Source organism: Prevotella melaninogenica, from assembly GCF_018127925.1.
In the GTDB taxonomy this organism is placed as follows: Bacteria; Bacteroidota; Bacteroidia; order Bacteroidales; family Bacteroidaceae; genus Prevotella; species Prevotella melaninogenica_C.
Genome location: NZ_CP072348.1, coordinates 1,448,358 through 1,506,028 on the forward strand (window position 1 = coordinate 1,448,358; position 57,671 = coordinate 1,506,028).

Here is a 57,671-nt window from a genome sequence, read left to right on the forward strand (position 1 = left end):
AGACACGACCGCGACCCGAATTATAACAATGTTATCCTGCACGTGGCTGAGTCTATCGACGTTGATGTTAAGACACGAAGGGGCGATTATCCGCCACAGATGCGACTGCAAGTGCCGATGGCTGTGCGAGAACATTACGAAGAACTACTCACAACAGACGAATATCCGGCTTGTTATCGTATCATTCCGAGTCTTTCAAAACTAATGGTTCATTCGTGGATGAGTGCCTTACAGACTGAAAGGTTGGAACAGAAGACAGAGGCGATAGCCCAACGAGTGAAGGACTGTGACGGCTCTTGGGAAGCAGCCTACTTCGTAACACTTGCCCGCAACTATGGTTTCGGCATCAATGGAGACGCTTTCGAGACATGGGCTAAGCTAATTCCTTTGCAGAGTGTGGCACATCATCGGGACAATCTCATGCAGATTGAAGCTTTCTTCTTGGGGCAAGCTGGATTGTTAGATACAGCAGCTATCCCCGAAAGATATCAACAGCAGGCACTGAATGACAGCTATTTCACTAAGCTGAAAAGCGAATATCAGTACTTAGCACATAAGTTTGGACTACAAGCGATGGATGCCAATCAATGGCGATTCCTCCGCCTACGGCCACAGAACTTTCCGCATATTCGCATCGCACAACTCGCTCACCTCTACTATGAACAGAGGGCTGGATTGTCTCAGTTGTTGGAGTGTGAGAGTGTTAAGCAGGTCAGAGAACTGTTGGCAACACAGGTGACACACTACTGGGAGACACATTATGTCTTTGGTGAAGAGAGTGCAAAGAGCGAGAAGAAACTATCAGCAGCATCGTTGAATCTACAGATTATCAACACCGTTGCACCTATCCTCTTCGCATACGGCAAACATAAGAACGCGGAGAAGTACTGTGAACGTGCCTTCGACTTCCTCGAAACCTTGAAAGCAGAGGAGAATCACATCGTTAGAATGTGGAAGGAAGTGGGGCTAATGGTAGAGACTGCGGGTGATTCGCAAGCACTTATACAACTAAAGAAGGAGTATTGCGACCGAAAAGACTGCCTCCGCTGTAGGATAGGTTATGAGTATCTGAAGGGGAATTCATCAATAAAGGGTTAGGAGAATTGGGATAATTAGGCTAATGGGGCATATAAGGCTAATAGGCCTAATAAGCCCAATAAACTCCTAAAAACAACATAGATTATGGAAAAAAAGAAATACATCTTTGAGACAAGACTGGATGTTCGCGACTACGAGTGCGACATCCAAGGTATCGTTAACAATGCAAACTACCTGCATTACACCGAGCATACACGCCATAGATTCCTCAAATCATTGGGCGTTAGCTTCTCTGAACTTCACGAGAAAGGCGTTGATGCCGTTGTAGCACGTATGCAACTCACTTATAAAGTGCCGTTTACTTGCGACGACGAGATTATCTCACGCATGTCATTAAAGAAGAACGGACTACGCTGGGTGTTCTCTCACGACCTCTTCCGTGCCAGTGACGAACGCCTTTGCTTCCATGCAGATGTAGACCTTGTGACGCTCATCAATGGTAGATTGGGCAGTAGCAAGGAATACGACGAAGCGTTTGCACGAGTATTGTAAAAGTCTATCTACTCCCTTAGCCTTCCCCTCTTTCGGGGAAGGTGGGGAGCTACTACTGATCATTACCTACACCATGGAATCCTTAAACTCAATCTTACTAACCCGACTTACTCGCTTTAACCTCAGTGAACTAACTGAACTTTATAAGCGAGCAGGCTCTGCTACGGCTGTCATAGAACATAAAAGAGACATCAGAGAGATTCTTCCTGAAGCCTCAACGCATCTCATACAAGCTTTGAAAGACATTGATAGCCTGAGAGAATGGGCTGAACAAGAATTAGAATACGACCGTCTGCATAACATTGAGCCTATCTGTATGAATGATGAACACTATCCACAGCGGCTCAAGGAGTGCCCAGATGCACCTATCCTACTCTATTATCTCGGTAATGCTGACCTCAACAATCGACACGTTATCAATATTATCGGTACACGACACTGCACCACTTATGGGCAGGACATTCTCCATTCGTTTGTCAGAGAACTAAAAGCACTTTGTCCAGATGTACTCATCCTCAGTGGACTGGCTTATGGAGTAGATATCCATGCACATCGTGCTGCCTTGGAGAATGGCTTTGAAACTGTAGGAGTATTGGCTCATGGACTCGATGATATTTACCCTCGTGGACACAGAGATACAGCTTTAAAGATGATTAAACAAGGTGGATTGCTGACGGAATATACCACGCATACACAGCCCGTTGCCCGCAACTTCGTACAACGTAACCGTATCGTAGCAGGTTGTGCAGATGCAACTATCCTCATAGAATCGGCTGCGAAGGGTGGAGGACTTATCACCTGCAGTATCGCTCGTAGCTATGGACGGGAAGTATTTGCCTTTCCTGGCGCTGTTCATTCTGATTATAGCGAGGGCTGTAATAATCTTATTCGTGACAATGGTGCGGCTCTCATCACATCAGCAACAGACTTTGTGAAGGCGATGGGATGGGATGATGATATCAAATTGGAGCAGGCACAACAACGAGGTATTGAACGAACGCTTTTCCCTAATTTGTCTTCAGAAGAGGAAGCTATCGTTCGCGTGCTCGCTAAAAACAATGACTTGCAGATTAATCTCTTGTCGATTCAGGCGAATATTCCTATCTCAAGGCTCACTGGAATCCTCTTTACACTGGAAATGAAAGGGGTTATTAGGGCTATGGCTGGCGGTTGTTATCATCTTCTTGCATAGGATCTTAATACTATAAAAGTAGCTAATACTGAAAAAAAAGACATTTCTTTGCCACAAATCTGCTTCATCTTCCGTCTCTATAAATGTGAACGAAAACTGAATCACCAACCTAATTAATTATCAAGACAATGAGAACAACCATCTTTACTATCGCATTTGCTGCAGCTATTCTATGCTCAAGCTGCACCGTAAAAGCCAACCCAACGACGCTCATCACACAACCGATGAATGATGAGGTAGAGTCTATTATCAAAGAGTTTAAGAGTGGAGACAACGTCACTTACGTCAACTTGCCAAAGACACTCATAAAGCTTGGATTGAAGGCTGCCGACGACGAGACCGCTAATGCACTCGCTGAGCAAATCGACGGACTGCAAATTTTAACTTTCGAGAAGGCTAATCAAAAGATTAAAGACGGCTTATACAACCGTATCAGTAAGTTGGAAGCACAGGGATACGAACCTATGGTGAAGGCAAATGAGGACGGCGAAAAGGTCAGAATCTTCATTAAAGGCAACGAGAAGGAAGTGCAGAGCCTTGTTGTCTTCGCTATGGACAAAGAAGACTGCTCACTCATCAATATCGTAGGACATATCAATCCTGCTAATATTGATGATGTCGTAAAGTCACAAACCAAGTAAACAAAGACACGCTATGAAACGGTTTATCATCATAGGCATCCTTGCTCTCAGTACATTATCAGCCTCAGCGCAGAGCGTAAAAGGGCTGATTGAGCAATATAGGCACGAGAAAAACGTTATTCACCTTCATATAACACCTGCCTTAATGTCATTCTTGAAGGTGCTTGCTAAAAGCCATTCGGACGATTCCAAGGCTCTGAAAGCGGTGTCTTCCTTTCGTATACTTGTCTTTGACGACTGTGATTCGATTGTAAAAAGTCGTTTTAGAAACACGGTTCAGACCTTCCATCCTAAGGGATATACGCCAATCATCTACAATAAGCAGGCAGATGAGACTAATTATGTTTACCTCAAAGAAAAGAAAGGGTGCATTCGTGAACTGCTCATTCTCGCTATTGACAAACAAGATGGCGCCATTGTGCGGATTAAGGGTAAGATAAGTCCTAACGATGTCGACTCTGTTGTGAAAGAAAGTACCAACAAGAAGAATCTGAAAAGCTATAAGTTATAGGGCGGACAACCTTACATCATAGCCGATTATTGTCTAAAGCGCACATCTGCCTATGCAAGCAAGCGATTTTAAACAGCTATTCCTACCCTGCCATCGGAAACTCTTTTCGGTGGCATATAGGCTGATGAGCAACGCTCAAGCTGCTGAGGATATGGTGCAAGAAACCTTCTTAAAACTCTGGATGCAGCGTGATAAGATGGAAAAGGTTGACAATCCAGAGGCTTATAGCATAACAGTACTACGCCGACTCTTCTATGACAAGATGAGAGCAGGACACCTTCAAGAAGTCGACAAAGATGTGGGAAGTCTGCAAATAAGCTCCTCACAGAACATAAGTAAGCAATTAGAGGAAGCTGACGAATACCAACGCGTAAGGCAGTTGATTACCCACCTGCCCGAACCACAGGCAAAAATCATGCTGATGCGTGATGTTGAAGACTGCAGTTTTGAGGAAATCAGCACCGAAACAGGGCTTTCGGAGGTGAATGTAAGAAGTATTCTCAGCCGTGCCCGAAAGAAGATTAGAGAACAGATAAAAGCAATGAGATATGATAAAGACTGAAGAAATAAAGCGTTTACTTGACCGATACTACGATGGAATGACCACCGAAGAGGAGGAGAAGGCGCTGCGCACCTACTTCAACGGCAGTGATATCAATGCCAGTTTGAAGGAGGAGCGCATCTTCTTCACGGCTCTTCAGTCATCAGAATGCCCTACACCAGCAGGGATGGAAGAACGGCTCAGTCGACAGATTAGCCAGTGGAACACCTTAGAAGTCACTAATCGTCGTGCGATAAGGCATATCAACCTACGCTGGGTAGTAGGAATAGCAGCCAGTTTGTTGCTTCTCTTTGCTGCAGGAGCTATCGTTTACCAAAACGAGAATAAGTCTCCACAAACTGAACAGGATACCTATACTAACGCTAAAGACGCTTACGCCGAAACGTCAAAAGCACTGATGAAATTCTCAAAGACGCTCAATAAGGGTATTGACGCTACCGAGAACATCACTAATAAAACAAGGGATTAGATTATGAAGAGAATTATTTTAACGCTTTGTATGACTATGATAGCTTGTATAACGGCATTCGCCCAAAAGGCATTGTTCGAAAAATACAGCGAAACAGATGGTGTCTCCACTGTCTACATATCACGTAATATGATGCGAATGATGGGCAATGTGAAAGCAGGTAACAAGGATATCAGCAAGATTGCCAGCCGACTCGACTATCTGCAGATACTCTCCTGCGAACGTCCTTCACTGATTCCTTCTATCAAGAAGTCTGCCCAAAACATCTTCAATCAACAAAAGTATTCGATTGTAATGCAAGTCAATGAGGGGGGCGAACATACTACTATCTACGAGCGGCATTACCCAAATGGAAAGAAAGAGTTTGCCCTGCTTGCCATAGAACGCAACGAGATAACAATTATCAACCTACTTGGTAATATCTCTCTACAGGATATTCAAGGAATAGCTGGTGGGAAATAATCCACCAGCTTTTTTTGGATATATAATAGAAATGAAGTACTTTTGCAGAAAATAAGCTGCATTCGGCAAAGTTAAAGCAAGCTTTACTTTGTGCTCATTGGCAATATTTTTGCAGAAAATAATCAAATGAAAATAGGTATATTCGTTGGAAGCTTTGATCCATTTACAATAGGACATGACGCTATTGTACGCCGCTCCTTGCCCCTCTTTGACAAGGTTGTGATTGGTGTTGGTATCAATGAGCGGAAGAAGTGCATGCTCAGTGCAGAGGAACGGACCGAGCGTATAGCACGACTCTATGCTGACGAGCCAAAGATTGAAGTAAAGGCATACAGCGACCTTACCATCGACTTTGCACGAAGAGAGGGAGCCGAATATATCATTAAGGGTGTACGTAGCATAAAAGACTTTGAATATGAACGCGAACAAGCTGATATCAACCGACGCTTGAGTTCTATTGAAACCATCTTTTTCTACGCTGAACCACAATTTGAAAGTATCAGTTCAAGCGTTGTAAGAGAGCTGAAAAACTTTGGAAGAGACATCACTGAGTTCTTGCCAAAGGGATATTAACGATTAGACAGAGGCGCACAAGCCTCATCGATAAAACATAGACACGATGATAACATATAGTGCTGAAGGCGTTAAGATGCCTAAAATCAAGAAACGAGAGATTTCTCGTTGGATTAAAGCTGTTGCTGCAACACATGGACGAAAGGTTGGAGAAATTGGTTATATGTTCGTAGATGATGAAAAGATTCTCGAAGTAAACAACGAGTATCTTGGACATGATTACTACACGGACATCATTACTTTCGACTATGATGAGAATGATGTGCTCAATGGCGACCTTGTTATCTCACTTGATACAGTCCGCTCTAATGCCGAACTTTTCAAGAAGTCATATGAGGACGAGCTTCACCGAGTTATCATTCATGGTATCCTTCACCTCTGTGGTATCAATGACAAGGGTCCTGGAGAGCGTGAGATTATGGAAGAAAACGAGAACAAAGCACTCGCACTTCTCAAGAGAATGCAGACTGAGAAATAATAGGTAGAATCCATAATAATACCTTCCACACAGAAGAAAGTAGAGGGTGTGGCAAAATGCGAATTAATAACCTGACAACTTTCAATCTATAAGTAGGATTCTTTTAAAGGCAAAGAAAAGACCATTTCTTTACTCAAAATCGAGTACAGAAATGGTCATTTTTATTGGATTGTTTCAAACTGTTATATTTAGGAATGGGTATTTTAGTTTTGACACACCCTCTTGGGGATGAGGCCTTACCCTGCCTCTGGTCCTCCCTCTTCTTTATTCTCCTTTTCTTTCGGCTCGGGGACAGGGCCTTTTGCCTTCTTCCTCGCAGGATTATCCACATCCACCTGCAATTCCTTCAATGCCTTGCGCACCGACTCTTTCCAAGTCAATGTCAATTTCGGAGCTTTGAGGCTCTTGGCGCATACGTCCTTCTCGTTTTCCTCCATCTTTGAGGGAACGTTCACACGCAAAGAGAAAATATCACCGAGGTCTAAGCCTGTTCCCATGCGGGCACATTCAAGGATAAGGTTACGCAAGGTGATAATCACATTACGAGCATCACCCTCCGTCAATGAGGTTTCACGAACAATACGTTCCAACACCATTTCGGGTGAGATCTTTTGTTGACCTTTTGGTACGGCGATATACACCGTTTTACCCTTCATTTTTCCCATTGTCGCCTTACGAGGCGCAACTTTGAATTCAATCATTTTGATTTGGTTTTTAATTAAACATTAGATGAATATATCAACATCATTTTGATGTCCTTTTTCATGTATTTTATACCCAGCGGTTGGGTCGTCTTGTACCCAGCTGCTGGGTAGCATCGTACCCTGCCCGTTGGGTAGACTCCTACCCATTCGCTGGGTACGATCGTACTTCTTCGCTGGGTACAACTCTACCCATTCGTTGGGTACAAAATAGACCACGAACAATCGCAAGGATTACTCAAACGATGGCTCGACCCTGATCCCGCCGTCGCGGGTACCGTTGCGCACGTTGACGTCGCTACTGGAGAAGAGCAAGTTGTACGCGCGGTAGCTGTTCCCCGGGACAGCACTTGACGACCAATAGTAGCCGTTAATACCAACGACGTTCAGCTGACCAAAGGCGTAGCCACCCAAGGCGGGCAGGTAGAAGTATTTGTTTGCATCAGCTGCGGAAGGAAGAGTCCGAGAAACGGACCAGCTGTCTCCATTGCTATTTATACGCCAATCAGTACCGTCGACAGCGGTGTTACTGTTGTAACCGCTTATGTATGCATTCTTCTTAAACCACATACCACCTTTATATAAATGACCCATAGTAGTCCATAATTCATCTGCGTCCCAACGAGGATCGCCGTACTTTGCGTACCACGTCATCTCGTTTACGTTGGGGAGAGTTGAGCAACTCTGAGTAGCATCGAAGCGACCTGAACCGCTACTCTCGTGATAGTAACGATGCTTAGGGTCGCTACTACTCTGGGGGAAGTTTGATGAACTGTTACCAATAAGGGTTGGCTGGCCTGTGTTTCCTGGTAAGTGCTTTGTCCATTCATAACCTTTCCAGTATTGTTCCTGTGCATCCCACATGTAGTAATGGTCGCCGTCGTAATTTTTAACTTGTAGGTCTGCTTCCATGTTGACGTATTCATTCTTTGCAAAAGTATGGGAAGGTATGATCTTAGTAATAGTTCCCTCTACGTGTGTTGCAACATCCTTTACCCAGTAGCGGATTCTTAAAGTGTGTGTACCTGGCTTGATAACCATGTAAGCACCATTGGTTGTTAAGCTAGCAGAAGTGTTTGTCAAAGGGAAACCATTTGCATAAGCACCACTACCAATGGTTTCAAGCACAATCTGCTTTCCGTTACCTGTACCTGTTAATGCGCCTGCACCAGTATCTGCAGTTGGATCAAGTGTATAGGTAGATGTAGATGCGATATCATTATCTGATGTTACCTCTATCTTAGTGAGATAGCAATACTTTAGTACATCATTGCTTGTATAAGGCTTAAAAACAAGGTAAGCAGCCTTGTGGTCGAGTGCGAACTCAAATTCGTGGCTTGTAGCATTGCGTGTTGCCTTGGCTATACCGCAATCGCCTGATGCGCCAAAGTGAGCGGTGGTGTTAGGCTCTGTTTGTTTCTGCTTATTGGAGATAGTTACTTTATCTTGACTACCATTCTTGCCTGGATAATAAACATCGTATGAAGATTTGGCGGTGTACTTACCAGGCATTAAGAACTTGAAAGAGGCAGTCTTGCCCGTTGGCGAGTTGCTACTTTGCTTCCAATTGCCGCTATCATCCTTTACCCAAATCTTATCGCCTGCTTCCCAATAGAATGTACCATCTGCCTCCATGGTTGTGCGTGTTGCAGGTTCGCCAGTGCTGAATGCGGTTAACCCTTTATCGTCAGTTGTAGTTTTGCCGTTCTGTGCTAAATCATCATTTGCACAAGAGGCAAGGGCTAATGTTAAACCACACACGACAGCAAAAGATGCTAGTCGTGTGATGAATGAATGTCGTTTCATTGTTTTCTTCATTTTTACTTTTTTCTCTTTGTTAATAACTCTCTGTTAGTTTTCCCAAGCGGAAAAATCGTCTTCGTTCTCATTGTCAGCTCCCTGCCATGCTGGTGCTTGCTTAGCACTGCTGATGGTTCCGCCTGGGTTTGCCGGGTTATGCTGACCATTAAATGGAGACCCCGCCATTAAATTTGTGGTTTCGTTTACTTGAATTATCATGCAACTTGGTGCAGAATAATCCTTCTTTTCTTGTTTCTTTCTCATTGCTTTTTTGATTTAATTAAAAATAGTTGTTATCTACTCTCTATGTGGCTTTGTTGCTCACCTTTTATTATATACATCCTGACGAACTCATTATTTATCCTTTCTGATTGCCTGCCCCTCCCTCTCTACAGGCAGACAGCGCATTACCACTGCCTGCCCGAGAAATCAACGAGAGAAAACAAACTATTATAAGAGAATTACAATTATCTGTTACGGTAATTTCAGTGCTTAAAACGTTCTTATTTTGCTTTCTTGACAGCTCGCAAATGGGCACAAAAAAGCGAACAAAGGAAACTCCGAGAAGTCCTTTGTTTACAAGCGTTACGCCACGCTTCGCGCGCGCGTAGGATGAAAGAAAAAAAGTATGATTAAACGCTAGGTGCGCCTGTGTGTGTGTGTGTGTGTGTGTGTGTGTGTGTGTGTTAGCAAATTATTTGGATTGACCAAAGATAAAGTGCAAAAAGATGCAAAGAATCGAATAATTCTTTGCAGTACTTCGTTCACTTGATATGTCATTGCTAACTGTTTCACGGCGGCAAAGGTAAGAAGAATAAATTAACTAGCCAAATAAAAACAAAAGAAAAAGCCTCACCCCCAACCCCTCTCCGAATGGAGAGGGGAGTGAATAGTACTGTTTGCTAGGAGGATAAAACATCAATTACAGACTCCTGTCCGTATCAGGTACTGTACACAGGTTAATGGCCTTATTCACAATGTCACTCTGGGTATTCCACACTCGGAAATACTCGTTCATATCCCATATATCACGGGCTGTAAGCGCCTTTATCTGTAGCGCAATATTAGGAAGAGTAGCCTTTAATTCTGCAGCATCCTTTGGCTCAATCTTTTCTTTCTTACCCTCTGCAACGATTTCATCGAGCAACGACTGTGGTACCACATACCCCTTATTGAACGCGTCAAATGAGCTGTATTGCGCCTTTAAAGCCTGACGATTCGCATCAGCATACTTCAAATAAGCATTGATAATAATACTCTTTGCGGCTAACATACGGTGATAGCGAGTGAACTTTGTTGTATCAAGTGGGACGAAGTAATCAGGCATAATACCACCGCCACCATAGACAACTCGATGCTTGCGGATGGTGTAATACTTCAAAGAATCTGAGAATTGAATACTGTCTGGATTGGTCAACTCGCCATGCTTAAATCGTTTCTCGATATCCATTTCATAATCCTTTAGGTCGCCCTTTGTATAAGGTTTCTGAATACAACGACCGCTTGGCGTATAGTAATGGGCTATTGTCAGACGAATCATACTACCATCAGGGAGGTCGAATGGACGCTGTACGAGTCCCTTACCAAAGGTTCTACGGCCCACAACTGTTCCACGATCATTATCTTGAATAGCACCAGTAACAATCTCTGCAGCCGAAGCCGAGAGTTCGTTTACCAATACATAAACCTTCGCATCCTGCAGTCGTCCGTTGCCAATTGCCTTAAAATTCTGGCGACGAGCGCGTCGTCCTTCGGTATAAACAATCATGTCATTGTTCTTGAGGAACTCATTTGATATCTGAACAGCCGACTGAAGATAACCGCCACCATTGTCTTGTAGGTCGAGAAGGAGGGTCTTCATACCTTTCTTTTTCAGTGAGTCAACAGCCGACATGAACTCATCATGGGTCTTCATACCGAAGCTCTCGATTCGGATATAGCCCACATTAGGACGAATCATATAAGAGGCATTGATGGTATGAACTGGTATCTTAGCACGTGTAACGACAAAGGTAAGCACCCCTTTCACGCCACGGCGTACAACACCTAACTTCACTTTCGTACCCTTCTTACCACGTAGCATCTTCATGATGTCGATACGTGCCATCTTCACACCAGCGATAGTAGAGTCGTTCACACTGATGATACGGTCGCCAGCAAGGATTCCCACCTTCTGAGATGGTCCGTTGACAACAGGCTGGATAACGACAAGTGTATCTTCAATCATATTGAACTGCACACCAATACCCTCAAAGTCGCCTTGCAGCGGTTCGTTCATCGCTTTGGTTTCCTTTGCATCGGTGTACGTAGAATGTGGATCGAGCTTCTCAAGCATACCCCTAATACCATCCTCAACTAACTTCTGCTCGTTCACAGAGTCCACATAGAAGTTCTTAATTGCCATCTCTGCCAACTGCAGTTTGCGTAAAGGAGAGTCGGAGCCCATATTACCTTTAACCTGCGCCTTACCAATAACTGGCAGCAAAGCCATCATCAATAATATTATAATTGCTTTTTTCATCATTTAGAACTTATAAATTATTTTGTTTCTTCTTATCCTTATCTTTTCTTATCAATATGATTTCACACAGAGAAACGGAGAGCACTGAGTGAAAAAGAATATACTCTTTAGGAGAGTTTTTAAACATTCACGGAGGTGCTAAAGCACTAAGAGAGTTTTAGGAGTAATTATTAATAACCATTAAGGACGCTATGAATACCGTCCTTAAGCATAGTAACATCAAAGTTTATAAGATAACCATATCTTAGATTCTGTAACTTTAAATAAGTCATTAATTGCTTAAAATGTACTGGTGATAACTCTCCCACCGACTTAATTTCTATAATAACCTTTCCATCAACCAGCAAATCTATTCGATAGACCTCTCCAAGTTCTATACCTTTATACAGTACTTTTATGGGCACCTGTCTTTCTACCTTAAAGCCTTTCTGTGTCAATTCATACATCAAAGCCTTCTCATAGACACTCTCTAAGAGCCCTGGTCCCAATAATGAGTGAACTGTGTAAGCACAGGCTAAAAGCCTATGTGTGTATTCATCTGATATTATTTCCATGATTCTTTAAGGTTATAGTTCTACTATCTATAATAGATTACGTTCAAGGATTACAATTCTCCTTATTCTCATTCCTCCTCGTTTTCAAGCTAAAAAAAGTCTTCCAACACCTCTTTGTGCCAAAGGCACCTCTCTACTCCGTGCTCTCCTTGACTCTGTGTGAACCTTATTTGGGAGTAAGAGTTAGCCTCTATAGCACCCTTTCAAATAAAACCCTTTACTCTTTCTCCACGTCAGGAAGGTCCTCTTCTATAACGAGGTTGTCAATAATAAAGTTCTGACGTTCCATCGTGTTCTTACCCATATAATACTCCAAGAGCTTAGCTACCTGGTCATTCTTATGTAAAGTAACCTGTTCTAAACGCATATCTGGACCGATGAAATGGGCAAATTCGTCAGGAGAGATCTCACCAAGACCTTTGAATCGAGTGATTTCTGGGTCTGGACCAAGCTCGTTGATAGCTGCTACACGCTCCTCCTCAGAGTAACAATAACGTGTAATAAAGTCGTTCTTTTTCTCTCCTTTCACACGACGAGCGTCCGCTTCGGCAATTACCTCTTTGTTCTTTATCTTTGTTCGACGGTTACGAACACGGAAAAGCGGTGTCTGAAGGACATATACGTGTCCTTTCTTTATCAGCTCTGGGAAGAACTGAAGGAAGAAAGTTATTATCAACAAACGGATGTGCATACCGTCAACATCGGCATCCGTTGCGACAATTACCTTGTTATATCTAAGCGAATCGAGTCCGTCTTCAATGTCGAGCGCAGCCTGAAGGAGATTGAACTCCTCATTCTCATACACTACCTTCTTCGTCAGACCAAAGCAGTTAAGCGGCTTTCCACGCAATGAGAAGACCGCTTGTGTGTTGACATCACGACTCTTAGTAATACTTCCGCTGGCTGAATCTCCCTCTGTTATAAAGATAGAACTCTCCTCCTTTCGATCGTTCTTCACGTCACAATAGTGTACACGACAGTCACGCAACTTACGGTTATGGAGGTTGGCTTTCTTCGCTCTCTCACGTGCTAACTTCGTTACACCAGCCATTGCCTTACGCTCTCGCTCGGTCTCCTTGATTTTATTCTCAAGTATATCGGTGAAGTCTTCTTTATGAATATGAAGGTAGTTGTCAACGTTTGTCTTGATAAAGTCGCCCACATACTTATTGATAGACTCACCATCAGGCGACATCTGTGTGGAACCTAACTTAATCTTTGTTTGTGACTCAAATACTGGTTCTTCAACGTTTACAGCGATAGCAGCCACCAATCCGTTACGAATGTCACCATACTCATACTTGCCGAAGAACTCTTTTATTGTCTTGGCAATATGCTCCTTGAAGGCTGTCTGGTGTGTACCGCCCTGCGTTGTATGCTGACCATTCACGAAAGAGTAATACTCCTCGCCATATTGATTGGTGTGTGTAAAAGCAATCTCAATATCCTCTCCCTTCATGTGAACAATCGGATACAATGGATCAACAGTCATATTATCAGTCAAAAGGTCCTTCAAACCATGTCGACTAAGTATACGACGACCATTGTACATAATCGTCAATCCGGTGTTTAGATAGGTATAGTTACGGAGCATCTCCTCTACTATATCATCATGGAAGCTATAATTCTTGAAGAGCGTTGCGTCTGGTTCAAAGTAGATATAGGTACCATTCTCGTCCGCAGACTTCTTTGTTTTGTCGCTTTGTAGGTTTCCTTTCTCAAACGATAGTTCACGTACCTTACCATCACGGAAGCTCTTTACCTCAAAATGTGAGCTTAGTGCATTAACGGCTTTCACACCGACACCATTCAAACCAACACTTTTCTTGAACGCTTTAGAGTCGTATTTACCACCCGTATTCAGCACTGACACAGCCTCAACAAGCTTTCCTTGTGGAATACCACGACCATAGTCGCGCACACTAACACGCAGATTATCCTCCACATCAACCTCGATACGGTCGCCAGCATTCATCTTAAACTCGTCAATAGAGTTATCAATGACCTCCTTCAAGAGTACATAAATACCATCTTCTGGCAACTTGCCATCGCCCAAACGACCAATATACATACCCGGACGGGTACGCACGTGCTCCATATCCGATAGGTGTCGGATATTATCGTCGGTGTAAGAAACGGGTGTTGGGGGTTGAGTGTTGGGTGTTGGGGGCTGAAGGTTGGGGGTTGATGATTTATCCATGTGCTGGGTTGTTGGCTGTGAATTATTGGTTATTGAGGGTTAATTATTAGGTGATAAGGGCTTAACTATTTTATTATATTGAGTGTTCATTAATGAGCAATTAGGTGTTAATATAGAAGAAACACGTGAAATTATAGAAAGAACACATGTTAAAGCTGTCCATCAACACCCATCATTCATCACCCATCACCCAATAGCTTTTCTATAGCATCTACGCTTCTTGTGCATAGTTGGGTCTAATGGGCCCCACTGACTCTGTACGCTTTCGTTGGTTTCCATCTCGACATGCGTCTCACCCCACTTGAAGCCGTACTTCACATAACGTGGAATGAGGTCAGCAAAGACAAGGGAATTAGCCCCCTTTGAGCGATACTCTGGTAGGACACCAATAAGGAGAAGGTCTACAACCTCCGTCTTATGGAACTTTATTGCACGTAGTAAATGCCACCATCCGAATGGGAAAAGACGTCCACGGTGGCACTTCTGCAAGGCACGTGTTAGTGATGGGATTGTGATTGCAAGACCAACTAACTGGTTATCCTTATTGCCATCCTCAATAACTGTAATGAGATCGAGGTCGGCAAGTGGGAAGTACATCTTTACATACTGGTCGATCTGGCGATCAGTTAACTCAGAGAAGCCATACAAATTAGCATAAGTCACATTGATTAAGTCAAAGAGTTTCTTGCCATAACCACCCTCGAAGATTTCCTTCTTAGTCAGTTTACGCACATGGAGATTATATCGTTTCTCCACCATCTCTGCAATCTTTGTATATTTCTCTGGAGCTGTCTCTGGGACATCAAGACGATATTCTACATAGTCATTATCCTTTTCCCAGCCACCAAGTTTCTCCATGTGCTTTGGATAATAATCGTAGTTATAGATAGTTGCCATTGTTCCGAGCTGATCAAAGCCCCATGTCAACATACCTTCTGGGTCCATATCTGTGAAACCAAGTGGACCAACAACAGAGGTCATGCCCTTCTCTCTACCGTAGTCTTCAACAGCTTTCAACAGAGCTTTTGATACTTCTATATCGTCAATGAAGTCTATCCAGCCGAAGCGAACATCCTGCTTGTCCCACTTTTCGTTTGCTTTATTATTGATGATAGCAGCTACACGCCCCACCACTTTTCCCTCCTTCAAGGCGAGAAAATACTCAGCTTCGCAGAAGTCAAAAGCAGCATTCTTGTCTTTTGACAACGTATTAAACTCATCACTATAGAGGTTTGGGGCATCATACTGATTACCCTCGTAGAGGTCATAATGACACTCGATGAAAGCCTTAAGGTCTTTCTTCGTCTCTACTCTCTTTATCTGAACTGATGACATTTAGAATCTTTTAATTTCGTTATTTTCCTAATCTTAAACGTGCAAAAGTACTAAAAAAAAGGTAGATTGGCAAATTTACGCTCCTTTTTATTGACTATCACTACCCTACTACTCAGTCATAAGGACTCGTGTTAGGCGTCCGCACCACACGTGCTAACCATGCGCACCACACGTGTTTGACGTCAATACAACTCCAGCTTATGCTTAACATACTTGCAAAACATCATTTATAGAATAGTTCCTAAGCATTCACTGAAACCACAATAACCATTTATTATAATGATAGATAACACTTCATGGCACCTTCTACTTTTTTGTTAACATCGCTGTTTTCTTACAAACGAAGAGGAGATGATTACTTTCTGCATCCGTGGTTGCAAAGAGATAGACATCTCCTCCCTCTTTTATCTTCAGCCGTTTGCGTAGTTCAGCAACACTCATAGGGAAGTTGCGCACAGCAAGATTGGCTTTGTCTATCCCCGATAAATGACGTCGTAGCTCCTTCTTATTGAACGATGAAACCGCTGTTATCTCAAACTGACGACCAGGGAAATCATTGATAGCCTCCTCAGAGACAAAAAGATGAGAATTAAGACTGAGTACTGAAAGTGGATAACGGGCAGTAAGCAAAGCAAAACAGCCTGCTTTCATCAATGAAGCATTAGGTTCATAGAGATACTGCCCAGCCTCTGGAACAGCCGTAAGAAGTCGCTGCGATACGCTTAAAGCCTCATCAAGAGAATAAGATACAATGTTATTATCATTCACACAGAATACCTGTAAGACTTTTTTCGTAGCCGTCTTGTCATCTGTTTCACCTTTCGTTCTCTGCAATACCAGCAGCAATTCCTTACATTCATTGCATACAGAGACGATATGTACCTCACGAACAACACTGCCCAAACGATTGAGTTCGTCCACAGCACGATGCCAATCGAGCATTGGCGACAGCTTGATTACAACTGTATCTGCCTTCTCTAAAAGTTCTTCTTCCAATGCCAAGACATCGGGTGTACAATCACTTATCAGCACAGTCTTACCTCCTTGTTCATTACGACGTGCTGGATCGAGGAATAACACAGACACATGGTCGAGCTGCTGGAGGTAGGCTGTACCATCTGTATTCACCACTTCAGCTTGTGTTAAGCCTAAAGCATGGAAATTATGACGTGCCAATTCGCACAACTTCGCTTGTTGTTCGACATAAATAGCACATTTGAAGCTGCGTGCTATAAAGGAAAAATCAACGCCAAAGCCGCCTGTTAGGTCGCAGAACGACCCTTCATAACTATTCTGAACATGATTTTCTTGCTGCGTAGGAGTAGTTTCTTTTCCTACAGAAGGTCTGCAACAATCGTTATTTAGGTCAGAAGAAGCGAAGTTCTCTGCCCCTACAAGGCGTGCAACCAATCGTGCCTTATATTCCGCAGTATGCTCACTTGAACACTGTTCCATCGATAGATGCGATGGGTAAATGATATCCTCCTTCGCTGCCCACGACGGCAGTTTCGTGCGTGCTGTCTGCCATCCTGCCAACTGGTCGAGCAGGAAGGGCATGTCAATATCGGGGTAGCGGTGGGATTGGAGGGCAAGAAGCCTCACCCCCGCCCCCTCTCCGAGTGGAGAGGGGAGTGAAATGTTATGTTTGCTTAGAACGTCCCGCACATATTTTGGCAGTGGTAGTTCTGAATGACTTATATCGTTTTTTTGCTTCATCTAATCCTATAGTTGTATTGCCTTAATAGTCCTTAGAATTTTATTCTTACCATCTATCACAGTAGCAAAGTCGGTAATCACTCCCCTCTCCATTCGGAGAGGGGCGGGGGTGAGGCATCTTTTTTTACCTCACCACCCTCAAATTCTGCTTTGCCCAAACCCTTGTACAAAGGTTGAAGTGCCACCACTCTGTACGTAAAGGCATGAAGCCGGCAGCACTCATCACCTCACGAAGGAGTCTGCGGTTGGCTAATGCCTCACGAGAGATAAGACGACGAGCAACGAGGTCATTCTCTTTATCAATATGACTGGCTATCCCCATGTGGTCTACCTTCACACCCATTGGAATCGTATCTATCAAGCAACGTGTGGCGCCATCACGCCATGTAGCATCATTCCATGAGGCCTTGCAGATACTGATGTCTACAGCCATTCCATAGTTATGCATACCTCCTCCGTGCGCAGGATTAGACACATAGAAATACTTTGGGGTATCTTTCACTGCGTCCCACATCGTCTGCTGCACGCTCATCGGTCGCGTGGCATCGAAGATACAAAGGCTCAAATCAGGACGACGACGCTTCAATTCTGTCTGCGCTTTACGCAATGCTTCTGCACAAGCGGGTAATACATAGGCATCACGAAGCTCATGATAGAGTACACGATTACAGAAGTTATCCGTACGAGCATACATCAAAGCCACCTTGATAGAAGGTACTACATGCTTTATATTTACCAACCCCTGCTGCTCCATTGACCGACCAGCAGCCTGCCGACGACTCATCGTTGGTGTCTGTGCGTGTACACTGCTAACAAAGAATATGGCTGCAAATAGCAGATAAAAGACTCGTTTCATTCTTTATATTTATTATATATCCTACAGCTAAATACAAATAGCAGCTGCAGGAATTATCAATCATTCGTTAATTAAAACACTTAAACCGACCAACGAAAGCTAACAAGGGCAGACACTGTCTTCCTCTCACGCCCTCTCAAGGTTCGGAAAGAAAGCACAGCCTCTGCCCCTGCCTTCTGTAAACACTATCACTGAGTAAGTCAAACATCATATCTACATGACTTAGTCCTTACCTCTATAGTGTTTGTATCTTATTAGTTTAATGCAGCCTTCTTCTGCTTTACATAATCGCCAAATACGCGATCTACCTCAGCACGCTGCTCATTGTCGAGTGTATCGTTAGCTTGAATCAATCCACGATAATAGGTTTTGATAGCCTTTGACAACTTTGCTTTATCTGCAGAGTTCTTCTCAAAGATATTGTCAAGGTCCTTGTAAAGGGCTGGCTTCATCCTGTTCATAAAGGCAAGCTTACCTGTTGCAGGAGCCTCAGCTTCAGTAGAGAGACTATCAGATTGCTCTGCTGTATTCACCTTCACCGTATCTTCTGGAGCCGTTTCAGCATCAGAGCTAAAGACAGATGACACATCAATCTTACCTACTTGGTCAATCAATGCACCGCCATAGTTATAAAGCAACGCACCGACTCCAATAACAACAGCAATTATCAAGCCTAAGACAACAGTACCTTTACCAATCTTTGGCATACTGAACGAAGAGCCTTCATTGTTCAAATCTGCAAAGAGCTCATCAATATTGCTATAACGATCGCTTCGCTTGAAAGCACAACAACGCTTGATTACCTCACTATAAGCTAACGTCAAACCCATCACTTTCATAATAGTACCGAGCGAATAGATGTCGGCTGTAGCGTCTGCAGGCAACGTCTCGTCCTTCATCTCAGGTGCCATAAAGCGCGTTGTTTCAGCTGTTGGCTTAACATCTTCAGGTGAAAGAACACTGAAATCAATGAGTTTTACATAATCACCCTGTGTTGTAACAAGCACATTTGAGGGCTTCAAATTACGATGAATAACCCCTTGCTGATGTGCATAACGCAGTGCATCAGCAATCTGATTGATGATAGCAATCTTCTCCTCGTCAGTATGATTTTCCTTGAGATAAGCCTGTAAAGTACGTCCTTCAACATACTCTTCCTCTATACAAAGTCCGTAACCATCAACCTCAACCAACCCTTGATAGCGTACAATACCAGAGTGATTGAGTCGTTGGCACTGTTTAAACTCACGCTTCAATGCATTACGAAGCAACACACGCTCACGGTATTCTTCCTTTAGAGTCTTCAATACGACTGTCTGGTCGCCCTTGCGACACTTCACAATCATACAATATCCCTGTGATGGAATAACTTTATATTCAGTATAACTGGCCTTTACTGGAGCATCGGCAGTCTGTGCCTGTTCGTTAGTGGAAAGTTTGTTCTCGCTCATTGATATTCGTAGGTTTTAATTGTCTTTACGTCTTTTGTGTACAAAAGTAGTAAAAAAAAACGAGATAAGACAGATATTCAAGGGTAAAAGAGTAAAAAGGTAAAATGCTGAAGCATAGCTTTGAAAGGGAAAAAGAGTAAAAGAAGAATAAGAGGAAAAGCATTAACCCTATTACTTTCGATACTTTATTCTCGTGTCACGATGGCTACAAGCCGTTCTACCCCACTTCAAAATGTCTTCTTTATAGGCAACAAAGCATGTCTTATTATATGCTTAACATTTTTCTTACAGCGACAAAACATGTACTTTCAGAACTACTTTCACAAAGAAAATAGGTTCCTACGTTAAATAAATAGATTGAAATAGAATAAAGACTTATATACTTGTATGGGATGATTATCCTAAATTAGATGGTCTTACAAAGAGGGATAAAATACAAAAAAAGATGCGAATTGATATGATTTCTATCCGCCTTCTACAAACAGCATACTTCCACACTGCCGACACTTGTAAATAATTTTCCGACAATTCAAAATCAAGACATGCTCTTTTAGCTTCTAAAAGACGCCTAATTAACTTGCAAAAGGTGCCTTTTTGAAGGCTAACTAACGCCCTTTTGAAGTCCATTTAAGCACCTTTTATTTTACTACTTGGTAACTAATTGATTCTCTGTTGATTGCAAACTTTATTTTTATATGTGTTTTTTTCGTTATTTATAGAGGTTTTACTCGACACAATGTAATTATTTTTCAAATCATTATCTATTAAATTAGCTGTTATTTATCGCTACAAATAACAAGTCTACTCATCAACTTCTAAACTCGTAAACTATCGATCTGTGACTACTGATTAAACGAATTACGTTGCAATAAGGATTCGAGTAATTAGCGTAATTCGTAGTCAGTGAAAGTAAAATCATAAAGTTCAAAGGTCAAACCTCAAAGGTCAAAGGATATAAAAGAGGTTCAAATCATAAAGTATCGCATACTAACTTAACTGGGGCATATAAACAAAAATCCCATAACTCATATATCAGAGCTATGGGATTTCCTATTCTAAATAAGCTTGGTAGTATTCTATCGGACCACTACCAGTTGCTTATGATTAATCAGCAAACTTTGCCTTGATGAACTCACGGTTCAAACGAGCGATGTTAGCAATCTTCTCGTTCTTAGGACAAACAGCCTCGCAAGCACGTGTGTTAGTACAGTTACCGAAGCCAACCTCATCCATCTTAGCAACCATTGCCTTAGCACGCTTAGCAGCCTCAGGCTTACCCTGTGGCAAGAGAGCCAACTGGCTAACCTTAGATGAAACGAAGAGCATTGCAGAACCATTCTTACATGCAGCTACACAAGCACCACAACCGATACATGTTGCACAGTCCATAGCCTCATCAGCATTGTCCTTAGAGATAAGAATAGCGTTAGCATCTTGTGCCTGACCGGTACGGATTGTTGTGTAACCACCAGCCTGAATAATCTTATCGAATGCTGTACGATCCACCATACAGTCCTTGATTACTGGGAAACCAGCTGAACGCCATGGCTCAACAGTGATAACATCACCATCGTTGAAACGGCGCATATAAAGCTGACAGGTTGTTGCACCACGCTCAGTCTTACCATGTGGAGTACCGTTAATATAGAGTGAACACATACCGCAAATACCCTCGCGGCAGTCATGGTCGAAGACGAATGGTTCATCACCAGCAGCAATCAACTCCTCATTAAGGATGTCAAGCATCTCAAGGAATGAGGTGTCATCTGGGATATTCTTCATCTCATGTGTATCGAAATGACCCTGATCCTGTGGACCGTTCTGCTTCCAATACTTAATTGTGAATGATATATTCTTTGCCATTGTGTTATGTTTTAGTTGACAAGTAAACAAGTTGTGAAGTAAACAAGTTATTTGTTCAGAGTCTTAATCAAAGACGTTAGCATCCTAATTATGCCTTGGGTCTTATCGCATAGTTGCTGTGCAAGTTCTGTCGAGATATACCCTAAGTCTTTCGATAGAATCAATTGAGTTTCTAACTCACACGCAGAACCTAATGATATACTGAGAAATCTCTCAGTCTCACGAGTGTGGATTCTGCCATAGCCTTCTGCTATGTTCGAGGGAATTGATACAACGGCTCTACGCATTTGGGAAGCTAATCCAAATAGTTCTTCCCGTGGATATGTCTTTGTAGCTTTGTATACTTCTAGGACAAGTTCCATTGCTTTCTGCCATACAATCAAATCCTTGTGAGTATTCATCGACCTTGTTTGTATTACATCTTGTATATTGTCTGTATTATACTAATAGAATATGTTTAAGGCAGAACAAGCTAACAACTTGTCAACCTGTTCTCCCGTCAACTCGTCAACTAGTTTTTATAATTACGTGTTTGTACCTTGATTGCCTCATACTCGAGAGGTTCCTTGATAAGCTCTGGAGTCTTGGTGTCATCACCCTGATACTCCCAGCAGCCAACATAGAAGAAGTTCTCGTCGTCACGCTTAGCCTCACCTTCCTCAGTCTGGTGCTCCTCACGGAAGTGACCACCACAACTCTCCTCACGATGCAATGCATCATAAGCTACGAGCTCACCCATAAGGATGAAGTCACGGAGGTGAATTGCCTTGTCAAGCTCAACATTCAAGCCGTCCTGCTTACCAGGAATAAAGAGGTTAGAGTTGAACTCCTCACGAAGAGCCTTCAACTGCTTAAGACCTTCCTCAAGACCTTCCTTGGTACGACCCATACCTACATACTCCCACATGATATGACCAAGCTCCTTGTGGAGAGAGTCAACAGAACGCTTACCCTGGATACCCATCAAACGATCTGTCTCAGCCATAACAGCCTTCTCAGCCTCAACAAACTCAGGACGGTCAGTTGGAACCTTGCCCCAGAGTGCCTGATCAGCGAGATAGTTCTGGATAGTATATGGCAATACGAAGTAACCATCAGCAAGACCCTGCATCAAAGCAGAAGCACCAAGACGGTTAGCACCATGGTCAGAGAAGTTACACTCACCAATCGCAAACAGACCAGGAACGGTTGTCATCAGCTCATAGTCAACCCAGATACCACCCATTGTGTAGTGGATAGCAGGGAAGATCATCATTGGATTATAGTACTTCACGCCGTTAATCTCATTAGCGAGTTCGCCTGGATTAACGTCTGTAATCTCCTCATACATATCGAAGAGGTTACCATAACGCTGAAGAATTGTATCGATACCAAGGCGGTTGATAGACTCAGAGAAGTCGAGGAACACAGCAAGACCAGTGTTATTAACACCGAATCCGTGGTCGCAACGCTCCTTAGCAGCACGTGAAGCCACGTCACGAGGTACAAGGTTACCGAATGCTGGGTAACGACGCTCCAAGTAATAGTCACGATCTTCCTCTGGAATATCAGATCCCTTCTTCGTACCAGCCTGCAATGCCTTTGCATCTTCGAGCTTCTTAGGAACCCAGATACGGCCATCATTACGCAGAGATTCTGACATAAGCGTCAGCTTAGACTGCTTGTCACCGTGTACAGGGATACAAGTTGGATGAATCTGAACGTAAGATGGGTTAGCCATATAAGCACCCTTACGGTAGCACTGGATAGCTGCTGTACAGTTACAACCCATAGCATTGGTTGAAAGGAAGTATGCGTTACCATAACCACCAGTAGCGATAACAACAGCATTAGCTGTGAAACGCTCCAGTTTACCAGTCACAAGGTTCTTAGCAATGATACCACGAGCGTGACCGTCAACGATAACTACGTCCTCCATCTCATAACGAGTATAGAGCTTTACCTTACCTGTAGCAACCTGTGCACTCAATGAAGAGTAAGCACCAAGCAACAACTGCTGACCGGTCTGACCCTTTGCATAGAAAGTACGGCTTACCTGTGCACCACCGAAAGAACGGTTAGCAAGCATACCACCATACTCACGTGCGAATGGAACTCCTTGTGCAACGCACTGGTCGATGATGTCGTTTGACACCTCAGCAAGACGATAAACGTTAGCTTCACGAGCACGATAGTCACCACCCTTTACTGTATCGTAGAACAGACGGTAAACTGAGTCACCATCATTCTGATAGTTCTTTGCAGCATTGATACCACCCTGTGCAGCAATAGAGTGCGCACGACGTGGTGAGTCTTGGATGCAGAAGTTATATACGTTGAAGCCCATCTCACCGAGAGAAGCGGCAGCACTGGCACCAGCCAGACCTGTACCAACAACGATAACATCCAGTTTCAGTTTATTCTTTGGGTTAACCAAACGCTGATGAGCCTTATAGTTGGTCCATTTCTCAGCTACTGGTCCTTCTGGTATTCTGGAATTTAATGTCTTAGTCATGATTGTTTTGAATTAAATTTTCAACTTAGATACTTAAATTATGCAGCACAGCAAAGGCTTGGTGCACAATGGAAAGCAAATGCAAGCACTACAATGAGGAAGCCAAGCATCAACAGCGTAACATAGATATTACCAATGGTCTTCCAACGGTTGAACCATACTTTACCGTTGACACCCACTGTCTGCATAGCACTCCAGAAACCGTGAGAGAGGTGGAACCACAATGCTGCAATCCAAATAACATAGAGAACTACGTAAACAGGATTAGCAAATGTTACCTGGATGTACTCAAAACCATGACTTGGTGGAATCTGAACATGCATACCTGTAAGCTCTGCAAACATCATGTTGTACCAGAAGTTAAAGAGGTGAAGTCCAATACCGAGCAACACGATAAGACCGAGAACAAGCATGTTCTGGCTTGCCCACTCTACAGTTGCAGGCTTCTCTGTAACAGCATAACGATTGTCACCACGTGCACGGCGGTTCTGCGCTGTAAGAATGAACGCATAAACGATGTGACAAACTGCCAATGCGCCAAGACCAGCAGTAGCTACTACTGCATACCAGTTGGCACCCAACAGCTCACAAATCATGTTGTAAGCCTTTCCAGAGAAGAGCGCAACAAGATTCATACAGCAGTGGAACGTCATGAATAGGATCAGGGCCATGCCAGTAACTGACATAATCACCTTTCTACCAATAGATGAATTGATTAACCACATAAATGTTTTGATTTTAAATATTTAAATTATTAGAATTATTATTCCTAAATGAATGTAGCGAGAAGACTGTATTCAGCCTCCCTCTCATAATTATTGTTCATTAAATTAGATACCAAGATGTTGGTATGAGTACATACGTAATGCGTTGCAAAAATACTATATTTTAATGATTTATCAAAGTATTTTAAACAAAATGTATAGTATTTAGACTTAAAATAAGGAGGCTTTCCCTATCCTAACAAATGAGGATAGTTTTAGAAGACACACAAACCTCGAAATTTAAACAAGAACTTTCGGAGTTGTATCATAATTTTAAGTCATCAGTGAAGTGGCAAAAAAGATGAATACAGCTTGGTAAACCATTCTCATATTAGTGAACTATTAGCATATTACTATATGTTATTAAGACCCTTTCTTCCCGCCCTGAGCCGATGTGTTAGTACTCAGCACATGCCGTGCGATTGGTAAGCACCAATAGTGCGGAGCGTTAGCACCAATAGTGCGGAAGGATAAATATCTTGCTGTATGTTACAGAAGTGGAGACAACTTGTTGTTAGAAAGTACCGAAAACGAAGTCAACCTATCTAAAACCTATCCAACGTTTGTTTATTTAAAAACTATTATCTACATTTGCAGCAATATCGATGTTACTTTACAAGAACTGCAACAAAACAGCTACTATTCGCAAACAAAGGTAACGAAAAACATTTATTGAATTCAAACATTCACAGAATTCTAATGAATGAATGTATCAACATTAAAGAATTAAGCAATGAAAAAGACTATTTTAATCTTATTACTTGTATTGTCCTGCATAGCTACCAACGCACAAGATAACAACTTGGATTACATGAGCAGACCAGCTTTTTTGAATTCAATGTTTAACAAATGTGGGTCCAAAAAGCGTCTACCTATGGATGCTTATGCCAACCTCCATATCGTTGTGGGTAAGACAATAGTCGTCAAGGGTAAAGCCTCAGAAGCATACTTCACTATTGAACCTGACGAAGATGATGTGTGCGACAAATCCTACAAGGTTTACAACGCTCATTTTAACGACGTAAGCGTACAATACAGTACCTATGCTTATGCTGACGTATTATATCTGACTATCAATAAAGAAGATTATCATATAAACGATTATGATGGTGCCTGTGATTCACATATCAAAAACTTAAGGCATCAATATAAGAAGACTAAGACCGGAGAAATCCTAACGTTAACTTGCACCAAAGACATTCCTTTGTTTAGTGACAACTCCAATCGCAGGGTTACCTTGAAGAAAGGTTCAGTGTTAACCTTTAACGTAAAGAAATAAATTCGGACTTAACCACCTAATTTCTCTGCTTATCACTCATTCGAACATATTACAAACAAATAGGGACAGACGCCATCATCTGTCCCTGTTGTTATTTATTTGTTGTCTTTCAACAAGCAACTTTTAAACTCATCTTGACTGTCAATGCCTTTTCGTTCTTACCTTGGGAATAAGTAGAGAAGTAAATATTTTAAAAGGCACAAGAACTACTATATCATTACCTTACAACAATTTTCCTATTTTTTTCACCCATATTTACTTTCTTTTTAAATGAAAACAACTATCTTTGCAAGGAACAAATAACTTTTTAATTATAAAACACAAGATTCAAAGTATGAGTAAACCTATCTATTTCTTACCTTGGGCTATGAGAATGGTTATTATATTATGCTTGGTAATAACTCATATCCAACAAGACAGCCTCGTTTACATACTATCTGCTTTTACCCTTATATTGATTATTTTCTGTATCTGGGGATGTTCGAAAAGTAAGACACAGGAAATTTTAAAAGCATTGACTGGTAATAGAACACAAAACATCTTTGATATCGTGATGTCTGCACTCGTCATAATAATAGGCTTGTACAGTAAAGACACTACTACGGTTATAGAAGGTGGTGCACTATTAACAATATCGGTAATCAATATTATATCGCCAATCAAAGACCAAAAGTCATAACGTAAAACGAGAGGATATAAAAAGTAATTCCACTTTTATACCCTCTCGTTATTTTAATACTTGTATTACTTCATACAGTAATCTAATTCCTCAACACCTTACTTCTTTGGAATAATCTCGAACACTTCTGCCTTACCAATCAACTCCATACGCGTTACTTTCTTTGCCACATCAACTGTGAAGAAAGGCTCATTAGAAGTGAATTCAGCCTTCAACTTGTTACGCTTATCATACTGACAAATACGAACAGAACCACCCTCTGGCAATGAAAGCATGAAAGTGTAAGAAGTCATACCACTTGGTACCTCGAACGAAACAGCACCTGTATTCTTGAAAGATGTACCAGGCTGATGATCGAACGCAAGAAGAACATCGCTTGATCCAGCCTTAGAATTCTCAAACTCAAGCGAAGCTGCACCAGCAGGTACCACTACGAACGAACGAATAGAAGCCCAGTTCTTACGGTCTGAGTCAAGACGACGCAAGCGAATATAACGTGCTTGCACCGGATCGCCCTGCCAAAGGATGTCATACTGGTTCTTCATATCGCCCAACAGGGTATTCCATGTCTTGCCGTCAACAGAATACTCAAGTGCTGCATGGTCATAGAAGTCGCAATCATCAGTAGAGTTACGACCCTGAAGGATATGTACCTCACGTACTGCCATTGGTTCAGGGAGGGCTACACCCATCCAGTCACCAGCCTTCTGTGCCTCACCAGAGGTGTAATGTGTTATGCTATCGCCATCGAACATCAAACCAGCTTGAGTAGTTTTAAGATTCTTATAAGAACCGATACCACGTAGTGTGAATGCCTTTTCGCCTGAAAGCTTCTCATAGAAGGCATCACCAAGATCGTCCATAGCGAAGTCGTAGAATGGCTGCAACTTCATAGTACCCGACTTATGAGCCTCGTAAGCTTTCTTATCTTCTGCAGACATACGGCTCTTAACATACTTACTCCAGAACTTCAAATTGTCACCACTACGATAGAGGTCCATTAATTCGATAGCATTCTTACCACGTTCGCCTAACTTAGCAAACTCAGTCAGCCAAGGTTTTAGCTCCTTTATCAAGAGATTATCAGTGCAACCAGCCTCAATCTCAGCAGGTGCTTTAGCCACACGTTCGAACTCCTGATAGAGTTTATCACGCTTTTCCTTGGTGTAATCAGCTAAACGGAAGGTCTCAGTTTCCCAAGATTCGTCACGACGATAGCCTGTCTCCGTATCGGCAGAATGGATAGCGAAGGTGCGGTAAGCCTCCTTTGCACGTGGCATCATCACTTCCAAACCACGCTCCCAACTATCAATTGGGTTATAATCAGCTGGATTCCATGTGTAATCAGCTACACTGTAGAGAGAGAGTTTTGAAGCTTCTCCATGCTCCATAGGGTTGCTGACGAGTCCACACATATCCTTATCCGTGAGTGATGTATCTAATCCATAAACAGGACCCTGCAATACAAGGTTGCGAACATAGTCTGTTACGGCATAGTTCCACCAGAAGAAAGCAGGACGCTTGATGCGACTATCCACCCAATCGAGTGTACTCTTTGTCACATCGCTACAAACAACATCGCCTGTCCAGAACACTCGTACAGATGGGTCGAGGGTCTTACCATAGATGCTCAAAGGTCCATTCTCATCTGCCTTTGCCCACAACTTAGAATAGTCTGTAGGACAAATAATCAGCGGAGCAACGTCGCCCTTCGCCTTTACAAACTCCTTTGTCAAACGATTCAACAACTCAACTTGTCGGTTAGGGTTGGTTCCCTCGCCTGAAATATCATCAAAGAAGATAGCAAATGACTTCACACCAGCTTGATACATGAGGTCAAGTTTGTGCACAAGGTTCTGATAATCTTCCTCGTTCCACTTGATATCCTTGCCCGGATGAATAGCCCAAACGAAGTCTACACGGTTCTTTTTGCAGGCTGCAACAAGTTCCTTGATGTCCTTCATCTCATTCTCTGGATAAGGCAGACGCCAGTTAGGAGAACTGTGATAAGGGTCGTCCTTTGGTCCATAAATATAAGTATTCATCTTGTACTTACCGTAGAAGTCAATCAATGACAGGCGTACTGCGTGCGACCATGGTGTACCATAGAAACCCTCAACAACACCACGATAGGCAAATACTGGTGCATCATTGATTTCCAAACAAGGTAGTTTCTTACCGCCTTCTACGGATGGGTTCTCCATAATTTGGCGCAAAGTCTGTATGCCATAGAATACTCCTAAGTCATTAGAAGCCTGAAGTGTGATTCCCTTCTTAGTAATTTTCAATGTGTAAGCACCGTCAGTAGTAGCACCACTCTGACCGTTCTTATCCATAACCACTGGTATCTTTACTAATTGTATCTTCATAGGAAGACCCTTATCAGCACGAGAAAGGAAGTTAAGGTCAGTCCAATAGTCCCAACTCTGTTTACGAGCAGGCTGCGGTTGGTCAAGTTTAACACCACCACTGATGTCTACTGTTCCCTCACCTGTCAGCTTTACGTAACGTGGTGTAGGATTAATAACGAGTCCCTGATGGTCAATCTTCTTACCAGGAACAGGATTAACTAACTGCACTTCCGAACGTTGACTGCCTAAGTCGAAGTCATTATCCTGTGCATGGGTTGCCGTTAGGGCACAGAGACCCAAAGCGAAAGTCACTAAAAACTTCTTTTGTTTCATGTAGGTTTATTAATGTTTAGATTCCTGCCTGCCTTTACCTATCGAACAAGCATATATTAATGTTATTACGTAATATATTTGATTTATGCTACAAAGATAAGGAATTAATTGGAATTAGAGCCAGAATAACAATAACATAATTGCTTTAAGCAAGGAAACAAACCCTTAGAACAGCATCAACAGAGTCCTAAAGACAAAGTAACATACGAACCTACACACCTAGTAACATATCTCTTTAGAAACAAAATAACAACGAGTACCTAACAGCAGACATCTAGCAAGTCGTTTCAAAGCATACGAACAACTCTCTTCTAATTAGTCCTCATTAGACACTTCCCCCTTGGCTTGGAAAGGCTTTTCCTATCCTGCTGCTGGTCCTCCTTCTTTCGGTTCGGGATCAGGGGATGGACTTTTCTCTTTCTGTTTCCTCCTCGCAGGGTTATCCACATCCACCTGAATATCCTTCAATGCCTTACGGACTGGCTCCTTCCATGCCACTACAATATGCGGTTTTTTCAACGACTCGGCACAAACATCCTTCTCGTTAGTTTCCATCTTCGAGTTAATAACCGTGCGGAACGAGAAGATGTCGCCAAGGTCTAACGAACCACCCAATGAAACCACCTCTTTAGTGATATTCTTCAACGTGATAAGCACATTACGCACATCGCCCTCACTCAATGAAGTCTCGCGGACAATGCGCTCAACCAGCCATGCAGCGCTAAACTTACTCGGTGCTTTTGGTACTGCGCTATACGCTTTCTGTCCTTTACGAGGACCAACTCGGAGAACATTCTCCTTTACTTTAAAAAAGATCATAAATTTAAAGTTTTTAGGTTTATAAATATGGGGCGCAACGCATTCATTACGCCCCGTTGATTAACACGATATTGTCTTTTCTTTTTCGCCTTACGGCTAATCCCCTTAAAGCCTTTATAATCAAAGACTTTCATCTTATAGTTACCGTCCAGTCATACTTTAACTTAAACTCCTCGAGGACTTTAACTTAAAACTGTCGAGGACTTTAACTTAAAGTACAAAAGGACTTCAACTTAAACATTCTAAGACGCACTTCTAATAAAAGATAAACGGTCTCACCTTGGCTGTTTCCGTCTTAGACTTTAAGCCTAAGTGGAACTTACCATCGCTGGAGATGGTAATTGTCGCCATCTTATATTCAGTTCCGTCCTTACATTCCGCATTTATCCAATATGTACCCGATGGAGGAGTACCGCCCACTTTTGTGAATGCATCGTTGAAGCGTGTCATATCCATTGCTGGGAAGTTTACAGAAGATGGGGCTGGTGTAAAGCCTATCGCAGCAGCACCAGAGGGACTCAAGAAGTTGTATTGGTAACCACTTAATAAGTATGAGAAATAGGCTTTCCCATCATCCAGCATTCTCCCTAGACATTTACCCATATCAAGGAAAGTATAAAGTTGAGGAATACGCCAATTCGGACTAGAAGGAATATAGTCACGTGCAGCCTGTATGGCTGTGTTCAGTGTATTAACATTTCCATAAACTCCAGAAGAGAAAAACTCAGAATAGCTTGTAGCGGGATTGGATGATTCGCGAGAAATAGAATTATTCCATTGAATCTGCTCAAGACCTCCCTCGTTAACATCATGTAGTGCAACAGAAAGATGCTTGGATGTATCGAAAACTACCGCTATAGGTATCTTTCCTGAATTTTTATTAAGAGGACCTACACTACCATCACTGTACATATATATGTTAGTGAGGTACAACCGTATCATTATAGTATACATTTTATTAGCTTCTACCTGCTTATGTTCTGGTATCGTAATGGACTTACCAACTAGATTACATCCATAAACTTCACCATAGGTAAAGGTCAATTTCAGATTGGAGCAATCAGTCGTAGGAAGCCAATAATCACTCATTAAGCTATTACCGCCAAGATATAACGGATTACCTGGTGTAGAATATGCAACTGGACTACCTGCCTTTGCTTCACCAGATTCAGATATCTTTCCCATTGACGGATAGGAATAAGTATCTGTAGAAATATCATAAGTTAATGTTTCTGGTAAAGTACTTGCTGGAGTTTCTAACTTGTACTTGAACTTCTCTAACGGATTATCAAAATCAGCCTTATAACTAGCTCTTCCGTCTTCATCTATATACTGGATATTTGACAGTGTAGTATTAATCACAAAATTCATGAACAGACCATTAACATATATCCTTGCCCCCGCATGTTTCATAGTGAAAGCAACCTGCTGTTTGGGATCTTGATTGATGAGAACCCCACGCTGTACAGTAAAACGGGCAGTAGCAGCATCAGAGCGATTAACCGTGAACTGTGTTCCATTGGCTGTTACCTTATCATTGAAGCAAACAAAGTCATAAGTACCGTGGGGGAGACTAATTGACTTTGGTTGACCAGTATCGGGTGTAAAGGTAGAGCCATTGAATGTTCCTTTTAACTCGCCTTTCTTTACACCACCTTGATAAGCCTGAATAGTGTAATGAGTTGGCGTGTTGATAGCACGTGTCTTCGGTGCTTCTGCTCTGTGCGTTGTGTCAGGCACAAGGCTAACCTCTGCCATTAAGCCATCGCCTAAATCCTGTATCTCTGGCTTTGTTTCCTCTATTGCTGCACGTGACTTTGGTGTACTGTCTGCTGGTTCGTAATCCTTTTCAACGATAGAGAATGAAACGTTGCCTGCTCCCTCCTCTTGTGGAGTAACATTTGCAAGGTCTTCGTTGCTACATCCTGTCAGTGTCAAGCCTGCAAAGACGAGCAACAGAATTGCTGTATTAATTCTTCTGATTTTCATTGTTGTCTTTTTAATTGTTTCTTTTGATTTGTTTACCTCTGTAGCTTAAAAGTCAATTGATCCGCCGTCAACTACGCCCCCGTCTTCCCATTCTTCCTCTGTAGTCAGTGGCGCGTTCGGAGTAACAGATGTACAGACAAATGTTTCTGTTTCCATTTCGTGAACGATACACTCGGGTCGTTCGTAATCTTTCTTTTCTTTCTTTTTTCTCATTGCTTTTATCGATTAAAATTAGTTGTTATTTCGTGCTTAATTTCTCTATATTTCGTTTTAGGTACGGACACAAAAAAAGAACAAAGGAAACTTACAGGAAGTCCTTTGTTTACAGGGTCTACGGCACGCTTCGCGCGCGCGTATGCGAGAAGAAAAAATGTGTAATTTACGTCTGCTCTACTAGAGAGAGAGAGAGAGAGAGAGAGAGAGAGAGAGAGAGTATACAATTATTTGGAACTACCAAATAATTTGCTATCTTTTTCTCAATATTAGATGTTAAAGAATCCAATGCAATGGCACGTGCATTTACACCTTTATTATATAAGGCGCAAACGTTAGCTTGATTGAAATTCGTTGTTTGTAACATCATTATTAATAAGTTAATTCTCACTCAACGGGCGCAAAGGTAAGAAGAAATATCGAAAAAGAGCAAAGATAAATAGAAAAAAGTGGATTTGATTCTAAAAATAATGGGAATTAAGAGAGATATAGGAGTTATACGCAGTTAAGCTGATACTAAGATTTCCAACATAATATAAAGAATATTGGGCTTAACTTCTTACATTATAACTCCTTTAAGTCTTTTCCTTTCCAATAAGAATTATCAAACACCTAAAGGGCGATAGATATCAAACTGGAAACCAAGTGCACTAATAATACGGAGGAACAACCCGACACCTGGCTCAACGACACCATTCTCAATCTTGGAGATATAAGACTTCGTTGTACCCACCTGTTTCGCAAGCTCGCTCTGTGTCATCTTTGCTTCCTTACGTGCTTGCAAAAGGATTTGTGATGCATAATAAGCTTTTGCTTCTTCCTCAAACTTCGCACGTTGTTCTGTACCTTCTTTACCATATTTGATGTCTAAGACATCATCATAATTTGATATTTTGTGATTGTTTGTCTGCATAATAAGCCTCCATTATTTTTAAAGCTTTATCTATTTCACTCTTTGGTGTCTTTTGCGTCTTCTTTTGGAATCCATTAAAAAGGACGACGACCTGTCCTTCATCAAAGATAAAAAACACTCGATATATATTGCCCTCATACTCTATCCGCAACTCAAACAAGCCATCTTTAATTGCCTTAACAAACTTAGTAGAAAGCCTTTCTCGTATTTTCAGTAGTTGAAGAATGTAATCTATCTTGCGCAGAACTTTATCGTCCAACGTCTTGATAAATGCTTGGAAATATCCTCCATACGTCCTTATCTTCCTTTCCATGCCACAAAGATAATAAAAAGTTTCTATATTAAGCAACTTATTCTACCTTTTAATAATATAGACGAAACCACTAGTGTCCACAAAAAGTGGTCATAATCAACCATGCGGCTTACTCACGCTTCATCTTTGGCAAATAGACGGCTATAATACCTAACAATGGGAGTAATGTGCTTACCTTAAAGACGAAGAGAATACTCGTCTGGTCGGCTAACCAACCGAAGAAGGTACTTCCAAGACCGCCAAGACCAAATGAAAGTCCATAGAAGATACCGGCTATTGTACCGATATGATTGGGCATGAGGTCGGTTGCATAAACCAATATTGCTGAAAAGGCTGATGCTATAATGAGTCCGATGATAGCTGATAAGATAATTGTTCCAGCAAGACTACCCATATAAGGGAGCATGATTGTAAAGGGCGCTGCCCCAAAGATAGAGAACCATATCACGTATTTACGCCCGTAGCGGTCGCCTATCCAGCCTCCAAGAAGGGTTCCGACGACTTCTGCTGCTAAGAAAACAAACAGGCAGAATTGGGAAGTTTGAATAGATACCCCGAACTTCTCTATCAGAAAGAAGGTGAAATAGCTAACCATACTCTCTGTATAAAAGTTCTTGGAGAACATCAACACGAAGAGAATAAATACAAATCCATAAATCTGATTACGTGTATATGCCTTTGCTGTTGTCCATCTTGCCCTACTCCGTTTACGAACGACCTTTAATTGTTTTACATGCCATTTTCCTATATAAATCAGTATAACGGCTAAAAGAAGGGCAATAAACGCAAACCAGCGTACACCACTCAAGCCGACTGGTATCACTATCAGGGCTGCAAACAATGGCCCTGCAGCAAAGCCGCCATTGCCTCCTACTTGGAAAATACTCTGTGCTAAACCATTGCGACCACCAGAGGCTTGCTGTGCCACTTGCGAACCTTGCGGATGGAATATAGAAGAACCTAAGCCGAACAATGATACAGATAATAAGATGACGAGGAAACTATCAGCATACGACAACATAAAGATACCGATGAGCGTGAACACCATACTCACAGGCAACTGCCACCAACCATGATGCTTATCGGCATAGAGTCCTACAAAAGGTTGGATGATGGAAGAGGTTAGCTGTAGCACCAACGTTATGATTCCGACTTGAAAGAAGGATAATCCAAACTCGTCTTTCAACATCGGATAAATTGCTGGAAGCATCGAATGCATCGTGTCATCCAAGAGATGACAAAAACTTATCGTGAGCAGAATGCCCAAGGCTGTACGTTCTGCGTTTCCTTCTTCTATCTTATTATTTAGCTTCATTTGTTTATTATTATCTCTGAACATGCAAAGGTACATATTATCTTTATAAACAAAGAATGCAAACCTGTATAACGATGAAGCATCAACTGCTTTTTACAAATTGGATTTCATCCATCGACACGAGCCTCTCTTTATAGGATGTGGAGCCTCCGCACCACACGTGCGAGGCGTTAGCACAATATGTGCGGAGCATTAGCACATCATGTGCGGAGTATCAGTACGACAATAGAAGGGGGTGGAATGAGTAGCTATCAGTCGTAAAAAAGATAGCAAAACGCCATTGGTTTTCGCAGATAAGGAAGACTTTAACCATAAAATACGCATTTTCAAACGATTAATGCGTATCTTTGTAGCTGATATAACATTCCCCTATAGAAAGATGAGGGTAAAAAGATAAGATTACGAATAAGGGACTGTAATACACATTAAAACAAACAACAACATTATTAGAAAGAAAGAAGACTATAATAGCCTATCTTAGAAGTGGTTTAAAAAGAACTTTATGTCTATCTCTCCTTACGTTCATCTCTGCACATTCAATGGCACAAGACACTGAAGATTTCTCTCCAGATGCCCCTGGTGCTACGACTGGTGTCGACATCATGAAACCAGGAAAGATTGATTGGGAAACTGGTATCGTACTTGAATGGGACAGAAGAAACGGTGAACACGCACGTACTTTCACTATCAATACATCTATGTTTCGTCTTGGACTGACTCCACAAGCGGAGGTAAGACTACAGATTGATGAATGTATAACCCATACGCCTGAAGGGAATTTTGGGGGCATTGCTAATGCCGCTATTGGTACGAAAATCAAGGTTTATGAGGGCGGAAAGGTGTTTCCAAAGGTTTCCTTTATGGGTACAATACTCATTCCTGGTGGTAGTAATGCACACTACCTTCCCAAACATGTAGGTATTCAAGCTCACCTCTTATTCGAAAACGAATTGAGTAGTAAGTTTACATTGGGTTATGACTTGGGAGGTGAATGGGATGGAGATACAGAAAGTCCTGACCTTTTCTTTGGTGCTAACCTCACTTATCAGCCTACTGACAAGTGGAGTTTCTACGTAGAAAGCTATAATCGTTACAACTCAAAGAGACAGGATGACTGGGCTAAACCGGGACATGACAGCCACTTCAACTTTATGAGTGAAGTAGGAGTGGATTATAAGGTTTCACCACGACTGCACTTAAACACTTACTACGACATATCGTTCAACGAGATATCACGATATAGTAACATTGGTTTGGGCATTGCGTGGCTACTGAACTAAAAGGAAAGGGATATTGAGAGAGGAACTTTTCTGAGTTCTTCCGTTAAATGCGTGGACGCTTTTCGTACTGCTTTAACGGAAGAACCGAAGTTACTCATTAAACAAAAGCATAGCTAAGACAGTCAACTATCTATCCTATTATCAGCCTCTAACACAGAAAACCTTTTCATTTTAAGACTTCGAAAATCTACATACAAGGGTTTGAAATATCATTACATATTTTCAAATTAAACATCTATAAATAACGGCAAAAACACATACAAGGAGTAGGCTTGTAACCATAAGGAAGTCAATTAGTTATAAAGTAGTAAAATAAAAGATGCTTCATTGGACTTCAAAAGGGCGTTAGTAAGCGTCTTAAAGGGCACCTTTTGCAAGCCTATTAAGCGTCTTTTAGAAGTCAAAAGAGCATGTATTGGTTTTGTACCGCATAAAAATAGTTTACAAATCTCAACTAATAAGGGAATAAGTTGTTTGTAGAAGACAAATAGACACCGCACCTAATTACGTTTATTATGTAGTTTACTCTCCCTGTAAAACTACCTAATTGGGGGGTAATCATACCATGTATGTGAATTAATCTCATTCTATTAACAATCTACGCATTTAACGGAAGAACCACTTTTCTATCTATTATATAGGTATATTTCGATTTTATTTCTTAATTTTGTGACGTTATAAATTAGGGGTATTCTGCCCCTATACTTTTGTAAAAAGACGATGAAATTCAAGTATGATGTACTTGTTATCGGCGGTGGACACGCAGGTTGTGAGGCTGCTACAGCAGCTGCCAACATGGGTGCGAACACTTGTTTGGTAACAATGGATATGAATAAAATCGGTCAGATGAGCTGTAATCCTGCCGTCGGAGGTATAGCCAAAGGTCAGATAGTCAGAGAGATAGACGCTCTTGGAGGCTATATGGGACTGGTTACCGATGCTACAGCGATTCAGTTTCGTATGCTGAACCGATCAAAGGGACCTGCCGTTTGGAGTCCACGAGCACAGTGTGATCGTGGTAAATTTATCTGGGAATGGCGCACAATACTCGACCATACGGACAATCTCGACATCTTTCAGGATCAAGCCGATGAACTGTTGGTAAAGAATGGTAAGGTGTTGGGTATCAAAACGATATGGGGTATTGACATCTATGCACGTACAGTGGTTATCACTGCGGGAACCTTCCTTAACGGACTGATGCATATCGGGAAGCGAAAGGTGGAGGGTGGACGATGTGCAGAGCCTGCTGTTCACAACTTTACAGAGAGCATTACGCGCCATGGGATTCGTGCTGATCGCATGAAGACGGGTACTCCTGTGCGCATTGACCGCCGTTCGGTTCACTTTGATGAAATGGAACCACAACCGGGAGAAACGGACTATCACCAGTTCTCTTTTTATGGTCCGTATCGTCATCTGCCGCAGTTGCCTTGCTGGACGTGTAACACGAACGAGGAAGCACATGAGGTTTTGAGACGTGGAGTGGCAGACTCTCCCCTATTCAATGGGCAGATTCAGAGTACTGGCCCACGCTATTGCCCTTCGATTGAGACGAAACTCGTCACCTTCCCTGACAAGAATAGCCACCCACTCTTCCTCGAACCAGAGGGCGTTGACACGAATGAAATGTATCTGAATGGCTTTTCTTCAAGTATGCCTTGGGAGGTACAGTTAGATGCTATACATAAGATTCCTGCCCTGCGTGACGCTAAAATCTATCGCCCTGGCTATGCTATCGAGTATGATTACTTTGATCCAACACAGCTAAAACAGTCTTTGGAGTCGAAAGTAATCGAAGGTTTGTTCTTTGCTGGGCAGGTGAACGGTACGACAGGATACGAGGAAGCTGGCGGACAAGGCTTAGTAGCGGGTATCAATGCTGCCCTACTCTGCGCGGGTAAGGATCCTTTCGTGATGAACAGAGACGAGAGTTACATCGGTGTGTTGATTGATGACCTTACAACAAAGGGCGTTGATGAACCTTACCGTATGTTTACTTCGCGTGCAGAATACCGTATTCTCTTACGCCAAGATGATGCAGATGCGCGACTGACGGAGCGTGCTTATAATATTGGTATAGTCAAAAAGGACCGCTACGACTGGTGGATGCAAAAGAAAGAGCATATCAATCGTATTCTTGACTTCTGTAACAACACTTCTGTTAAGCCTGATGTTGTAAACGGTTTCTTGGAGCATTTGGGTACTTCTCCTATCAAGGGAGCAATGAAGATAGTTGACCTTGTTGCACGTCCACAGGTCAACTTCGAGAACCTTTCGGCTGTAATTCCAAGCCTTAAAGAGGCTATCGAAGCTTCGCCTAACCGCAAAGAAGAGATTGCTGAGGCTGCTGAAATTAAGCTAAAGTACAAAGGCTATATCGACCGAGAGCGTGTATTCGCTGAAAAGATGCGTCGTCTTGAGGATATTAAAATCAAAGGACACTTCAATTACAGTGAGCTACACGACCTCTCAACAGAGTGTCGACAGAAGTTAGAACAGATTCAACCGGAGACGCTCGCACAAGCAAGTCGTATTCCAGGAGTGAGCCCAAGCGACATTAATGTACTGCTTGTCCTCATGGGAAGATAACTTTCTTTGGACAAACAAGTCCTAACACGTGGACAAAAGGAACACTCCTAAAGGTTAAAAAGATACCTGTTTCACGTGAAACAATAGTATAAAACAAAACTATATAACAAACTGAAAATGAATAAAAAACTATTATTAGACAACCTGAGATGTATCCCGGATTGGCCTATTAAAGGTGTTAACTTTCGTGATGTGACTACCCTATTCAAGTCACCTGAAGCTCTTCAGGAAATTACCGACGAAATGGTTGACCTCTACAAAGGTAAGGGTGTAACCAAGATTGTGGGTATCGAGAGTCGTGGCTTCGTCATGTCTTCTGCCGTTGCCACCCGTTTGGGTGCTGGTATCGTACTTTGCCGTAAGCCTGGTAAGCTTCCTTGTGAGACTATTCAGGAAAGTTATCAGAAGGAATATGGCGTAGACACGATCGAGATTCATAAGGATGCTATCAACGAGAATGACGTTGTTTTGCTCCATGATGACCTCCTTGCAACTGGCGGAACGATGAAGGCTGCATGTGACCTTGTTAAGAAGTTTAATCCTAAAAAGGTGTATTGCAACTTCATTATCGAACTCCATTCGGAATTTCCTAACAGTCGTGACCAGTTCGATAAGGACATTGAAATTACTTCTTTACTCCAATTCTAACCAGCAAGACTGTGACAAAAATCATTCCTCCCCACCCTTTTTATATGGAAAAGAGGAAACGAAATGAAAATAAAAAGAAGAGGAGTAACCCACACAAAGGGTCGCTCCTCTTTTCTTTAAAAGTACATCATCGAGGCTTGTAAACTGTCACTACGATACCAAGATTTGGTCACTAACTATCGTGCCAAGCCTTAGCACCATATGTGCGAACGTGAAGCACCTTATGTGCCAACGCGAAGCACCATTCGTGTTCCACGTGAAACAAAACGCCTTAAAAGCCCTTTATACAAAGGAGTTACGCAAAATGAATAAAGAAGATAACTTGAAGCGAATAGCCTACCTTAAGAACATTGTACTCAATATGCCTGAGAAACCAGGCACATATCAGTTCTATGATAATGAGAAAACAATCATCTATGTTGGCAAGGCAAAGAACCTTAAAAGACGTGTGTCTTCCTATTTCCATAAAGAGGTAGACCGATTCAAAACAAAGGTGTTGGTTTCTAAGATTCATGATATTTCATATTCTGTAGTCAAAACAGAAGAAGATGCACTTCTTATAGAGAATCAACTTATCAAGCAATACAAGCCTAAATACAACGTATTGCTGAAAGATGGTAAGACTTACCCAAGTATTTGCGTAACGAATGAGTATTTCCCACGTATATTCAAAACACGTACTATCAATAAACGCTTTGGTACTTTTTATGGGCCATATAGCCATATTGGGAGTATGTATGCGATTCTTGATATCATTAAGAAGGTATACAAACCGCGCACTTGTCGCTTCCCTATTACGAAAGAAGGCATCGAACAGGGAAAATATAAGCCTTGCTTAGAGTACCATTTACATAACTGTGGAGCACCATGTATCAACAAGCAGAGTTATGAAGATTATCAAGAAGCAATAAAACAAGCACGAGAAGTATTAAAAGGAAACACTCGTGATGTGCAGAAACTTCTGAAACAAGAAATGGAGAAATATGCGGAGGAATTGCGATTTGAGGAAGCTGAATTGTGTAAACAGCGTTATTTAGCCCTCGATAACTTCGCAGCAAAGAGCGAAATCGTAAGTCATACGATTACAGATGTTGATGTTTTCACTATTGTAAGTGATGATACAAGAAAGAATGCATTTATTAACTATATCCATGTAACTAATGGTGCAATCAATCAAAGCTTTACTTATGAATACAAAAGAAAACTCGATGAATCCGATGAAGAGTTGCTGAATGAGGCTATTCCAGAGATACGTGAACGCTTTAATAGCACCGCAAAAGAGATTATCGTACCTTTTGAACTTGATTTTAAAGTAAAGGGTGCTGAATTCTTCATCCCTCAACGTGGTGATAAGCATCATCTATTAGAACTCTCTGAGATGAATGCTAAACAGTATAAGTTCGACCGATTAAAACAGACAGAAAAGCTAAATCCAGAACAGAAACAGACACGTTTAATGCGAGAACTCCAAGACAAACTGAAGTTATCGAAGCTTCCTTACCACATAGAGTGCTTCGATAATTCAAATATCTCAGGTTCTGACGCTGTTGCTGGCTGCATAGTATATAAAGGAATGAAGCCATCTAAGAAGGATTATCGCAAATACAACATCAAGACTGTAGTAGGTCCTGATGACTACGCGTCCATGCAGGAGGTTGTAAGACGACGTTACAGTCGTATGCAAGAAGAAGGAACTACCCTACCCGATCTCATCATTACCGATGGTGGAAAGGGTCAAATGGAGGTTGTCAGAGAGGTTGTTGAAGACGAACTCCACCTCAGTATTCCGATTGCAGGACTTGCAAAAGACGACCGTCATCGCACAAACGAACTTCTTTTCGGCTTCCCACAGCAGACAATAGCACTCGACATCAAGGGCGAACTCTTCAAAGTTCTTACCCAAATACAGGACGAAGTGCATCGTTATGCTATATCTTTCCATAGAGATAAACGATCTAAAACACAGCTACACAGCGAGTTAGACGACATAAAAGGCATCGGACCAAAGACAAAAGATGCACTTTTAAAGAAACTGAAAACAGTAAAACACATAAAAGAAGCTGATTTACAAGAACTTACAGAAGTAATAGGAGCAAGCAAAGCAACTATTGTCTATAATTATTTCCACGCTAATCAGTAACTAATTAAAATAAATATTGTACATTTGCGATATGAGAATTGTAATACAACGTGTTAGCCATGCCTCTGTTACTATCAATCAGCAAGTAAAGTCTTCTATTGGTATGGGATTCCTTATCCTATTAGGTATTGGTAAAGACGATACTGAAGAAGATATCAACTGGTTGGTAAAGAAGATCATAGGTTTGCGTATTTTCGACGATGAAATGGGCGTAATGAACCGCAGCATCATGGATATTAAGGGCGAAATTCTCGTTGTTTCACAGTTTACACTGATGGCAAGCTATAAGAAAGGGAACCGTCCAAGCTGGATTCATGCAGCCCCACACGAGCTCTCTATTCCACTCTATAATCGTTTCTGTGACGCTCTAAGCGAAGCAATGGGGAAACCAGTAGGCACAGGAGATTTCGGTGCAGATATGAAAGTAGAGCTCCTCAATGATGGTCCTGTAACAATCTGTATGGATACAAAGAATAAGGAATAGACGACATAACGTTCATATCAATCATCCTTACAGAACACTTTTAAAGGACTTAGAAACCTGATAAACAGCCAAAAACAGCGATTAAATCGATGATATTTTATCATTAAAGCTATCAGAGCCTATAACCATATATAGACTTTTTAGCTGCAAATAACCTACGTTTAACATGTAACAATCAAATAAGGAAAACGAAAACAATGACAATAGAAGAAGCACAACAAGCCGTTGACAAATGGATAAAAGAAAACGGTGTACGCTATTTTAGCGAATTAACCAACATGGCTTGCCTCACAGAAGAGGTAGGAGAATTAGCTCGTGTAATGGCTCGTACCTACGGAGACCAGGGCTTCAAGGAGGGTGAGAAAGCAAATTTGGGAGAAGAAATGGCTGATGTCCTATGGGTTCTACTCTGTCTTGCCAACCAAACTAGCGTCAATCTCACAGAAGAATTACATAAGAGTTTTGACAAGAAAACCAAGCGCGACAAGGATAGACACAAGAACAACCCTAAATTAAAATAAGACTATTTAACGACATAAAATAGTCTATGATATTCAAACAAAGGGTATTTTGGAGAAAAAGAAAGGGTAAATTGGCAGCAGAAAAAGACGATGCTTCACGCATAGGAATAACCAACAGAAGTAGTAAAGAATAATAATATGCTCCTCCCCCACCCTAACTCTACAAAGAAATAAAAATAAACAATATAATAAAAACAAATCATGGGAACAATTAAAGACACTGTTTCAAAAGACATCCAGGCGCAAAAAGCCGTTGGAATCGTCGAAAAAAGCGAGTACGAACAAGCCTTATCACAGTACAACCTCAACATCACTGACGAGGGAGTTAAGGCTGCCGTGACAAAGATTATTGCGGAAAAAGTATCAGAGAACGACAACCTTGAAGTAAAGAAATTCCTCTTAGGCAGCGTTGAGCTTACTACGCTTAGCACAACAGACACAGAAGAAAAGGTATTAGAAATGGTTGAAAAAGTAAACCGTTTTGACTCTGAATATCCTGATTTACCACATGTTGCAGCCCTCTGCGCTTACCCTTGCTTTACAAAGTTGATGGCAGACAGCCTTGAAGTAGACGGTGTTGACATAACAAATGTAACAGGCAACTTCCCTTCTTCACAGACTTTCTTAGAGGTGAAAACCATCGAGACAGCCCTTGCAATCAAGGACGGAGCTACTCATATCGACATCGTTATGCCTGTAGGTAAGTTCCTTTCAGGCGATTACGAGGGCGTTTGCGACACCATCAACGAACTTAAACAAGTGTGTGGAGACGTTCCAATGAAGGTGATTCTTGAGACTGGTGATCTTGGCAATGCAAGTGCTATCAAGACCGCATCCCTACTCTCTATGTACGCAGGTGCCGACTATATAAAGACAAGTACAGGCAAGGAGAAGATTAGCGCAACCCCAGAGTCTGTATATGTAATGTGTCAGGCTATCAAGGAGTACTATGATAAGACAGGTATACAGATTGGTTTAAAACCTGCTGGTGGCATCAATACTGTCATGGATGCAGTAATCTACTATACCATTGTTAAGGAGGTCTTAGGCGAGAAATGGCTCACAAACTACTGGTTCCGCATGGGCACAAGCCGTCTTACCAACCTCTTGTTAAGTGAAATCATTGGTACAGAGACAAAGTTCTTCTAAACTTTTCAGCCATCAGTAACAAAAAATTAGAACGCTGATGCTGATAAAATAAAACAAAAGTAACCTATAAGGGACATACACTTTGTATGTCCCTTTTTCAATATTAACTCATGAAAAGATCCCACATTTAATGTTCTCTCAGAGAAAGATAATTCTAAACAAATCTTACAATATAGTTTATTTATAATTATTATATAGTCTATATTTATAAAACACTTTACTAAAAAGGCTGGAAAAGATGCTTCCATGAAGCAAAATAAGCGGAAAGAAAAACACAAAATTATGAACTTAATAAATACTGAAAAATGTCTCTTATACTCAAATAAAACTATAAGTACTCCAAAACAATAAAATAAACAGTATTCACATGGTATCTATAAATAAAGCGACTTATGGTCAGAAGCCATCGTTATAAGGGCAAAAGATAACTTATAAGTAGTATTATAGTGAAGTAAAACAACATAAACACATATGGTGCGGGGCGTCCGCACCATATGTGCGGACGCCCCGCACGACTGGTGCTAAGCCTTAACACAAGTAATATGTAACATAACAACGCATGCCATTGATAAAGAATAAGTCAATAAAAGACATAAAAAAAGTTTCTCCTTATGTGATGGATAATCCATCATCATAAAGAGAAACTGTCGTTATCATCACAAAAATTAATCAATCTCACGATGAAAAGGGAGTTTTTAGCACAAAAACAGCGCAATTACTTCTTCCTTTTAATTACATAATCAAGGTAAGTCTGGAGAGCAGAACGAATACTAAGATCCTTAACATACTTATCAAGGAAAGTCTGTGCTTCAGCATGGAAGTCCCACATACGACGTTCAGCATATTCAATACCGCCACTTACCTTGGCAAATTCTACCAATTTATCGATTTCTTCACGTGTCACCTCGTGTGCTTTCACCTTATGAGCTAAAGCAAGCATCTCCTCATTTTTCGTCGAATTCAACGCATAAATAATTGGTAACGTGAGCTTTCCTTCAGCCATATCATTACCCGTAGGCTTACCAATTTCAGCCTCAGAGTCATAATAATCGAAGATATCATCACGAATCTGGAAGACAATTCCAAGATGTTTACCAAAGAGTCTTGCCGCTTCAACCTCCTCATCGCTTGCATTAGCCGACTCAGCACCAATAGCAGCACATGACTCAAAAAGCGCAGCTGTCTTACGTTCAATAATTTTATAGTAAACCTCTTCGGTGATTTCTTTATTCTGAATATTCCACAACTGAAGAATTTCACCATCACTCAACGTACGACCTAACTCTGCAAGATAGCGCACAATAATCTCTGAGTGCGTGTAACTAACATGAAGTAAGGCAGTTGAAAGCACGTAATCACCCACTAATACAGCCACCTTATTATCATAATCAGCATTCACACTCGCCTGCCCTCTGCGAGCAGCCGCTTCATCAACGACATCGTCATGCACAAGTGAAGCCGTATGTAAAAGTTCCAATCCCACAGCCGCATGCTGTGTTGCTTCAGAAACCTTACCAAAGTTCTTAGCCATCAGAAGGATGAGAATAGGACGCATACGCTTCCCTGCTCGTTGCTTGATATGGTTCAAAACCGTACGCAACAAGCCATCTTCGTGGTCGAGAGCATGATTAAAAAGGTCGATGAAATCGCCTAATTCTGTCTCAATCGGCTGTTTTATGAGTGAAAGAGTATCCATTTTTGACTTTAAATTTGATACAAATTTACTCATTTTATCGGAGATTATGGAAGAAAATTAGTAATTTTACAGCTAAAAATAGAATAATTAGTTATGGCAAAACTCTTCCTTATTGACGCTTATGCGCTCATCTATCGTTCATACTACGCATTTATCAAAAGTCCACGTATCAACTCTAAGGGCTTGAATACATCTGCTGTTATGGGCTTTTGCAACACCCTGAACGAGGTTCTTACAAAGGAAAAGCCAACGCATATTGGTGTAGCATTCGATCATGGAAAGACTTTTCGCCATGACGCCTTCCCTGAATACAAGGCGCAACGTGAGGAAACTCCAGAAGATATCAAGCTTTCTGTTCCACTTATCAAGCAAGTGCTTGAGGCAATGCATATTCCTATTCTACAGGTAGATGGCTTCGAAGCAGATGATATTATCGGTACTATAGCAACTCGCTTTGGAGCCGATGGAATCGATACTTTTATGCTTACACCCGATAAAGACTATGGTCAACTCATTGGTCCTAACGTCTTTATGTATCGTCCTCGCCATGGTGGCGGATACGAAATATTAGGAGAAAAGGAGGTAGAAGCAAAGTATGGCATCCCTACCCCAGCCCAAGTCATCGACCTCTTGGCGTTGATGGGCGACTCAGCAGACAACTTTCCGGGTTGTCCTGGTGTTGGGGAGAAAACCGCAGCCAAGTTAATCAATCAGTTTGGAAGCATTGACAATATGCTCCAACATACTGATGAGATTAAGGGTAAACTACGTGAGAAAGTTGAGAATGCCGTAGAGGATATTAAAATGTCAAAGTTCCTCGCAACGATCCGAACAGACGTTCCAATGCAACTTGACTTGGATGAACTCAAGGTTGAACAACCTGACGAGACCAAATTGCGTGCGATATTTGAGGAATTAGAGTTTAAGACACTTATTAACAAGTTTCTTAACAAAAGTGAAGTAAAGCCAAAAGTAGACAATAATCAGCTTGATTTATTTGCAGAAAACACGACCAACGAGTCAGATGAGCCGAAAAATGCGAAATTTGAGAGCATAAAAACGACCCAACATGAATATAAACTCGTTGAAAATGAGGAAGAATTACGTCAGCTTTGTGACTTTTTTATTACAAAAGAGTTTGTAAGTATAGACACAGAAACCACTTCGACGGATGCAATTAGTGCTGAATTGGTAGGTTTGAGCTTCTCGGTTGAAGAAAAGAAGGCTTTTTATGTTGCCGTACCAGCCAACTATGAAGAGGCGTTAAAAATCGTTCAGATATTCAAACCGCTATATGAAAGCGACAAAATAATGAAAATCGGACAGAACATTAAGTATGACTATGAAGTGTTAACCAGATATGGAGTAACACTACAGGGTAAGATGTTCGACACGATGATAGCCCACTACCTCATCCAACCAGAGTTACATCATAATATGGACTACATGGCTGAGACGCTGCTCGGCTATCAAACCATTCACATTGAAGAACTACTCGGTCCGAAAGGAAAGAAGCAGAAGAATATGCGCGACCTCTCCCCTGCTGATATTTATGAGTATGCTGCGGAGGATGCCGACATCACTTTGCGCCTGAAAAACGTACTTGAACCACGTTTAAAGGAGCTTGGAGTGGAAGAACTCTTCTGGAATATAGAGATGCCATTAGTACGTGTATTAGCTGATATGGAGCTAAATGGCGTATGCTTAGACACTGAAGCACTGCAAGATACGTCAAAGATATTCACTGAACGTATGAAACAATACGAGCAGGAAATATATAAGGAGGCTGGAGAAGAATTCAATATCTCAAGTCCAAAACAAGTAGGTGACATCCTCTTTGGCAAGTTGCAAATTATGGATAAGCCTAAGAAGACAAAGACAGGACAGTATGTTACAAGTGAAGAGGTGCTGCAGAGCCTTGAGAGTAAGAGTCCTATCGTACGTAACATCCTTAATTACAGAGGTATGAAGAAGCTTCTTAGTACCTATATCGATGCCCTTCCAAAGCTGATTAATCCACGTACTGGACATATTCACACATCATTTAATCAGGCACTTACAGCCACAGGACGACTCTCTTCGAGTGATCCAAACTTACAGAATATTCCTGTACGCACGGATGATGGTAAGGAGATACGCAAGTGCTTTATCCCAGAAGAAGGCTGTCTGTTCTTTTCAGCCGATTATAGTCAGATAGAGTTGCGTATTATGGCACATCTTTCTGAAGACGAGAATATGATGGAGGCTTTCCGTGAGGGCTATGATATCCACCGTGCAACAGCTGCAAAGATATGGCATGTAGATATAGATAAGGTGACTGATGCACAGCGAAAGAAAGCTAAACAAGCCAACTTCGGTATTATATATGGTATTACTACCTATGGACTTGCTCAGCGTATGGACATTTCAAATGGTGAAGCTAAAGAGCTGATAGAAGGCTATTTCCGTACTTTCCCAAAGGTACAAGCCTATATGGAACATGCGAAAGAAGAGGCAAGAACCAAGGGTTATGCTGAAACACTTTTCCATCGTCGTCGCTATCTTGCTGATATCAACAGTCGTAACGCCACTGTGCGCGGTTTTGCTGAGCGTAACGCCATCAATGCTCCAATACAAGGAACAGAGGCAGATATCATCAAGGTGGCAATGGTTCGTATCTGGGAACGCTTTAAGAAAGAAGGTATTCGCTCAAAGATGATTCTCCAAGTGCATGATGAACTTAACTTCTCTGTCTTCCCAGAGGAGCGTGAACAGGTGGAACGCATTGTTATCGAGGAGATGCAGAACGCTTATCCACTGAATGTCCCATTGATAGCTGATGCCGGATGGGGCAAGAACTGGTTGGAAGCACATTAAAAAAGAAGGAGCCTCCCCCAACCCCTCCGAAGGGAGGGGAGCGCAGATAAAAAGAGGGATGAGGATAGATAGGAAATCAACTGGTGATTAATTTATAGACTATAATTTAATATTAAGAAGAAGCCTCCCCCTGCCCCTCCGAAGGGAGGGGAGTGCAGATAAAAGAGGGATGAGGATAGATAGAGAATCTATTGATGGTTGTTTTATAGACTATAATTTAATATTAAATAGATTATAATTAAATAACAAGTATGAAAATGGGGGTAGATTCCAACTTTATAAAGCATAAATAAAGAGACTAATAACGGTAAATAGAAATTGAGGAGATGAGCTGCAAAGTCGGTAAAAAGTATGAGTAAACATACTACCCTACCCTTCTGAGCGAATTATTTACATGAAGAAAAAGAATTATTTTCATGAAAAGAAATATTTATTTTCACGACAAGAAATATTTATTTTCATGAAAATAATTTAGAAAGGGGGCTAAAAGTAGAAGTCAAAAAGGGTGAAATATTCCATCATCTATCTTGCATAGAATACTGAAAAAGGGCTTTTCAACGCCTTAGAAGTAGTGTTAAAATATAGAAAAAGTCTATCCATTTAGCTTTTTTGGCGTAATTTTGCAATTTAATCAACCAGAGAAATTTGAATGAGTCTTACTAAGATAGTAAACAAGTTGTATTTCCAGCCGCGTCGCAGGGAGCTTGAACGCTACGTCACGGATGGAGAGGCTATCCAGCGGGAAGTCATGCAATACCTCGTTGAGCGGGCAAAAGACACCGAATACGGTCGTAAACACCTGTTCTCAACGATTAAGTCATACGAGGACTTTGTACAGAACATTCCAGTCAACACATACGAAGAATTGAAGAGTGACATCGACCGTATGCGCCACGGAGAACGTAATATTCTGTGGCCAGGACAGGTGAGATGGTATGCCAAGTCATCAGGTACAACCAACGATAAGAGTAAGTTTATTCCTGTTTCTCACGAGGGATTACAGACAATTCATTATCAAGGTGGTAAGGATGTTATCGCTTACTACCTTAGCAATCATCCAGAAAGCAGACTCTTCAGCGGTAAGGGTCTCATCTTAGGTGGTAGTCATTCTCCAAATTATAACCTGTATAATTCGCTTGTTGGTGACCTCAGTGCCATCCTCATAGAGAATATTAATCCACTCGTAAATCTATGTCGCGTACCTAAGAAAAATACTGCCCTACTGAGCGACTTTGAGGTAAAACGCGACCGAATTGCACACGAAACACTGAACCAGAATATCACTAATATATCAGGCGTTCCTTCATGGATGCTCTCTGTGTTAGTGCGTGTAATGGAACTGAGTGGTAAGCAACATCTGGAGGAGGTATGGCCAAATCTGGAGGTGTTCTTCCATGGTGGTATTGCTTTCACACCTTATCGTGAGCAGTATGAACAGCTCATTACCAAGCAGGGCATGAACTATATGGAGACTTACAATGCCTCTGAGGGCTTCTTCGGTATACAAGACGACCCAACAGACAGCAGTATGTCGCTTATGCTCGACTATGGCGTATTCTACGAGTTCTTACCTATGGACGAGTTTGAGAGCGAACATCCAAATATCGTTCCATTGTCAGGTGTGGAGATAGGACGCAACTATGCAATGCTTATCAGTACTGCCTGCGGCCTCTGGAGATATGAGATTGGAGACACAGTGCAGTTCACTTCGACCAATCCTTTTAAGTTTGTTATCACGGGTAGAACCAAGTATTTCATCAATGCCTTTGGTGAAGAACTTATCATGGATAATGCTGAGAAGGGACTTGAAGCAGCCTGCAAGGCTACTGGTGCACAGATATCAGATTATACCGCAGCCCCAATGTATATGGATGCGAAGGCTAAGTGCCGTCATCAGTGGCTCATTGAGTTTGCAAAAGCCCCATCTTCACTTGAGGAGTTTACTAAGGTTCTCGATGATAAACTACAGGAAGTCAACTCTGATTATGAGGCAAAACGCTTCCATAACATTACTCTTCAGCCACTTGAGATTATTGTTGCACGCAAAGACCTCTTCAATGACTGGCTCAAGATAAAGGGTAAACTCGGTGGTCAACACAAGATTCCACGCCTTTCAAACAGCCGTAACAACTTAGAAGAATTGCTGAGTATGAACCAGTAAGGACGGAAGACGGTAAAAGGATAAACCACCTTTAAAGAATAAAAAAGTAAAAGGGTAAAAAAGTAAAACAGCGATATGAAGAAGATAAGACAAAGATATTGCCAAGGAGTAATGGGTGGAAAGGATGGCTTTTCAGCTAAGGTCAGCCATTGCCTTTCGGTGTTTTACCAACCACGTGTTTTACCATTCTACCTTTTTACTCTCTTAGTTATTGTTCTTTCTTCATGTGCTAAGATGGGACAACCTGATGGTGGATGGTACGATGAGACTCCCCCAAGAGTGTTAGGAGCCTCCCCTACTGAACGAGCAACCGACGTAAACAGTAAGAAGGTGAATATCTATTTCAACGAGTTTATCAAGTTGGAGAATGCATCAGAGAAGGTTGTTGTCTCTCCTCCACAGATTGAAGCCCCTGAAATTAAGGCTACTGGTAAACGTATCACAGTAAGTTTACAAGACAAGTTACAGCCTAACACCACCTATACCATCGACTTCTCTGACGCTATCACGGATAACAACGAGGGTAACCCATTAGGAAACTACACCTACAGCTTCTCTACTGGCGACCATATCGATACACTCGAAGTGGCTGGTTATGTGTTAGAAGCTGAGAATTTAGAGCCTGTAAAGGGTATTCTCGTAGGTCTTTACAGCAATCAGAACGATACAGCTTTCCAGAAACAACCTATGCTTCGTGTCTCACGCACCGACAGTCGTGGTCATTTCAGCATACGAGGTGTTGCCAAGGGTGACTATCGTATCTATGCACTACAGGACATGGACGGCAACTATATGTACAATCAGAAGAGCGAGAAGTTGGCTTTCACGCCCGAAATCATCATGCCGTCATGGAAGCCAGACATACGACAAGACACACTATGGATTGACTCCTTGCATATCAAGGATATCAAACAGGTGCCTTACACCCACTTCCTTCCAGATGATGTGGTGCTTAATTCCTTTACACCAACACAAACAGACCGTTACTTCCTCAAGTCTGAACGCAAGGAACCCAACCACTTTACGCTCTTCTTCAGCTATGGTGATGCCGACCTTCCACAGATAACAGGACTCAATTTCAACGCTAAAAATGCGTTTATAACAGAGCCAAGTCTGAACCAAGATACGATTATCTACTGGCTGCGTGACACTGCCCTCGTCAACCAAGACACACTGCGAATGCAGATGCTTTATAACATGACGGACAGTGCAGGTAAGCTTGTCTCTAAGACAGATACGCTGGAGATTCTCTCAAAGGTGCCTTACGCGAAGCGTTTAAAGCGCCAGCAGGAGGAATACGATAAATGGGTTAAGAAGCAAGAGAAGGCAAAAGAACGTGGAAAAGCATTTGAAACGACAATGCCTGTCACACCTTTGGAGGTCAGATATAATGTTCCTTCGCAAATGGATCCTGACCAAAACCCAACATTCGAACTCCCCACCCCTATTGCAAAGACGGATACGTCCAAGATACATCTTTACGAAAAGATAGACTCCTTATGGTATCGAGCGAAGTATAATTTCGGTGCTGAACCTGGAAAACCGCGCTCTTTGAAGTTGGTAAGTGCATGGGACCCAGGACATGAATACAGTGTTGAGGTTGATTCTGCAGCCTTTACAGACATCTATGGTAAAGTTTCTGCAAAGTATAAGCAGGGTGTTCGTATCCCATCAATTGACGAATATGGTACGCTAATAATGACCTTACAGAACATGGAAGGTAAGAACTGCTTGTTGCAGTTGCTTAATGAAAGCGACAAACCAGTGAAAGAGGCGTACGCAAAGAACAACCAAGCAACCTTCCATTACATCAAGCCGGGCAACTACTATCTACGCCTTATCGTCGATGATAACGACAACGGAAAATGGGATACGGGTGATTATGCAACCCAACGACAACCCGAAGCCGTTTATTATTACCCGAAGGCTATCGAGTGTAAGGCTAAGCGTGATGTACAGGGAACGTGGAATCCACGTCTACTCCCACTCTACAAGCAGAAGCCTGCAGCTATAACAAAGCAGAAGGCTGATGCGCAACGAAAGATAAAGAGACGTAATGCCGAACGCGCTCGCAGTCTTGATATCTCACTACCTGACGAGCTTCTCAACTCGGGTCAGTAGAAACAAAGGAAATGAAAGAATGAGGGTGTGTCAAAATAGACACATCCTCTCTTTTTATTTCTAAAACTTATTCCATCCACGAAAAGGGTCAACAGTTTTTCTCAAAACAGTCGACCGTTTTTTAAAGATAGTCGACTATTTTTTCAGAAAGGGTTGACCTTTTTCACAGAAAGGGTTGACCTTTTTCACAGAAAGGGTTGACCTTTTTCACGAAAAGGGTTGACCTTTTCTTCAAAAAAAGAGGATATGTCTATTTTTGACACACCCCCATCCATACGACAAACCCCCACATCTATCCCCTACCGTCTTAAGGTTAGGAATAACGAGGGTGCTTTTATTAAATAGATAACGCCCCGCACCATTGGTGCGAACCATCAGCACCATTGGTGCGAACCGTCAACACGACATGTGCTGAGCATCAAAACATCGGTCGAAAATGAGAAGAAAAAATCTTCTGAAGCCTTATTAAGACTACTTTTCAGCCAATACAGCTTACTATCTATTAAGATACAGAAATACCAGAAATCAATGCTAAGATTCGGCCCAAACGGCTGTTACGACAACGATAAAGCAGCTTATAAACCAAGAAAGAGCCATAAACGCCTGTCAGAAAAGCAAGGATAATATAAACGACATTATCAAAATGGGTAAATCGCATAAGTATTTGTAAACTCAATGCTTGAAAGATTCCATGATAAAGATAGATAGTATAAGAAGCAGGAGAGAGATGATTAAGGAAACGAAGTCCATATTTTGCGTATAAGCACGCCAAAGCAACTGACATTAGAATACCCTCCATTGCAAAGAATAAATCCATGAGAGGGCTTTTATTTACGCGTAGACCGATAATTGATACTACAAACGTAAATAGGAAGACAAAGAAGGCTGTTTTCCCTTTATCAAGAAAGCGCATCAAAAGAAAAGGGGAACATGGAACTGATAAAGCCAATCGGCTATCGTACTCTTGGGCTAAAAAAGGAATCCCCGAGTACTACCAAGAGGGTAATGAACACATGGAGAAAGGAGAATTCAGCTATCTTTTGTTTCATTTTATTCGTTTTACTTGGTCACCTTCAGCATACCATACACCATCGCAGCCAACTTTCTCTGCCTTTAGAAACAACGATTTCAACTGCTTTCTGTTTGTTATCTCTTCGTTAAAAAGGGGCTAATACCTCTTTCCTAACATAAATGGTAAGTAGCGATAGACGATTGCTACAATACCGCTTGCCACTATACAGACTAAAGCATAGGCTATCAGTACACTATAGTAAGCCCCATGATAGTCTAACCCCACCTTCTCAAGTGCTAAAGATAAGCAAAGAGGAACACCTCCACAGACGAAATAATAAACAATACTATGCGCTCCAACCCATTCTAACAGCTTGCATCTTGGCAACTGCTTACAAACATTAACAAGTAAGAAAATGCTCGTCAACATATCAAGAAAGAATAGGAAATAAGAGTCTATACTCATTGGGTATATCATCGTATGCACCCCTTTGCACGTTGCATAACCTTTTATTATTATAAGGGATATAAAGAAGAATGATGTGTATAATGGTGTGTTGATACGGTTGAAAACTTCTTTTCGACTTTGATAAAACCATCCGATATAAAGGAAAAGAACTGCTTGCAGGGCATTGTTGATACACCAGGGATAATCAGTGGATTGCTTCGTTAAAAGTACTGAACCAACTAAAGCACAAAAGGAGAGAAGGAATAAGGGAATAACTTTTCCGCGAGTTATCCACAAAAAAAGGCTAAAAACAGTTTCAGATACTATCAAGGCAGCTATAAACCAAGAGGCTCGACCTGTCAAGATAGGTAATAATAAACTCTCCCAGTCTATACTATGACCATGTACTAAGGCTTTCGGAAGTGCCAAAACCATAGTAAATAGAAAATAAGGAAGAAGTAAACTACGCCCTATTGAAAACATCTTACCCCTCAAAGAAAAGCCTTGCTGTTTGTACATTAGGTATCCTGACAGAAAGAAAAAGACGATTAGAACATTCGAAACATACCAATCATAAGGAATAAGATTACTTCCTGTATAATAGATTTCAGTATGATCCAGTAATATAGATAACATACAGAAACCTCGTAGCATATCTATCCAATGCTCTCTCTCTTTCATCATGTACCCTATTGATAATACATCATTTTAGTTGTTTATTATAGTAAAATCATTAATATTCTTGGTCTATCTCACAATCGCCACCTTACAAACAACACCATTGTTGCCGTCTTCATCAGCACTTTCAACCATGTAAACACCTGATGCTACGGGTTTACCAGACTTGTCTTTGCCATCCCAAATAAAGCTACCACCATTGCTAATACCCGCTGCAACGAGTACACCATTTGCAGTAACAATCTTCACATCTGCGTTCATCGAGAGTCCAACAATGGTGATTGGGCCTGTATAACCAGGCCTAATGGGATTTGGATAAGCGTATGTATTGTCCCCACTCGGTCGGTCTGATGGTGTCGTCGCATCGCTCATATAAGAGCATAAACCCTTGTCCGTACCAAAGAATACTTCGCCTGTTGTGTTGTTGATAGCGATAGAAAGGATATTATCTGATAGAAGCTGACTATTTGAAGAGGTGATATGTTTCACCTGTGTCATATTATCGGCACTAATAAGATAAACGCCATTCGCCTTTGTTCCAAACCATTTTCTGCCTCCTCCATCAATAGCCATACAGGTGACATCAATGCCTGACAGGAGGTAATCGGCAAGATTGGTACCATCATTACGAGGCACTTTCACCTGCGTAAAAACAGCTGTTTCAGGATTATCAATAGCCGAACGAGACAATAGAAGTGGACCGATAGTAGTCGTAACCCACACATCTCCATTCGATAAAGGCATCACACTATGAGGTACTAAGTCCAAGTTCGAACCATCCTCATTGACAAATCGAGTGAAAGAAAGCAATTTGTCTGTTGTTGATTGATAACAGAACAAAGCCGGATAGTCCCAGTGATCATTACAGAACCATAAGTTATTGCGATTATCGAAGACCATACTTGTTAGAACCGAGCCCCCTACTCCATCCTTCATAAGGGCTGGCTTACTGAAAGAAGTCATCTGTCCATCTGCAGAAAGACGCAAGAGATTCTCTCTGGAGGCTTGACTATTCAATATCCAAAGGTCGCCTTTATTATCAAAACGGAGCCCATTAATAAGCACGTAGTTGTTTCCTAACTCCCGTCCTTTATACATTGCACCTTGCAACAAGCTGTTGTCTTTGTTATAATAAGCCTTTAATTGTCCATCAAGAAACTCGTATAAGCCTGTCCTTCCACCAACAAATACATGGTTTGCGTTGCGTGGATCAACTGCGAGAACATTGTTATCAAGATAGTCGTAGCCCGTTTTTAATGATAGATTCTCTTGATAATTCGCCCACTCACCATCGTGTAGAATCTGTACAGAACCAGGTGTATTAGAATCTACATAACCTGATTTAAATAGACCAGGAACGGTATATAAACTGTTATTAAGGTATTGGATATAGGTAAAACCATTATACTTTGGACCGCCAGGATTAAGTGTTTTAGCCTGTGCCAATAGTGCTGCATCAGCTATTCTTGGACGCTCTACATAAGTTCCTACACTCGTCCAGTTGTTTCTATCGAGGAGATTAGCAGACAAGGCAGCACGATATAGTCCGTTACTTTGGCTGGCAGCATAGATATAACCGCCCTCAATATAGCTGTAATTGACAGGGAAAGAGAGGTTATAACTGTCGCTTATCTCTGCTTTAGCAACATTGAGTTTGACAAGTCCAAAACCTGTAGAAAGGTAACAATAGACGCCAGACATATCAATACCATTGACGGTTTTGTCTACCATTGTTGTCTTTAGATAGTAATCCGGCACATTTGTAACATTACCTCTATCGTCTAATAGGTCGATATTATTATTCGAATAGATAATAACCAACCGACGAGCTGTCTTATTCCAAGCAATGAAACGGATATCCGTATCGCTCAAACCATTGACTTTATCGTAGGTCTTTATACTCTGATCGTTCTTGTTATAAGTATAAAGGCTATTGGAAGCAAGCACATACAGCTTATTACCTCCTTCTTCAACCCATTGTACATAACTGTAAGCAAGATAATTCTTCCACGTTCCTATACCGCCAGCAAGGGCATTACAGTAAGCTAACAAGATGAAAGCCGCAACTAAGAGATATCGTTTTATTATCATAGTGTATTCTTTTCGTGATGAATATAATACATCAGTTTGTATACATTAAACAAGAAAATACTGGGATTATTGCCTTGAAGATGTTTCTTTATGTGTTGTCCTACAAGGAAATAAACTGCATTAACCAGCTTTTGTAAGTGCAGTTTCTTTATTTTCTCAGCAGTTTCAAGCAGTTGAGAATAGCCTTTCAGTTGGTTACGGAAGGTATATAGTGTGCGAAGAGACTGTTCAGTTTTATCCAAGAACTCACTGTTTGATTCAAAGAAATCAAGTGTTATGGGGTTATCGATATGCGTGATTGCTATATGATCCATGGCAAGTGACTTACCAAAGAGTACATCTTCATAGCCGTATTGGACGAAATTCTCATCAAAAGAATGTTCCATCATGATGTCTTTATGTGCTAAGAAGTTTGTCGTACGAAAGTGTTTTGTAGCATGACACTGCCTATCTTGCGGTGTATTTTTCTGTTCATACGCCTTCTCATAGCGGTATCTGAGATTGTCTTTCCATATGTCTGGATCCCCTCCTATCCTTATTCCGCCTACAACAACATTGCTTTTTGTCTGCAGATAACGACGAATAAAGTGCGGATTGTCTAATGTTAGATCTCCATCTATGAAGAGAAGCCACTCTCCTTGTGCCTGCGAAATGAGGAAATTACGGATAGCTGAACGCCCAACGTTCTGCTTTCTTGTTATATAACGGACACCTTCCAACCTCTCTATACGTAAGTTATGCTCTACATAGCTTGTTACAGAAGAGCCATCATCAGCTACAATAATCTCAAATTCAGTACCACTTTCCACGCACTGACGCTGTAACTCTGTCACCAAAGCTCTACAATGGCAGTTATAA

At 41.6% G+C, this 57,671-nt stretch carries 49 protein-coding genes (2 of these 49 cut by a window edge); 21 read left to right on the forward strand and 28 right to left on the reverse strand.

The features are described 5' to 3' along the window. The 10 genes from J4861_RS11415 to ybeY form a co-directional block, all read left to right on the forward strand. Window positions 1-1,098, forward strand: the 3' portion of a protein-coding gene (locus J4861_RS11415) for a DUF2851 family protein (RefSeq protein WP_211816928.1). The gene continues 213 nt to the left of window position 1, outside the view; only the last 1,098 of its 1,311 coding nucleotides appear in the window; the start codon falls outside the window, past its left edge; its stop codon occupies window positions 1,096-1,098. 84 nt (window positions 1,099-1,182) lie between these two features. Next, window positions 1,183-1,590 carry an acyl-CoA thioesterase gene (locus J4861_RS11420; protein WP_004358870.1) on the forward strand — a complete coding sequence of 136 codons (408 nt, stop codon included), beginning with the start codon at window positions 1,183-1,185 and terminating at the stop codon, window positions 1,588-1,590. A gap of 73 nt (window positions 1,591-1,663) precedes the next feature. Further along, complete coding sequence (gene dprA, locus J4861_RS11425) at window positions 1,664-2,782, forward strand: DNA-processing protein DprA (protein ID WP_211816929.1); 1,119 nt, start codon at window positions 1,664-1,666, stop codon at window positions 2,780-2,782. 128 nt (window positions 2,783-2,910) lie between these two features. Further along, window positions 2,911-3,423 carry a DUF4252 domain-containing protein gene (locus J4861_RS11430; RefSeq protein ID WP_211816930.1) on the forward strand — a complete coding sequence of 171 codons (513 nt, stop codon included), beginning with the start codon at window positions 2,911-2,913 and terminating at the stop codon, window positions 3,421-3,423. 13 nt (window positions 3,424-3,436) lie between these two features. Next, complete coding sequence (locus J4861_RS11435) at window positions 3,437-3,934, forward strand: DUF4252 domain-containing protein (RefSeq protein ID WP_211816931.1); 498 nt, start codon at window positions 3,437-3,439, stop codon at window positions 3,932-3,934. A gap of 52 nt (window positions 3,935-3,986) precedes the next feature. After that, window positions 3,987-4,496, forward strand: a complete 510-nt coding sequence (locus tag J4861_RS11440) for an RNA polymerase sigma factor (protein WP_211816932.1) — start codon at window positions 3,987-3,989, stop codon at window positions 4,494-4,496. Beyond that, window positions 4,483-4,965: a hypothetical protein gene (locus J4861_RS11445; RefSeq protein WP_211816933.1), complete on the forward strand. Its 483-nt coding sequence runs from the start codon at window positions 4,483-4,485 to the stop codon at window positions 4,963-4,965. Before J4861_RS11440 ends, J4861_RS11445 begins: the two co-directional genes overlap by 14 nt. A 3-nt stretch (window positions 4,966-4,968) precedes the next feature. After that, window positions 4,969-5,427: a DUF4252 domain-containing protein gene (locus tag J4861_RS11450; protein WP_211816934.1), complete on the forward strand. Its 459-nt coding sequence runs from the start codon at window positions 4,969-4,971 to the stop codon at window positions 5,425-5,427. A gap of 126 nt (window positions 5,428-5,553) precedes the next feature. Further along, window positions 5,554-6,000 carry a pantetheine-phosphate adenylyltransferase gene (gene coaD / locus J4861_RS11455; RefSeq protein WP_211816935.1) on the forward strand — a complete coding sequence of 149 codons (447 nt, stop codon included), beginning with the start codon at window positions 5,554-5,556 and terminating at the stop codon, window positions 5,998-6,000. A gap of 46 nt (window positions 6,001-6,046) precedes the next feature. Further along, window positions 6,047-6,478, forward strand: coding sequence for an rRNA maturation RNase YbeY (ybeY, locus tag J4861_RS11460; RefSeq protein WP_211816936.1), 432 nt, complete (start codon window positions 6,047-6,049; stop codon window positions 6,476-6,478). A 236-nt stretch (window positions 6,479-6,714) separates the two neighbouring features. Here ybeY and J4861_RS11465 read toward each other — a convergent pair whose 3' ends face one another. The 15 genes from J4861_RS11465 to J4861_RS11535 all read right to left on the reverse strand — a co-directional run bounded on the left by J4861_RS11465 (window position 6,715) and on the right by J4861_RS11535 (window position 24,694). Beyond that, on the reverse strand, window positions 6,715-7,179 hold the full coding sequence (locus J4861_RS11465) for an HU family DNA-binding protein (RefSeq protein WP_211816937.1): 465 nt from the start codon (window positions 7,177-7,179) through the stop codon (window positions 6,715-6,717). Window positions 7,180-7,203: 24 nt separating this feature from the next. Further along, window positions 7,204-7,398, reverse strand: coding sequence for a hypothetical protein (locus tag J4861_RS11470; RefSeq protein WP_211816938.1), 195 nt, complete (start codon window positions 7,396-7,398; stop codon window positions 7,204-7,206). Between the two features lie 15 nt (window positions 7,399-7,413). Further along, complete coding sequence (locus J4861_RS11475) at window positions 7,414-8,997, reverse strand: hypothetical protein (protein ID WP_211816939.1); 1,584 nt, start codon at window positions 8,995-8,997, stop codon at window positions 7,414-7,416. Window positions 8,998-9,030: 33 nt separating this feature from the next. Beyond that, complete coding sequence (locus J4861_RS11480) at window positions 9,031-9,243, reverse strand: hypothetical protein (protein ID WP_211816940.1); 213 nt, start codon at window positions 9,241-9,243, stop codon at window positions 9,031-9,033. Window positions 9,244-9,901: 658 nt separating this feature from the next. Beyond that, window positions 9,902-11,503, reverse strand: coding sequence for a S41 family peptidase (locus J4861_RS11485; RefSeq protein ID WP_211816941.1), 1,602 nt, complete (start codon window positions 11,501-11,503; stop codon window positions 9,902-9,904). Window positions 11,504-11,670: 167 nt separating this feature from the next. Beyond that, complete coding sequence (locus J4861_RS11490; RefSeq protein ID WP_211816942.1) at window positions 11,671-12,054, reverse strand: GxxExxY protein; 384 nt, start codon at window positions 12,052-12,054, stop codon at window positions 11,671-11,673. A gap of 217 nt (window positions 12,055-12,271) precedes the next feature. Continuing rightward, window positions 12,272-14,254 (reverse strand): DNA topoisomerase IV subunit B, encoded by a 1,983-nt coding sequence (locus J4861_RS11495; RefSeq protein ID WP_211816943.1) that lies wholly within the window; start codon window positions 14,252-14,254, stop codon window positions 12,272-12,274. Window positions 14,255-14,440: 186 nt separating this feature from the next. Beyond that, complete coding sequence (locus J4861_RS11500; protein ID WP_211816944.1) at window positions 14,441-15,589, reverse strand: N-acetyltransferase; 1,149 nt, start codon at window positions 15,587-15,589, stop codon at window positions 14,441-14,443. Between the two features lie 306 nt (window positions 15,590-15,895). Continuing rightward, window positions 15,896-17,305 carry a THUMP-like domain-containing protein gene (locus J4861_RS11505; RefSeq protein WP_211816945.1) on the reverse strand — a complete coding sequence of 470 codons (1,410 nt, stop codon included), beginning with the start codon at window positions 17,303-17,305 and terminating at the stop codon, window positions 15,896-15,898. Window positions 17,306-17,429: 124 nt separating this feature from the next. Continuing rightward, a complete protein-coding gene (locus tag J4861_RS11510; RefSeq protein ID WP_211816946.1) occupies window positions 17,430-18,161 on the reverse strand; it encodes a M15 family metallopeptidase in 732 nt (243 codons plus the stop codon). A gap of 254 nt (window positions 18,162-18,415) precedes the next feature. Next, window positions 18,416-19,612 carry a serine/threonine protein kinase gene (locus J4861_RS11515; protein ID WP_211816947.1) on the reverse strand — a complete coding sequence of 399 codons (1,197 nt, stop codon included), beginning with the start codon at window positions 19,610-19,612 and terminating at the stop codon, window positions 18,416-18,418. A 1,104-nt stretch (window positions 19,613-20,716) separates the two neighbouring features. After that, window positions 20,717-21,475, reverse strand: coding sequence for a succinate dehydrogenase/fumarate reductase iron-sulfur subunit (locus tag J4861_RS11520; protein ID WP_013264811.1), 759 nt, complete (start codon window positions 21,473-21,475; stop codon window positions 20,717-20,719). A gap of 47 nt (window positions 21,476-21,522) precedes the next feature. Further along, the gene (locus tag J4861_RS11525; protein ID WP_211816948.1) at window positions 21,523-21,876 is read right to left on the reverse strand and encodes a four helix bundle protein; all 354 of its coding nucleotides are present in this window, start codon (window positions 21,874-21,876) and stop codon (window positions 21,523-21,525) included. Window positions 21,877-21,986: 110 nt separating this feature from the next. Continuing rightward, entirely contained in the window at window positions 21,987-23,969 is a 1,983-nt protein-coding gene (locus tag J4861_RS11530) for a fumarate reductase/succinate dehydrogenase flavoprotein subunit (RefSeq protein ID WP_211816949.1), read from the reverse strand. Between the two features lie 38 nt (window positions 23,970-24,007). Continuing rightward, complete coding sequence (locus J4861_RS11535) at window positions 24,008-24,694, reverse strand: succinate dehydrogenase/fumarate reductase cytochrome b subunit (protein ID WP_211816950.1); 687 nt, start codon at window positions 24,692-24,694, stop codon at window positions 24,008-24,010. Window positions 24,695-25,466: 772 nt separating this feature from the next. Between J4861_RS11535 and J4861_RS11540 the strand changes: the two genes are divergently transcribed. Next, on the forward strand, window positions 25,467-26,012 hold the full coding sequence (locus tag J4861_RS11540; RefSeq protein WP_249110849.1) for a hypothetical protein: 546 nt from the start codon (window positions 25,467-25,469) through the stop codon (window positions 26,010-26,012). Window positions 26,013-26,789: 777 nt separating this feature from the next. Here the strand turns inward: J4861_RS11540 and J4861_RS11545 are convergent. The 8 genes from J4861_RS11545 to J4861_RS11580 all read right to left on the reverse strand — a co-directional run bounded on the left by J4861_RS11545 (window position 26,790) and on the right by J4861_RS11580 (window position 34,937). Continuing rightward, window positions 26,790-29,375, reverse strand: a complete 2,586-nt coding sequence (locus tag J4861_RS11545; RefSeq protein WP_211816951.1) for a glycoside hydrolase family 84 protein — start codon at window positions 29,373-29,375, stop codon at window positions 26,790-26,792. A 360-nt stretch (window positions 29,376-29,735) separates the two neighbouring features. Next, a complete protein-coding gene (locus J4861_RS11550; RefSeq protein ID WP_211816952.1) occupies window positions 29,736-30,194 on the reverse strand; it encodes an HU family DNA-binding protein in 459 nt (152 codons plus the stop codon). 255 nt (window positions 30,195-30,449) lie between these two features. Further along, window positions 30,450-32,183: a hypothetical protein gene (locus J4861_RS11555; RefSeq protein WP_211816953.1), complete on the reverse strand. Its 1,734-nt coding sequence runs from the start codon at window positions 32,181-32,183 to the stop codon at window positions 30,450-30,452. A 45-nt stretch (window positions 32,184-32,228) separates the two neighbouring features. After that, the gene (locus tag J4861_RS11560) at window positions 32,229-32,396 is read right to left on the reverse strand and encodes a fatty-acid--CoA ligase (protein ID WP_211816954.1); all 168 of its coding nucleotides are present in this window, start codon (window positions 32,394-32,396) and stop codon (window positions 32,229-32,231) included. Window positions 32,397-32,562: 166 nt separating this feature from the next. Further along, window positions 32,563-32,766, reverse strand: coding sequence for a hypothetical protein (locus J4861_RS11565; protein ID WP_211816955.1), 204 nt, complete (start codon window positions 32,764-32,766; stop codon window positions 32,563-32,565). Between the two features lie 234 nt (window positions 32,767-33,000). Then, window positions 33,001-33,309 carry a helix-turn-helix domain-containing protein gene (locus J4861_RS11570; protein WP_009434344.1) on the reverse strand — a complete coding sequence of 103 codons (309 nt, stop codon included), beginning with the start codon at window positions 33,307-33,309 and terminating at the stop codon, window positions 33,001-33,003. Further along, entirely contained in the window at window positions 33,275-33,622 is a 348-nt protein-coding gene (locus tag J4861_RS11575; protein WP_211816956.1) for a type II toxin-antitoxin system RelE/ParE family toxin, read from the reverse strand. Before J4861_RS11575 ends, J4861_RS11570 begins: the two co-directional genes overlap by 35 nt. Window positions 33,623-33,731: 109 nt before the next feature. After that, window positions 33,732-34,937: an MFS transporter gene (locus J4861_RS11580; RefSeq protein WP_211816957.1), complete on the reverse strand. Its 1,206-nt coding sequence runs from the start codon at window positions 34,935-34,937 to the stop codon at window positions 33,732-33,734. Window positions 34,938-35,476: 539 nt separating this feature from the next. On the opposite strand from J4861_RS11580, the gene J4861_RS11585 reads away from it, so the two are divergent. The 7 genes from J4861_RS11585 (at window position 35,477) to deoC (ending at window position 43,751) form a co-directional block, all read left to right on the forward strand. Continuing rightward, window positions 35,477-36,217, forward strand: a complete 741-nt coding sequence (locus J4861_RS11585) for a transporter (RefSeq protein ID WP_249110850.1) — start codon at window positions 35,477-35,479, stop codon at window positions 36,215-36,217. A 720-nt stretch (window positions 36,218-36,937) separates the two neighbouring features. Further along, the gene (gene mnmG, locus J4861_RS11590; protein WP_211816958.1) at window positions 36,938-38,809 is read left to right on the forward strand and encodes a tRNA uridine-5-carboxymethylaminomethyl(34) synthesis enzyme MnmG; all 1,872 of its coding nucleotides are present in this window, start codon (window positions 36,938-36,940) and stop codon (window positions 38,807-38,809) included. A gap of 117 nt (window positions 38,810-38,926) precedes the next feature. Next, window positions 38,927-39,457: an adenine phosphoribosyltransferase gene (locus tag J4861_RS11595; RefSeq protein ID WP_013264907.1), complete on the forward strand. Its 531-nt coding sequence runs from the start codon at window positions 38,927-38,929 to the stop codon at window positions 39,455-39,457. A 304-nt stretch (window positions 39,458-39,761) separates the two neighbouring features. After that, window positions 39,762-41,597 carry an excinuclease ABC subunit UvrC gene (gene uvrC / locus J4861_RS11600; RefSeq protein ID WP_211816959.1) on the forward strand — a complete coding sequence of 612 codons (1,836 nt, stop codon included), beginning with the start codon at window positions 39,762-39,764 and terminating at the stop codon, window positions 41,595-41,597. A 31-nt stretch (window positions 41,598-41,628) separates the two neighbouring features. Beyond that, entirely contained in the window at window positions 41,629-42,081 is a 453-nt protein-coding gene (gene dtd / locus J4861_RS11605) for a D-aminoacyl-tRNA deacylase (protein WP_211816960.1), read from the forward strand. Window positions 42,082-42,278: 197 nt separating this feature from the next. After that, window positions 42,279-42,602: a nucleotide pyrophosphohydrolase gene (locus J4861_RS11610; RefSeq protein ID WP_211816961.1), complete on the forward strand. Its 324-nt coding sequence runs from the start codon at window positions 42,279-42,281 to the stop codon at window positions 42,600-42,602. Between the two features lie 201 nt (window positions 42,603-42,803). After that, the gene (deoC, locus tag J4861_RS11615; RefSeq protein ID WP_211816962.1) at window positions 42,804-43,751 is read left to right on the forward strand and encodes a deoxyribose-phosphate aldolase; all 948 of its coding nucleotides are present in this window, start codon (window positions 42,804-42,806) and stop codon (window positions 43,749-43,751) included. 715 nt (window positions 43,752-44,466) lie between these two features. Here deoC and J4861_RS11620 read toward each other — a convergent pair. Then, a complete protein-coding gene (locus J4861_RS11620; RefSeq protein WP_211816963.1) occupies window positions 44,467-45,447 on the reverse strand; it encodes a polyprenyl synthetase family protein in 981 nt (326 codons plus the stop codon). A gap of 93 nt (window positions 45,448-45,540) precedes the next feature. Between J4861_RS11620 and polA the strand changes: the two genes are divergently transcribed. The 3 genes from polA to J4861_RS11635 all read left to right on the forward strand — a co-directional run bounded on the left by polA (window position 45,541) and on the right by J4861_RS11635 (window position 52,585). Then, complete coding sequence (gene polA, locus J4861_RS11625) at window positions 45,541-48,303, forward strand: DNA polymerase I (RefSeq protein ID WP_211816964.1); 2,763 nt, start codon at window positions 45,541-45,543, stop codon at window positions 48,301-48,303. Window positions 48,304-48,952: 649 nt separating this feature from the next. After that, window positions 48,953-50,464 carry a GH3 auxin-responsive promoter family protein gene (locus tag J4861_RS11630; RefSeq protein WP_211816965.1) on the forward strand — a complete coding sequence of 504 codons (1,512 nt, stop codon included), beginning with the start codon at window positions 48,953-48,955 and terminating at the stop codon, window positions 50,462-50,464. 75 nt (window positions 50,465-50,539) lie between these two features. Further along, window positions 50,540-52,585, forward strand: coding sequence for an Ig-like domain-containing protein (locus tag J4861_RS11635; protein ID WP_211816966.1), 2,046 nt, complete (start codon window positions 50,540-50,542; stop codon window positions 52,583-52,585). Window positions 52,586-53,087: 502 nt separating this feature from the next. On the opposite strand, the gene J4861_RS11640 is transcribed toward J4861_RS11635, so the two are convergent. The 4 genes from J4861_RS11640 to J4861_RS11655 form a co-directional block, all read right to left on the reverse strand. Continuing rightward, entirely contained in the window at window positions 53,088-53,402 is a 315-nt protein-coding gene (locus tag J4861_RS11640) for a hypothetical protein (protein ID WP_211816967.1), read from the reverse strand. A gap of 351 nt (window positions 53,403-53,753) precedes the next feature. Continuing rightward, a complete protein-coding gene (locus tag J4861_RS11645) occupies window positions 53,754-54,728 on the reverse strand; it encodes an acyltransferase family protein (protein WP_211816968.1) in 975 nt (324 codons plus the stop codon). Window positions 54,729-54,791: 63 nt separating this feature from the next. Then, on the reverse strand, window positions 54,792-56,813 hold the full coding sequence (gene porZ / locus J4861_RS11650) for a type IX secretion system anionic LPS delivery protein PorZ (RefSeq protein WP_211816969.1): 2,022 nt from the start codon (window positions 56,811-56,813) through the stop codon (window positions 54,792-54,794). Beyond that, window positions 56,810-57,671, reverse strand: partial view of a glycosyltransferase family 2 protein gene (locus tag J4861_RS11655; RefSeq protein ID WP_211816970.1) — the 3' portion only. 23 nt of this gene lie beyond the right edge of the window; only the last 862 of its 885 coding nucleotides appear in the window; the start codon falls outside the window, past its right edge; it ends in the stop codon at window positions 56,810-56,812. Before J4861_RS11655 ends, porZ begins: the two co-directional genes overlap by 4 nt.

Excerpts from the sequence above, each read along its gene's own strand:
- J4861_RS11420 (WP_004358870.1), top strand. The coding sequence starts at position 1,183 with ATGGAAAAAAAGAAATACATCTTTGAGACAAGACTGGATGTTCGCGAC.
- dprA (WP_211816929.1), top strand. The coding sequence starts at position 1,664 with ATGGAATCCTTAAACTCAATCTTACTAACCCGACTTACTCGCTTTAAC.
- J4861_RS11430 (WP_211816930.1), top strand. The coding sequence starts at position 2,911 with ATGAGAACAACCATCTTTACTATCGCATTTGCTGCAGCTATTCTATGC.
- J4861_RS11435 (WP_211816931.1), top strand. The coding sequence starts at position 3,437 with ATGAAACGGTTTATCATCATAGGCATCCTTGCTCTCAGTACATTATCA.
- J4861_RS11440 (WP_211816932.1), top strand. The coding sequence starts at position 3,987 with ATGCAAGCAAGCGATTTTAAACAGCTATTCCTACCCTGCCATCGGAAA.
- J4861_RS11445 (WP_211816933.1), top strand. The coding sequence starts at position 4,483 with ATGATAAAGACTGAAGAAATAAAGCGTTTACTTGACCGATACTACGAT.
- J4861_RS11450 (WP_211816934.1), top strand. The coding sequence starts at position 4,969 with ATGAAGAGAATTATTTTAACGCTTTGTATGACTATGATAGCTTGTATA.
- coaD (WP_211816935.1), top strand. The coding sequence starts at position 5,554 with ATGAAAATAGGTATATTCGTTGGAAGCTTTGATCCATTTACAATAGGA.
- ybeY (WP_211816936.1), top strand. The coding sequence starts at position 6,047 with ATGATAACATATAGTGCTGAAGGCGTTAAGATGCCTAAAATCAAGAAA.
- J4861_RS11465 (WP_211816937.1), bottom strand. The coding sequence starts at position 7,179 with ATGATTGAATTCAAAGTTGCGCCTCGTAAGGCGACAATGGGAAAAATG.
- J4861_RS11475 (WP_211816939.1), bottom strand. The coding sequence starts at position 8,997 with ATGAAGAAAACAATGAAACGACATTCATTCATCACACGACTAGCATCT.
- J4861_RS11480 (WP_211816940.1), bottom strand. The coding sequence starts at position 9,243 with ATGAGAAAGAAACAAGAAAAGAAGGATTATTCTGCACCAAGTTGCATG.
- J4861_RS11485 (WP_211816941.1), bottom strand. The coding sequence starts at position 11,503 with ATGATGAAAAAAGCAATTATAATATTATTGATGATGGCTTTGCTGCCA.
- J4861_RS11490 (WP_211816942.1), bottom strand. The coding sequence starts at position 12,054 with ATGGAAATAATATCAGATGAATACACACATAGGCTTTTAGCCTGTGCT.
- J4861_RS11495 (WP_211816943.1), bottom strand. The coding sequence starts at position 14,254 with ATGGATAAATCATCAACCCCCAACCTTCAGCCCCCAACACCCAACACT.
- J4861_RS11500 (WP_211816944.1), bottom strand. The coding sequence starts at position 15,589 with ATGTCATCAGTTCAGATAAAGAGAGTAGAGACGAAGAAAGACCTTAAG.
- J4861_RS11505 (WP_211816945.1), bottom strand. The coding sequence starts at position 17,305 with ATGAAGCAAAAAAACGATATAAGTCATTCAGAACTACCACTGCCAAAA.
- J4861_RS11510 (WP_211816946.1), bottom strand. The coding sequence starts at position 18,161 with ATGAAACGAGTCTTTTATCTGCTATTTGCAGCCATATTCTTTGTTAGC.
- J4861_RS11515 (WP_211816947.1), bottom strand. The coding sequence starts at position 19,612 with ATGAGCGAGAACAAACTTTCCACTAACGAACAGGCACAGACTGCCGAT.
- J4861_RS11520 (WP_013264811.1), bottom strand. The coding sequence starts at position 21,475 with ATGGCAAAGAATATATCATTCACAATTAAGTATTGGAAGCAGAACGGT.
- J4861_RS11525 (WP_211816948.1), bottom strand. The coding sequence starts at position 21,876 with ATGAATACTCACAAGGATTTGATTGTATGGCAGAAAGCAATGGAACTT.
- J4861_RS11530 (WP_211816949.1), bottom strand. The coding sequence starts at position 23,969 with ATGACTAAGACATTAAATTCCAGAATACCAGAAGGACCAGTAGCTGAG.
- J4861_RS11535 (WP_211816950.1), bottom strand. The coding sequence starts at position 24,694 with ATGTGGTTAATCAATTCATCTATTGGTAGAAAGGTGATTATGTCAGTT.
- J4861_RS11540 (WP_249110849.1), top strand. The coding sequence starts at position 25,467 with ATGAAAAAGACTATTTTAATCTTATTACTTGTATTGTCCTGCATAGCT.
- J4861_RS11545 (WP_211816951.1), bottom strand. The coding sequence starts at position 29,375 with ATGAAACAAAAGAAGTTTTTAGTGACTTTCGCTTTGGGTCTCTGTGCC.
- J4861_RS11550 (WP_211816952.1), bottom strand. The coding sequence starts at position 30,194 with ATGATCTTTTTTAAAGTAAAGGAGAATGTTCTCCGAGTTGGTCCTCGT.
- J4861_RS11555 (WP_211816953.1), bottom strand. The coding sequence starts at position 32,183 with ATGAAAATCAGAAGAATTAATACAGCAATTCTGTTGCTCGTCTTTGCA.
- J4861_RS11560 (WP_211816954.1), bottom strand. The coding sequence starts at position 32,396 with ATGAGAAAAAAGAAAGAAAAGAAAGATTACGAACGACCCGAGTGTATC.
- J4861_RS11565 (WP_211816955.1), bottom strand. The coding sequence starts at position 32,766 with ATGATGTTACAAACAACGAATTTCAATCAAGCTAACGTTTGCGCCTTA.
- J4861_RS11570 (WP_009434344.1), bottom strand. The coding sequence starts at position 33,309 with ATGCAGACAAACAATCACAAAATATCAAATTATGATGATGTCTTAGAC.
- J4861_RS11575 (WP_211816956.1), bottom strand. The coding sequence starts at position 33,622 with ATGGAAAGGAAGATAAGGACGTATGGAGGATATTTCCAAGCATTTATC.
- J4861_RS11580 (WP_211816957.1), bottom strand. The coding sequence starts at position 34,937 with ATGAAGCTAAATAATAAGATAGAAGAAGGAAACGCAGAACGTACAGCC.
- J4861_RS11585 (WP_249110850.1), top strand. The coding sequence starts at position 35,477 with ATGGCACAAGACACTGAAGATTTCTCTCCAGATGCCCCTGGTGCTACG.
- mnmG (WP_211816958.1), top strand. The coding sequence starts at position 36,938 with ATGAAATTCAAGTATGATGTACTTGTTATCGGCGGTGGACACGCAGGT.
- J4861_RS11595 (WP_013264907.1), top strand. The coding sequence starts at position 38,927 with ATGAATAAAAAACTATTATTAGACAACCTGAGATGTATCCCGGATTGG.
- uvrC (WP_211816959.1), top strand. The coding sequence starts at position 39,762 with ATGAATAAAGAAGATAACTTGAAGCGAATAGCCTACCTTAAGAACATT.
- dtd (WP_211816960.1), top strand. The coding sequence starts at position 41,629 with ATGAGAATTGTAATACAACGTGTTAGCCATGCCTCTGTTACTATCAAT.
- J4861_RS11610 (WP_211816961.1), top strand. The coding sequence starts at position 42,279 with ATGACAATAGAAGAAGCACAACAAGCCGTTGACAAATGGATAAAAGAA.
- deoC (WP_211816962.1), top strand. The coding sequence starts at position 42,804 with ATGGGAACAATTAAAGACACTGTTTCAAAAGACATCCAGGCGCAAAAA.
- J4861_RS11620 (WP_211816963.1), bottom strand. The coding sequence starts at position 45,447 with ATGGATACTCTTTCACTCATAAAACAGCCGATTGAGACAGAATTAGGC.
- polA (WP_211816964.1), top strand. The coding sequence starts at position 45,541 with ATGGCAAAACTCTTCCTTATTGACGCTTATGCGCTCATCTATCGTTCA.
- J4861_RS11630 (WP_211816965.1), top strand. The coding sequence starts at position 48,953 with ATGAGTCTTACTAAGATAGTAAACAAGTTGTATTTCCAGCCGCGTCGC.
- J4861_RS11635 (WP_211816966.1), top strand. The coding sequence starts at position 50,540 with ATGAAGAAGATAAGACAAAGATATTGCCAAGGAGTAATGGGTGGAAAG.
- J4861_RS11640 (WP_211816967.1), bottom strand. The coding sequence starts at position 53,402 with ATGGATTTATTCTTTGCAATGGAGGGTATTCTAATGTCAGTTGCTTTG.
- J4861_RS11645 (WP_211816968.1), bottom strand. The coding sequence starts at position 54,728 with ATGATGAAAGAGAGAGAGCATTGGATAGATATGCTACGAGGTTTCTGT.
- porZ (WP_211816969.1), bottom strand. The coding sequence starts at position 56,813 with ATGATAATAAAACGATATCTCTTAGTTGCGGCTTTCATCTTGTTAGCT.